General features: G+C 37.6%; 58 protein-coding genes, 5 tRNA genes and 1 pseudogene (1 of these 64 running past the window's edge). 33 read left to right on the top strand and 31 right to left on the bottom strand.

Annotation, left to right across the window (positions count from 1 at the left end):
- Nucleotides 1-1116 carry the 5' portion of a type III PLP-dependent enzyme gene (locus tag ACYQ0O_RS09740; RefSeq protein ID WP_459892553.1) on the bottom strand. Its footprint begins 93 nt before the window's first position, so the window shows 1116 of its 1209 coding nt (coding positions 1-1116); the start codon lies at nt 1114-1116; its stop codon lies beyond the left edge, outside the window.
- 144 nt (nt 1117-1260) lie between these two features.
- On the opposite strand from ACYQ0O_RS09740, the gene ACYQ0O_RS09735 reads away from it, so the two are divergent.
- Nucleotides 1261-2529, top strand: a complete 1269-nt coding sequence (locus tag ACYQ0O_RS09735) for an acyl-CoA dehydrogenase family protein (RefSeq protein ID WP_459892551.1) — start codon at nt 1261-1263, stop codon at nt 2527-2529.
- A 67-nt stretch (nt 2530-2596) separates the two neighbouring features.
- Here the strand turns inward: ACYQ0O_RS09735 and ACYQ0O_RS09730 are convergent, their stop codons facing one another.
- Nucleotides 2597-3361: a thioredoxin fold domain-containing protein gene (locus tag ACYQ0O_RS09730; RefSeq protein ID WP_459892549.1), complete on the bottom strand. Its 765-nt coding sequence runs from the start codon at nt 3359-3361 to the stop codon at nt 2597-2599.
- A 171-nt stretch (nt 3362-3532) separates the two neighbouring features.
- On the opposite strand from ACYQ0O_RS09730, the gene ACYQ0O_RS09725 reads away from it, so the two are divergent.
- The 14 genes from ACYQ0O_RS09725 to ACYQ0O_RS09660 all read left to right on the top strand — a co-directional run bounded on the left by ACYQ0O_RS09725 (nt 3533) and on the right by ACYQ0O_RS09660 (nt 19016).
- Nucleotides 3533-5761, top strand: a complete 2229-nt coding sequence (locus tag ACYQ0O_RS09725) for a tetratricopeptide repeat protein (protein WP_459892547.1) — start codon at nt 3533-3535, stop codon at nt 5759-5761.
- Nucleotides 5754-6905, top strand: a complete 1152-nt coding sequence (locus tag ACYQ0O_RS09720; RefSeq protein WP_459892545.1) for a hypothetical protein — start codon at nt 5754-5756, stop codon at nt 6903-6905. The genes ACYQ0O_RS09725 and ACYQ0O_RS09720 overlap by 8 nt, the downstream gene beginning before the upstream one ends.
- A gap of 2 nt (nt 6906-6907) precedes the next feature.
- On the top strand, nt 6908-7867 hold the full coding sequence (locus ACYQ0O_RS09715) for a hypothetical protein (protein ID WP_459892543.1): 960 nt from the start codon (nt 6908-6910) through the stop codon (nt 7865-7867).
- Between the two features lie 15 nt (nt 7868-7882).
- Nucleotides 7883-9256: a hypothetical protein gene (locus tag ACYQ0O_RS09710; protein WP_459892541.1), complete on the top strand. Its 1374-nt coding sequence runs from the start codon at nt 7883-7885 to the stop codon at nt 9254-9256.
- 12 nt (nt 9257-9268) lie between these two features.
- A complete protein-coding gene (locus tag ACYQ0O_RS09705) occupies nt 9269-10468 on the top strand; it encodes an S-layer homology domain-containing protein (protein ID WP_459892539.1) in 1200 nt (399 codons plus the stop codon).
- 12 nt (nt 10469-10480) lie between these two features.
- Nucleotides 10481-11380, top strand: coding sequence for a hypothetical protein (locus tag ACYQ0O_RS09700; RefSeq protein WP_459892537.1), 900 nt, complete (start codon nt 10481-10483; stop codon nt 11378-11380).
- A gap of 79 nt (nt 11381-11459) precedes the next feature.
- Nucleotides 11460-14000, top strand: coding sequence for a hypothetical protein (locus ACYQ0O_RS09695; RefSeq protein WP_459892535.1), 2541 nt, complete (start codon nt 11460-11462; stop codon nt 13998-14000).
- Nucleotides 13997-15517 carry a SpoIID/LytB domain-containing protein gene (locus ACYQ0O_RS09690; RefSeq protein WP_459892533.1) on the top strand — a complete coding sequence of 507 codons (1521 nt, stop codon included), beginning with the start codon at nt 13997-13999 and terminating at the stop codon, nt 15515-15517. Before ACYQ0O_RS09695 ends, ACYQ0O_RS09690 begins: the two co-directional genes overlap by 4 nt.
- 102 nt (nt 15518-15619) lie before the next feature.
- The gene (locus tag ACYQ0O_RS09685; protein WP_459892531.1) at nt 15620-16123 is read left to right on the top strand and encodes an HNH endonuclease; all 504 of its coding nucleotides are present in this window, start codon (nt 15620-15622) and stop codon (nt 16121-16123) included.
- A gap of 6 nt (nt 16124-16129) precedes the next feature.
- The gene (locus ACYQ0O_RS09680) at nt 16130-16609 is read left to right on the top strand and encodes a helix-hairpin-helix domain-containing protein (RefSeq protein ID WP_459892529.1); all 480 of its coding nucleotides are present in this window, start codon (nt 16130-16132) and stop codon (nt 16607-16609) included.
- A gap of 67 nt (nt 16610-16676) precedes the next feature.
- Nucleotides 16677-17399, top strand: coding sequence for a J domain-containing protein (locus tag ACYQ0O_RS09675; RefSeq protein WP_459892527.1), 723 nt, complete (start codon nt 16677-16679; stop codon nt 17397-17399).
- On the top strand, nt 17396-18025 hold the full coding sequence (locus ACYQ0O_RS09670; RefSeq protein WP_459892525.1) for a S24 family peptidase: 630 nt from the start codon (nt 17396-17398) through the stop codon (nt 18023-18025). The genes ACYQ0O_RS09675 and ACYQ0O_RS09670 overlap by 4 nt, the downstream gene beginning before the upstream one ends.
- Before the next feature lie 21 nt (nt 18026-18046).
- Nucleotides 18047-18541 carry a hypothetical protein gene (locus tag ACYQ0O_RS09665; protein ID WP_459892523.1) on the top strand — a complete coding sequence of 165 codons (495 nt, stop codon included), beginning with the start codon at nt 18047-18049 and terminating at the stop codon, nt 18539-18541.
- 16 nt (nt 18542-18557) lie between these two features.
- Nucleotides 18558-19016 (top strand): serine O-acetyltransferase, encoded by a 459-nt coding sequence (locus ACYQ0O_RS09660; protein ID WP_459892521.1) that lies wholly within the window; start codon nt 18558-18560, stop codon nt 19014-19016.
- On the opposite strand, the gene ACYQ0O_RS09655 is transcribed toward ACYQ0O_RS09660, so the two are convergent.
- From ACYQ0O_RS09655 to ACYQ0O_RS09635, 5 genes are all read right to left on the bottom strand, one after another.
- Nucleotides 19017-19754, bottom strand: coding sequence for an energy-coupling factor ABC transporter ATP-binding protein (locus ACYQ0O_RS09655; RefSeq protein WP_459892519.1), 738 nt, complete (start codon nt 19752-19754; stop codon nt 19017-19019).
- A gap of 104 nt (nt 19755-19858) precedes the next feature.
- Complete coding sequence (cbiQ, locus tag ACYQ0O_RS09650; protein ID WP_459892517.1) at nt 19859-20632, bottom strand: cobalt ECF transporter T component CbiQ; 774 nt, start codon at nt 20630-20632, stop codon at nt 19859-19861.
- A gap of 8 nt (nt 20633-20640) precedes the next feature.
- On the bottom strand, nt 20641-21228 hold the full coding sequence (locus tag ACYQ0O_RS09645) for a hypothetical protein (protein WP_459892515.1): 588 nt from the start codon (nt 21226-21228) through the stop codon (nt 20641-20643).
- Nucleotides 21225-21851: a cobalt transporter CbiM gene (gene cbiM, locus ACYQ0O_RS09640; protein WP_459892513.1), complete on the bottom strand. Its 627-nt coding sequence runs from the start codon at nt 21849-21851 to the stop codon at nt 21225-21227. The genes ACYQ0O_RS09645 and cbiM overlap by 4 nt, the downstream gene beginning before the upstream one ends.
- Nucleotides 21852-21863: 12 nt before the next feature.
- Nucleotides 21864-22652 (bottom strand): DUF4198 domain-containing protein, encoded by a 789-nt coding sequence (locus tag ACYQ0O_RS09635; protein WP_459892511.1) that lies wholly within the window; start codon nt 22650-22652, stop codon nt 21864-21866.
- A gap of 202 nt (nt 22653-22854) precedes the next feature.
- On the opposite strand from ACYQ0O_RS09635, the gene ACYQ0O_RS09630 reads away from it, so the two are divergent.
- The 3 genes from ACYQ0O_RS09630 to ACYQ0O_RS09620 are packed head-to-tail and all read left to right on the top strand — an operon-like array spanning nt 22855 to nt 25259.
- On the top strand, nt 22855-23406 hold the full coding sequence (locus ACYQ0O_RS09630; RefSeq protein ID WP_075069137.1) for a glycine cleavage system transcriptional repressor: 552 nt from the start codon (nt 22855-22857) through the stop codon (nt 23404-23406).
- A 12-nt stretch (nt 23407-23418) separates the two neighbouring features.
- Entirely contained in the window at nt 23419-24792 is a 1374-nt protein-coding gene (locus ACYQ0O_RS09625) for a PFL family protein (RefSeq protein WP_459892509.1), read from the top strand.
- A 26-nt stretch (nt 24793-24818) separates the two neighbouring features.
- Complete coding sequence (locus tag ACYQ0O_RS09620; protein WP_459892507.1) at nt 24819-25259, top strand: hypothetical protein; 441 nt, start codon at nt 24819-24821, stop codon at nt 25257-25259.
- 50 nt (nt 25260-25309) lie between these two features.
- On the opposite strand, the gene ACYQ0O_RS09615 is transcribed toward ACYQ0O_RS09620, so the two are convergent.
- Together ACYQ0O_RS09615 and ACYQ0O_RS09610 are read right to left on the bottom strand one after the other, a co-directional pair.
- Nucleotides 25310-25756, bottom strand: a complete 447-nt coding sequence (locus ACYQ0O_RS09615; protein ID WP_459892505.1) for a phosphatidylglycerophosphatase A family protein — start codon at nt 25754-25756, stop codon at nt 25310-25312.
- A 4-nt stretch (nt 25757-25760) separates the two neighbouring features.
- The gene (locus ACYQ0O_RS09610) at nt 25761-26369 is read right to left on the bottom strand and encodes a Maf family protein (RefSeq protein WP_459892503.1); all 609 of its coding nucleotides are present in this window, start codon (nt 26367-26369) and stop codon (nt 25761-25763) included.
- 150 nt (nt 26370-26519) lie between these two features.
- Here ACYQ0O_RS09610 and ACYQ0O_RS09605 point away from each other — a divergent pair, with 150 nt between their 5' ends.
- The gene (locus ACYQ0O_RS09605) at nt 26520-27674 is read left to right on the top strand and encodes a hypothetical protein (RefSeq protein WP_459892501.1); all 1155 of its coding nucleotides are present in this window, start codon (nt 26520-26522) and stop codon (nt 27672-27674) included.
- On the opposite strand, the gene ACYQ0O_RS09600 is transcribed toward ACYQ0O_RS09605, so the two are convergent.
- From ACYQ0O_RS09600 to ACYQ0O_RS09495, 22 genes and pseudogenes are all read right to left on the bottom strand, one after another.
- Complete coding sequence (locus ACYQ0O_RS09600) at nt 27666-28022, bottom strand: hypothetical protein (protein ID WP_459892499.1); 357 nt, start codon at nt 28020-28022, stop codon at nt 27666-27668. The two genes, ACYQ0O_RS09605 and ACYQ0O_RS09600, sit on opposite strands and share 9 nt — an antisense overlap.
- A 124-nt stretch (nt 28023-28146) precedes the next feature.
- A tRNA-Ser gene (locus ACYQ0O_RS09595) sits at nt 28147-28241 on the bottom strand.
- Nucleotides 28216-28719, bottom strand: coding sequence for a tRNA adenosine(34) deaminase TadA (gene tadA / locus ACYQ0O_RS09590; RefSeq protein ID WP_459892497.1), 504 nt, complete (start codon nt 28717-28719; stop codon nt 28216-28218). The genes ACYQ0O_RS09595 and tadA overlap by 26 nt, the downstream gene beginning before the upstream one ends.
- 4 nt (nt 28720-28723) lie before the next feature.
- Entirely contained in the window at nt 28724-29542 is an 819-nt protein-coding gene (locus ACYQ0O_RS09585; RefSeq protein ID WP_459892495.1) for a phosphoribosylformylglycinamidine synthase subunit PurQ, read from the bottom strand.
- Nucleotides 29523-31985: an endopeptidase La gene (gene lon, locus ACYQ0O_RS09580; RefSeq protein ID WP_459892493.1), complete on the bottom strand. Its 2463-nt coding sequence runs from the start codon at nt 31983-31985 to the stop codon at nt 29523-29525. Before lon ends, ACYQ0O_RS09585 begins: the two co-directional genes overlap by 20 nt.
- 101 nt (nt 31986-32086) lie before the next feature.
- Nucleotides 32087-32776 carry a RadC family protein gene (gene radC, locus ACYQ0O_RS09575; RefSeq protein WP_459892490.1) on the bottom strand — a complete coding sequence of 230 codons (690 nt, stop codon included), beginning with the start codon at nt 32774-32776 and terminating at the stop codon, nt 32087-32089.
- Between the two features lie 12 nt (nt 32777-32788).
- The gene (gene holA, locus ACYQ0O_RS09570) at nt 32789-33751 is read right to left on the bottom strand and encodes a DNA polymerase III subunit delta (RefSeq protein ID WP_459892488.1); all 963 of its coding nucleotides are present in this window, start codon (nt 33749-33751) and stop codon (nt 32789-32791) included.
- A gap of 91 nt (nt 33752-33842) precedes the next feature.
- On the bottom strand, nt 33843-34322 hold the full coding sequence (gene lptE, locus ACYQ0O_RS09565; protein WP_459892486.1) for an LPS assembly lipoprotein LptE: 480 nt from the start codon (nt 34320-34322) through the stop codon (nt 33843-33845).
- A 22-nt stretch (nt 34323-34344) separates the two neighbouring features.
- Nucleotides 34345-36831 carry a leucine--tRNA ligase gene (gene leuS, locus ACYQ0O_RS09560; protein WP_459892484.1) on the bottom strand — a complete coding sequence of 829 codons (2487 nt, stop codon included), beginning with the start codon at nt 36829-36831 and terminating at the stop codon, nt 34345-34347.
- Nucleotides 36812-37306, bottom strand: a complete 495-nt coding sequence (nusB, locus tag ACYQ0O_RS09555) for a transcription antitermination factor NusB (RefSeq protein ID WP_459892481.1) — start codon at nt 37304-37306, stop codon at nt 36812-36814. Before nusB ends, leuS begins: the two co-directional genes overlap by 20 nt.
- A gap of 147 nt (nt 37307-37453) precedes the next feature.
- Complete coding sequence (ribH, locus tag ACYQ0O_RS09550; RefSeq protein ID WP_459892479.1) at nt 37454-37936, bottom strand: 6,7-dimethyl-8-ribityllumazine synthase; 483 nt, start codon at nt 37934-37936, stop codon at nt 37454-37456.
- Nucleotides 37937-37997: 61 nt separating this feature from the next.
- A complete protein-coding gene (locus ACYQ0O_RS09545; protein ID WP_459892477.1) occupies nt 37998-39227 on the bottom strand; it encodes a bifunctional 3,4-dihydroxy-2-butanone-4-phosphate synthase/GTP cyclohydrolase II in 1230 nt (409 codons plus the stop codon).
- An 80-nt stretch (nt 39228-39307) separates the two neighbouring features.
- On the bottom strand, nt 39308-39976 hold the full coding sequence (locus tag ACYQ0O_RS09540) for a riboflavin synthase (RefSeq protein ID WP_459892475.1): 669 nt from the start codon (nt 39974-39976) through the stop codon (nt 39308-39310).
- A complete protein-coding gene (gene ribD / locus ACYQ0O_RS09535) occupies nt 39977-41110 on the bottom strand; it encodes a bifunctional diaminohydroxyphosphoribosylaminopyrimidine deaminase/5-amino-6-(5-phosphoribosylamino)uracil reductase RibD (protein WP_459892473.1) in 1134 nt (377 codons plus the stop codon). It abuts the gene before it with no gap.
- A gap of 49 nt (nt 41111-41159) precedes the next feature.
- Nucleotides 41160-41615 carry a deoxycytidylate deaminase gene (locus ACYQ0O_RS09530; protein WP_459892471.1) on the bottom strand — a complete coding sequence of 152 codons (456 nt, stop codon included), beginning with the start codon at nt 41613-41615 and terminating at the stop codon, nt 41160-41162.
- Between the two features lie 5 nt (nt 41616-41620).
- Nucleotides 41621-42865 carry a beta-ketoacyl-ACP synthase II gene (gene fabF, locus ACYQ0O_RS09525; RefSeq protein ID WP_459892469.1) on the bottom strand — a complete coding sequence of 415 codons (1245 nt, stop codon included), beginning with the start codon at nt 42863-42865 and terminating at the stop codon, nt 41621-41623.
- Nucleotides 42866-42940: 75 nt separating this feature from the next.
- Nucleotides 42941-43180: an acyl carrier protein gene (gene acpP / locus ACYQ0O_RS09520; protein WP_459892467.1), complete on the bottom strand. Its 240-nt coding sequence runs from the start codon at nt 43178-43180 to the stop codon at nt 42941-42943.
- Between the two features lie 24 nt (nt 43181-43204).
- A complete protein-coding gene (fabG, locus tag ACYQ0O_RS09515) occupies nt 43205-43960 on the bottom strand; it encodes a 3-oxoacyl-[acyl-carrier-protein] reductase (RefSeq protein ID WP_459892465.1) in 756 nt (251 codons plus the stop codon).
- Between the two features lie 20 nt (nt 43961-43980).
- Nucleotides 43981-44988: a beta-ketoacyl-ACP synthase III gene (locus tag ACYQ0O_RS09510; RefSeq protein WP_459892463.1), complete on the bottom strand. Its 1008-nt coding sequence runs from the start codon at nt 44986-44988 to the stop codon at nt 43981-43983.
- A gap of 73 nt (nt 44989-45061) precedes the next feature.
- Nucleotides 45062-46090: pseudogene (gene plsX, locus ACYQ0O_RS09505) on the bottom strand (phosphate acyltransferase PlsX); the annotation flags it as partial.
- Nucleotides 46077-46259 (bottom strand): 50S ribosomal protein L32, encoded by a 183-nt coding sequence (rpmF, locus tag ACYQ0O_RS09500; RefSeq protein ID WP_459892461.1) that lies wholly within the window; start codon nt 46257-46259, stop codon nt 46077-46079. The pseudogene plsX and the gene rpmF, both read right to left, overlap by 14 nt.
- Nucleotides 46260-46275: 16 nt before the next feature.
- Nucleotides 46276-46794: a YceD family protein gene (locus ACYQ0O_RS09495; protein ID WP_459892459.1), complete on the bottom strand. Its 519-nt coding sequence runs from the start codon at nt 46792-46794 to the stop codon at nt 46276-46278.
- A 365-nt stretch (nt 46795-47159) separates the two neighbouring features.
- Here ACYQ0O_RS09495 and ACYQ0O_RS09490 point away from each other — a divergent pair, with 365 nt between their 5' ends.
- The 14 genes from ACYQ0O_RS09490 to tuf form a co-directional block, all read left to right on the top strand.
- Nucleotides 47160-48260: a hydrogenase small subunit gene (locus tag ACYQ0O_RS09490; protein WP_459892457.1), complete on the top strand. Its 1101-nt coding sequence runs from the start codon at nt 47160-47162 to the stop codon at nt 48258-48260.
- A gap of 13 nt (nt 48261-48273) precedes the next feature.
- Entirely contained in the window at nt 48274-49203 is a 930-nt protein-coding gene (gene hybA / locus ACYQ0O_RS09485; protein ID WP_459892455.1) for a hydrogenase 2 operon protein HybA, read from the top strand.
- A gap of 24 nt (nt 49204-49227) precedes the next feature.
- The gene (hybB, locus tag ACYQ0O_RS09480) at nt 49228-50382 is read left to right on the top strand and encodes a Ni/Fe-hydrogenase cytochrome b subunit (protein WP_459892453.1); all 1155 of its coding nucleotides are present in this window, start codon (nt 49228-49230) and stop codon (nt 50380-50382) included.
- A gap of 26 nt (nt 50383-50408) precedes the next feature.
- Nucleotides 50409-52109 (top strand): nickel-dependent hydrogenase large subunit, encoded by a 1701-nt coding sequence (locus ACYQ0O_RS09475; protein ID WP_459892451.1) that lies wholly within the window; start codon nt 50409-50411, stop codon nt 52107-52109.
- A gap of 3 nt (nt 52110-52112) precedes the next feature.
- A complete protein-coding gene (locus ACYQ0O_RS09470) occupies nt 52113-52622 on the top strand; it encodes a HyaD/HybD family hydrogenase maturation endopeptidase (RefSeq protein ID WP_459892448.1) in 510 nt (169 codons plus the stop codon).
- A gap of 166 nt (nt 52623-52788) precedes the next feature.
- Nucleotides 52789-52992 carry a 50S ribosomal protein L31 gene (gene rpmE / locus ACYQ0O_RS09465; protein ID WP_459892446.1) on the top strand — a complete coding sequence of 68 codons (204 nt, stop codon included), beginning with the start codon at nt 52789-52791 and terminating at the stop codon, nt 52990-52992.
- A 42-nt stretch (nt 52993-53034) separates the two neighbouring features.
- Nucleotides 53035-54102 carry a peptide chain release factor 1 gene (gene prfA, locus ACYQ0O_RS09460; RefSeq protein WP_459892557.1) on the top strand — a complete coding sequence of 356 codons (1068 nt, stop codon included), beginning with the start codon at nt 53035-53037 and terminating at the stop codon, nt 54100-54102.
- A gap of 14 nt (nt 54103-54116) precedes the next feature.
- Nucleotides 54117-54962, top strand: a complete 846-nt coding sequence (gene prmC, locus ACYQ0O_RS09455) for a peptide chain release factor N(5)-glutamine methyltransferase (RefSeq protein ID WP_459892444.1) — start codon at nt 54117-54119, stop codon at nt 54960-54962.
- A 126-nt stretch (nt 54963-55088) separates the two neighbouring features.
- Nucleotides 55089-56000: a UDP-3-O-acyl-N-acetylglucosamine deacetylase gene (gene lpxC / locus ACYQ0O_RS09450; RefSeq protein WP_459892442.1), complete on the top strand. Its 912-nt coding sequence runs from the start codon at nt 55089-55091 to the stop codon at nt 55998-56000.
- A 70-nt stretch (nt 56001-56070) separates the two neighbouring features.
- Nucleotides 56071-56143, top strand: a tRNA-Thr gene (locus ACYQ0O_RS09445).
- A gap of 5 nt (nt 56144-56148) precedes the next feature.
- A tRNA-Tyr gene (locus ACYQ0O_RS09440) sits at nt 56149-56231 on the top strand.
- A gap of 11 nt (nt 56232-56242) precedes the next feature.
- Nucleotides 56243-56316: transfer RNA gene (locus ACYQ0O_RS09435), tRNA-Gly, on the top strand.
- Nucleotides 56317-56335: 19 nt separating this feature from the next.
- Nucleotides 56336-56408 (top strand) — tRNA-Thr (locus ACYQ0O_RS09430).
- Between the two features lie 75 nt (nt 56409-56483).
- On the top strand, nt 56484-57671 hold a 1188-nt coding region (gene tuf, locus ACYQ0O_RS09425), incomplete at its 3' end, for an elongation factor Tu (RefSeq protein WP_459892440.1).

Genomic DNA, 57671 nt, shown 5'->3' with positions numbered 1-57671 from the left:
ATTTGAGTCTGGTTCTTCTTCAATATATATATTCTTTTCTATTACATCCATTGAATCACAACTGGGACCCGCTATTGTCCATTTCTTGTGTTTATTAAAGAATGATCTGTCTTCTGATTCCTTTATTGTGTCTATTGATGATGATCTTTCAAATATATACAAATATTTTATTCCTCCTATAGCCTCCATTAGACCATTAAATACACCGACATCTAAATATATCCAGTTTTCATACTCCCTCTTTGCTGTACCAATCACCTTTGCGATCATAATTCCACAATCTCCAACAATGGCCCTTCCAGGTTCTATAAATATCTCAATATCATCATTAAACTTTTCTGCCAGATAATAGGATATCTTTTCTTCAACCTCCTTTATATCTGGAGCCAGTCTGGTATAACTAATCGGGTATCCACCGCCAATATTAAGCATCTTTATCTTTATCCCCATATCCATACACATATCAAATAATTTTTTGGCCTTATCTATTGCAATGTACCAATTATATGGATTTAAACATTGAGAACCAACATGAAAAGTTATGCCAGTTGTTCTAATTATTTTATTTTTAGCTGCCCTTTTTATCAAATCAAATGCCATATCCAATTCTACACCAAATTTTTTGCTAAGGGGCCACTCACTGCCTTCATTTGGCACTGAGAGTCTAACATAACCATAACAGCCAGGTGCCCATTTCTCTAACTTTTCAATCTCTGATATAGAATCAAAAACAAAATATTTTACTCCATAATTAAATAGGCCCTGTATAAAATCAGGGGATTTTACTGGATTGCTTGTGATTATTTTATCTGGGGATACATTAAGTTTTTTCAGTAAGTCTAACTCCCCAATTGAGGCTATTTCAAACCCTAGCCCCATATTTTTTAGAAGATTTATTAGCTCAATGTCGCCATTGGCCTTTACAGCATAAAATACCCTTGAGTTGGGTATTTGACTGCCCATTATTTTAACATTTTGAATAAGTTTTTCCCTGTCAATTAATAATAGGGGTGTTCTTAAATTGGGGTTTTGATCTATATAGGTCAGTGTTTTAAAAAGGGTTTTCTTTGAAACTATCCTTTGATGGAGGTCTGAAATCCTGAATTTTCTTACCATAATACCACCAATTTTACTTTTTGTATTTCTAAAAAAAAGAAGTGACACTGTCTACTAAAAAAAGTGGACATTTTCAATTAAAAAAACTATAATTTACCAGGCAACCGTTAAGGAAAAAATTTACAGTAATCAGGAGGAGTTATTATGTTTTATACGGAACTCATAAGAGATACTGAAAAAAGTATTCAGAAGGAGATGAGAGAATTTGTAAAAAATGAAGTTAGCCATGAGCTAATCAGAAAGATGGACAGGGATGAGGTAGAATATCCACGTGAGGTTATAAAAAAGGCAGGTGAGAGGAATCTCCTTGGACTTAGATTTGATAAAAAGTGGGGAGGCAGGGGACTTTCATGGACAGATGAGGTGATAGCAGAGGAAGAGATAGGGCTTTTAGGGACATCTCTGGGATGTGCCATGGTTATGCCTTCCATAGTTGGTGAGGCCCTTGATAAATTTGGTACAGAGCACCAGAAAGAGAAGTATCTAAAGCCAATGTTAAAGGGAGATCTGATATCTGCTGAGGCATTAACAGAACCGCGTGGTGGTTCTGATTTTTTTGGAGCCACTACTTTGGCTGTTTTGGATGGGGATCATTTTATTGTTAATGGTCAGAAGAGGTTTATTGTTGGTGCCACAGAGGCAGATTTTTTCCTGGTGTACTGTAAGACAAATCAGGACCCAGCAGCGAACAAATATGAAAGAATTAGTGCCCTTATTATTGAGAGGTCAGCTGGTGTGGAAACAGAATATAAGTATGGTCTAATGGGTACCAGGGGTGGTGGTACAGGTAGGTTAATATTTAAAGACGTCAAGGTGCCTAAAGAAAATTTAGTTGGCCCAATGCATGGAGGTGCATTGGTGTTTCATCAGATGATGATTCCAGAAAGACTTACCTCTGCTGCTGCATGTTTGGGCATGGCAAGGGCTGCCCTGGATGTGGCAGTTAGGTATAGTGATAGAAGATTTGCCTTTGGAAAGCCAATTAGAAAGTATCAAGCAGTGAGTTTTATGGTTAGTGATGCAATAACAAAGTTAGATGCTGCCAGAGCCATTGTATATATGGCAGCAAAAGCTGTTGATAATAATGCGCCTAATTCAAGAAGGCTTGTTAGTGAAGCAAAAAAATTTGCAACTGAAACTGCATGGGATGTGGCAAATAAGGCAATGCAAATAATGGGTGGGATTGGGTATACAGATGTTTATCCAGTGGAAAAATTTATCAGGGATATTAGACTTACCCAGATCTGGACAGGTACAAATGAAATTATGAGTTTACTCATACAACACGAATATTATAAGGAAGTGTTAACATCACCTAAAGACGATAGAGACGTTGAAAAAGATGCACAACATTTTATGGACACTGATGAAAAATGCTTTACTGATGAAGATATGTGGAAAAATAAGAGCTAAGTTATAAAGTTATAATTAAAATAAACAGGGTTAGGTATGATGCTTTTTTTTGAGAGTAGGCCTAACCCTATTTTTTTTCACTGTCTATTCTTTCAATAGCATTTTTTATTCTGGCTATATTTGCGCCTGTTATCTTCGTACCATCGTCAAGGAAGAAAGTTGGTACAGCACTTACTTTTAACTCATGTGCTAATTTAGAAGTAGCTTTAATTATTTTTTGAGCCTTATTACATGGTTTAATTTGTTTTTTTAAAGGGAAATTAGTGGAAATATATGTATTAATGTCCATATTGCTGCAAATAACTTTGTTAATCTCTGTATCTCCCTGGGGTATATGTACTGCAAATAGCACTATTTTTATTTCTGAATTAGTGAGCTTAGCCAGATTTTTTATGTTTTGTATGGCCTTATGGCAATAGGGACATACAGGATCTGTAAACATGTATATGGTGTGTTTTATTTTAGTATGTGGAGGAGAGTAGGTGAAGATAGATAGTTTATCTAATTTTTTTCTATTTTTTAAAAATGAATTTTTTACCAATCCACTTAATGTATCTGCTGGTAAATTCTTTTTGTTTTTAAACATCTGTCCAACAATTACAAAATCCTTTGTAGAATAAAAGGGGATATCTCTCCCCCTAAATTCCACAATTGTCTCGCATAGGCCTGAGACTTTTTTCTGGGAAATTATTTTGGACCCTGGGGGGAGGGGTTGGGGAAGGTGTTTGTTTAATGTTTTCAATGTTGATTTGTCACATGTCCCAGCAAGGATTGTCTTTGATGAAAGAAAAATCACCACCATTCCTAATATATAAAGAATTATCTTTTTCATTGCGCCATGTCCTTTTTTTTGTTAGTTATTTTCTATAGTAAAATGTTTAATATTTGACTTAATCAACCCAACGATTACGTGTCAACCTAAAAATGTGATAAAAATCATTTACATTGAATTTTGTTTTGATAAATCTATAATTAAATAATCTGAAATAAAAGGGGAACTATTATGAGAGTTTTTTTATCTGTTTTGATTCTCTATTTTTCCCTGATTGGTTTCGCATTTTCAGCAAACCAGAACGTGGTTTTTATACCAGAAAAGGAACTGCCAAGAAAAATTGCCATAATTGGGCCAATACCTCTCTCAAAGAAGAATATAGAACTTGCTGCACTGGGTATGGTTAAAAATGTGATTAAGAATTATATGTCTGGAAAGGGATATGTGGTATCTAGATTAAAAGGTGCCAGTTCTTTTTCAAAAAAGCCCACTCATAAAGAACTGAAAAAAATATTTGAAGAAAATTCCAGTTTAGATGGGGCATTGACTATTTCTGTGTACAGGCTATCAAGTTTTAATGTGGCATTTGCACAATATTATAAAATGGACGGGCAATTGTGTCTATATACCAGGAAAAAAAAGTTGGGTTGTTGGCGGGAGACTGCTACAAGAAAGAAACTATCAATAGCTACTGATCCCCTTGGGGCCATTGCTACAGTTGTATCGTCAGTGGTTAGTAGCGAAGGAAATGTGAATATAAAAAATGTAATTTTTGACTGGGCATTTAAAATATCCAGTTTAATACCTACCTTTTCCAGTGCAGCAAAAAAGCCTAAAATCTTAAGAGTGGTAACAAATGTATCCAATGCTACTTTTAAGATTGGCGATAAGATTATGGTGGGATTGGAAGGAACAGCTGGTGGTAAGGCCTATTTTGATGTGGATCCTCTTATAAAAAAGGTCCCAATGTCAGAGGTACAAAATGGAATTTATAAAGGCGTATATATTGTGCGCCAAGGAGATTTTCTGAAAAGAGGAATAATTTATGTACACCTTGAAAATGAACAGGGAGAGAGGCGTGATTGGATGGAGTCATCTCCTCTGGTGAATATTGATGGCGTTCCACCCAAAGAAGTTAAAGATCTCTTGTCTGTTATAAAAAAGGATTCAATAGTCCTAAATTGGAATACCACAGACACCGATACGTCTAAGTTCGAGATATACAGGAGTATAAGACCCCTTACTGATTACAAGAAAGTAGCTGAAGTAACAGATTTTTCATGGACTGATATGTCTCTTAAACCTGGAGTAAATTATTTCTATAGAATTGTCAGTGTAGATAGAGTGGGAAATAAATCCAAACCTGTCCAGATAGGGCCTTTATCTCTTCCTGTTTTTATTGAACAAAAGTTGCCTGACATAATAGTATCAAATATCACTAGGGGAAGATATTTTATAAACGGAACATGTACAGTGCCCTTTGGAACAAAGGTTCAAATTGGTCCTGATGTTGACATTGCATTTAAAAATAATTCCCTTTTAAAGATTCAAGGAGAACTGATTGTAAAATCCAGTTTTATCCACTCAGATAATACCAATGGTACAAAAGATATACTGATAGATGAAACTGGGACCATGAACATATCTAATCTTCATATCCAGGGAATATCTAAAATCTACGTTAAAGGAAATATTACAGCTGAAAATATATCAGTTATTAGACAGAAAACAGGATTAATAATTGAAACAATAAATAGTGCCAGGATTTCAAATTCTACATTCAAGGAATTACAAAGGGCTGTCTGGGTAAAGGATGGGAAGGTAATTATTTCCAATTGTGATTTTGAGAGAAATAAATTATCCCTTAAAATAGATAGAGGGGATGTGGATATTAAATTTAATAATTTCATTGATAATGATGTGAATATAGATAGCCAGGTTCCAATAAAAATTAGTTCAAATTATCTGGGAACAACAGAACCAGCAAATTTCAGGGTAAATGGAAATGTTGAAGTTGTCTCTTTTTTATCAGATCCATACCCAGAAGGAAAAGAGATAAGCCTGAAACAAGTAGTAGAAAGATTTAAAAAATTGGCTAATGATGCAATATCCTTTTTGAATAAGGGAAATTATGGTAAGGCAGTCCAGATTTTTAAGAAGGTAGTTCCAGTCTATTCAGATGCCTCCCTCTATATTTACTACATATATGCCCTTTCAATGATACAGGATCCATCAATTGAAAGAGTAATAAACCAGGCTATTAAAAAATACCCCTATGAGTCACGAATTTATCAAATGGGAATTAGGTATTTTTTGCAGATAAATAAAGAGGAAAAGGCAAGACAGCTCCTTGAAAAAGGACTTAAGTTGAATCCAAACAATCCCACATTACAGTCAATGAAGGTATTTTTCAGGGATATAAACAATAAAAAAAAGGAAGGAGGTATGAGTCATGATTAGGAAGCTTAGTTTATTGGGAATCCTGGTATTTTTCTTGGTCAGTACACCCCTTTGGGCAAGGACAGTAACTGCAATAGGAGAAGGACAGACCAGACAGGCTGCTATTAACAATGGTATAAGGGCAGCAGTGGAAGAGGCACTTGGAACCATGGTCACATCAACATCCAATGTGTCCCAGGGAAAGTTGATTTATGATCGTATTACATCGGCGAGTGCTGGGTATGTTAGAAGTTATAAAGTTATTGCAGAAGGAAAAGATCCAGTAACTGATGTTTATAAGGTGAAACTAAATGTGGATTTAGATGATGTGAAATTAAAGAATGCAGTTTCCCAGTTTATGGAGGATCCAAGGTTTCAACGCACATTTCAGGAAACCAAATTTGATGAGAGGAAAGTAGTGGTCCTTTATAAGCCACGCACTGGGTTGGATTTACCCTATAATTCAAAGGCCGTTCAGTCTGTTATGGATTTAATCGAAGATAGACTCTCATCCAAGGGATTTAGAGTATTTTTGCCTTCCCAGCTAAAGAGAATCAGGGGACGTGCTGCTGAGATGGTTGTTGACGAAGAGACTGCAATTAATATTGCCAGGCAGGAAACTGGCGATGCTGTTGTAATAGTCAGCTTTGACGCTGGAAAAAGGCCCACAAATGACGGATATATCCTAATTTATGCCACACTAAGCTTAAAGGCATATGATTGTACCACTGGAGAGCTTTTTGCGAATGTTCAGGATCGGGGAAAGACTATAACCAGGGGAGGAGAATATGGTATCCAGGATGGTGTTGCAAGGGTAGCCATAAAGATTGGTCCAAGGGTAGTGGACAGGCTTATAGGAAAAATCGTGACCCGTTTTAGTGGATCCAGGGCCAAGTTTGTCATGTTGATACTTAGAAACATTAATATAAATCAGCAGGATAAGGTGGAGGATGTGTTAGAGGAATTGGGATGGCGGTATAGGGTTGCAAGGCAAACTGGAAGTTATATGGAGGTTGAGATCTTTAATGAAGCCGATCCAACTTCTGTTCGAAGGATTTTGAGAAAAACATTTAAGAAAAAAGGCATAGGGCTGATCCCTGCAGAAGTATCTGGTTCAAGGGTCATGTTTGAAGGAAGTTATTCTGGCGCAGGAGGAGGGTATTAACCATGAAAAAAGAGTGGCTTGTTTTTTTTATTGTACTTGTTTTTCTGGGTGGTTGTGCAACAACCCAGGTAAGCTCCAGGGGTGCCCTGGTCAATGTCTACCACCCAAATACTGTTAAAGAAGGGCTTGTGTGCTCTTCTGGCGGGGATAATGGTATCTCTTATATGTATGTGGGCGCAGATACAATTAGTGGAAATGTATCTAAAGGAGATAAATATTTAATTGCCCAATTCGCCAGGGCAGTTCTTGGTGAGACCAAATTTATCAATCCTGTTACTGTGTCTTCTATGGAAGGTGAGTATCCAGATTTGAGTGTACGGGTAATTAATTTTCGCGTTACCACTAAAAGAGAGGCAGGAGTTGTGAAACGCTACGGCGTTTTTCAGGCCAATTTCTCTGTAAGACAGGCAGGGATGTTAGAATGTTCCACTGCAGACCCTATTTTAATTGAAAAGACATATGTTCAGCCTGCTTATAGGAAAGATAAGTTGCCATCCATTATCAGGGTAAAGGAAAAGTTAATTAAAGAAGCAGTCAGACGGGTGGTGAGGCAATTTGTTCCAGTCAAATCAACTATTTTACGGCCAGTAAAAGGTATTAGTGGTATGGCTAAGGGTGCCTCGGATATGATAAATGCTGGAAATTGTATTGGGGCGTATGAGGTGTTAAAGCCAATGGCAGATAGTCCAACATGTAGAGATGCAAGTGTTCTTTACAATGCAGGTGTTGCACTTGAATGTATGGCGTGGAACAATGCCAATGATATGAATACACAACAACAATATCTAAGCAAGGCCCTTAAGTATTATCGAAGGGCTGCGATGTTAAAACCCGGGGACTTAGACATTCAAAAGGCCATGGGCGATGTATCCTATGAATTAAATACTGCGTTTTCAGCTTCAAAGAGACAAAAAAATACTAAAAAGCTCTTGGAGGAATTTAAAACTCCAACAGGATATTAAGAAAGGAGAAAACTTATGCGTTTTCCCAGGATGATATTGTTATTATTTGTTCTATTTGCTTATGGCTGTGCCACAGGTGGGATGATGACAATGGGTAATGTGGCCAATTATTTTGCTGGAGAGCAGGGGGCTAAAAACAAAAATCCTCTCATAGAAGCAGAAATAGATATAACCCTGGCAAATGAAATCGCTGCTATAGTCAAAATGAATCAGGTAATGCTTGAGCGCATGCCTGTGTCTTATGAAGATAATTGGCCCGAGATTTTAAATAGTTATTATCGGACCAGTTATCTAACAGAGAAGGAAAAGAGAAATAAAACAAAGTATAATGATTGTCTTAAGAGACTATTAAAAAAGGATTTTTCCTTTTACGATGTGTATAATGTGGATGCCTATGCAGTGAGCATCTTGTCTATGTCTCAAAATAACATTCTCTATAGTGCCCTGGGTGCCTTGGGATCTAGAATGTTCATAAAGGGATGTGAAAATTTAGGTGTTGAATTTGAACACGTTAAATCAGTGCTTTCCTATGTTCCTTTTGGCTGTGATTGCTATTATTTTAGACAAAGCTTCAATGATGCAACTCCAGGTAGTTCTGTGTGTAAAAAAATTAAGAGATCTGTGTTTTATAGAAAGTGTGATTTTTTTAATAGACCAACTGAATTCATGCTCACAAAATATTTTTACAGACGTGGAGGAATAAAAAATTGGGCAGATCTACCAGTTGAGATATGTTGTTTTAGACCAGTTAAAGGAGAGCAATTGGGGACATTCAAAGAAGTATTTTATTCCCTTCTATCTCCATCTCTCAGGATGCAGATTAAGAGGGTGGATGAAGAGGCCGCTTTAACAAAGGCTGATTTAGAGTCTATTAAGGCAAGATTGCAGGATAAGGGGTTAAATAGGGCTGAAAAGGCTGCTCTTAGAAAACAAAAATCAGTTCTAATTAAAAGGTTAAGGGTAAAAAAGGCATTGCAGGATAGGTTGTACAAACAGGCATTAACCACGTTGAATGTGACCAGAGAAAATATAAAAAAGGCCAGGAAGTTAAAAGAAATAGTGGACTATATTGATAGGAGTTTTGCAGAGAATATGTCTGTTATTTTGAATTTAACTGTTAAAATTATAAATGACGTGGCTACAATGCGGAAGATGAATTTGACCAGGGCATTTGTTACCTATCCTTTTCTTATGAAAAAAGGTGTATTTTCAAAAAGAGATCGGAGATTCTATGAAAGGAGGTATGCAAACATTGTAAAACAACTTATAGCACTACCTGTAACTTATTTCCAGGTGGTGGGTTATACTGTTGCCCAAAAATACCAGGTGTCAAAATATAAAGGGTATTTAGAGGCAATGATTAAGATGGAGAAAAAGTTAAAACAATAGGAGGAGGTAAGTATGAAGAAGTTATGGTGTGTAGTAACGATTCTGGCACTATTTTTAATAGGTGCCTGTGGTCCCAAAAAACAGGTTGGTATTTCAATGGAGGATAATCCCCAGCACCACTACCTTATGGGAATGCAGTTAATAGAAAAAGAGGATATTGAAGGAGCAAGACATCACTTTGATAGGGCGATTTATCTGGACAAAGAGTATAGTCCTGCTCTGGCTGGAAAGGCCCTTGTGTATGCAATAGATGCCCACAGGCAGAAATCAAAAGGTCACTGGGAAGTGGATGCAAAAAATGCCCTGGACTATTTGAACAAGGCGAGAAAGGCAGCAGAAAATGACAGTGAAAAATTTATCTATCATGTTACAGCAATTCGTGTTTATTTTACTGCACAACCAAAGGGATGGCTGGAAGATGCAGAAGATCACTACGAAGATGCACTTGGCTTAAAAGATGTAAAGGAAGAAGAGTTGCCATATTATCAGACCATTGCTGCTGCTCATTATTTTATGGGTTATGCTTATTATATGGGATATGAGTTTAGAAAGGCAGAAGATGCGTTTTCAAAGACATTATCCTCAAAGCCAGGTAAGTGGCATAACAAGGCAGATATGATGTTCAAGAGGGTCCAGAAGATAGTCAGGGCCATGGGGCAATATACTTTGACTAAAGTAGCTAAGAAAATAGCCGTAAAGCCAGAGGTAACCAGAGGCGATGTAGCAGCATTACTTGTGGATGAACTCCATCTTGACAAATTTATGGCAGGCAGGATCGTTATTAAATCAAAGTTGCCTAAGGCAGCTTTTGTACCTGCTGATGTATTAAACAGTCCATTTAAAGAAGAAATACTCACTGTGATAAAGTGGAATATCAGGGGACTTCAACCTGAATATGATAAAACTACACAGGCATATTTATTTAAACCTGCAGAGCCTGTCACCAGAAAACAACTTGCTTTTATTTTGGAGGATTTGCTTATTAAATTGACCGGTGACAATTCCATAGCTACAGCCTATTTTGGAACAGAGAAAAGTCCATTCCCCGATGTTCCCTCAAATGTAGCGTGGTTTAATGCTGTGATGAATGTGACCACCAGAGGGTTAATGGAACCTGATATATCTGGTGAATTTAGGCCAAATGACAATGTGGAAGGGGCTGAACTAATATTGGCCCTTATGAAATTGAGAAATATAATGAATATTTATTAAAGGAGGGAGGTTATGAAGAAGATAGGATTAATTTTGGGAATTTTTATTTTTATGTGTTTTAATGCTATGGCTGATGAGTGGCAGCCTGTTACTGACCCTGTAAAGGTCTTTTCAGAAGGTTATATTCAGGTTATTGGAGCATCAGAAGAGGGCCAAAGTAGATATAGGGCTGTTAGGGCTGCAACAGTGGTGGCCCAAAGGGATCTTTTAGAAGTATTACAGGGAATTACATTGTACGGTACTACTACTGTTAGGGATGGAATGTTGCAGAGTGATAATATTAGAACCACAGTTCAAGGTGTCCTAAGAGGGGCTATTAAATGCGGAGAAAAATATTATCCAAATAGGGGATATGCAGAGGTTTGTCTAAGACTCTACCTAAGGGGACATGGAGGGCTCTATGATGTGATTTTGCCCCTTTTAAAAGATGAGGGTATGTTGCCACCTCCAAAGCCAACCTTTCAACCAAAGATGATTCCCCAGGTAATGGAAAAACCAAAGACAAATGTACAAATGCAGCCCCAAACTCCCCAGCCAAAGCCTGAGGTCATGACTCCATCCAAGATGGTGAATCCTTACGACGGGGTTATTGTGGATGTTAGAGAATATCCGTTTAGACCGGCTCTTGTTAACAGGATATTAAGTGAAAGTGGTGAAATTATATTTGATCCCTCAAAGATAGTTAGCTCTGTTCTTGTAGAGAGGGGATGCGGTGGTTTCACCAATGATGAAACAAAAGCTAAGGCATTGCTTAAGACCTGGGGTGCAAAAAATCCCCTTGAGATTAAAGCTATAAAGGTTATCAAAAATACTGATGTTGCAGTAGATAAAGATGCTTCTGCATTGATTTTTGTAAACAACGAAAAAACTCAGTTTTTAAACCAGGCTAGGGTTGTATTTCTTCTTAAATAATCACGAAAAGAGGGCATCAGGGAACTTGGTTTTAAGTCCCTGATGCCCTCTTTAATAATTAGCTTAATAAGTAAAAATTATGAGACTCCGTTTTTCTATTTTGATTTTTATATGTTGTGTTTTTATAATTACATGCTTCAAAAATAGCTACGGAACTATTTCGCGTCCAAAAAAAGATAAACTCTATCAAAGTCTCGGTTTAGAGTTCTCAGGGAAATTAAATTTTGATTTACCAATAGATGCTGATGAACTACATTTTAGTGGTGATATAACCCTTTTAAATATAAAGTTTAAGGGCGATTTTAATATAAGGATTCAAAAAAAAGATCCTGCAACCGTCGTAGTTACATCAAAATTCATTTCAGCTGATGTTGTTGAAATATTTAATCTTCTGAAAAAAATAGGAGTGAAACTTAATCTGCCCAAAGAAGTCACAGGAAATATATGCCTCTCTGGCGTTTTTTTTAAAATGCATGGTAACCAATATGAATTAAAAGTAAATAAAATTAGTGGCCCAAATTATGTACAACAGAAAATAACCATCAAAAATTTAAATCTATCTGCAAACTCAAAAAAGAAATCCATAATTTTAAAGATAGATAGCACCAATCTAAAAGATAATTCTATTGGACAAATTGACTTAAGTATTGCTAATGACCTTTTAGTCTTTAAGGCAAATGGTGTACACTTAAATTTAGCTACTTTGTCAAATCTATTATTTAAGATCTATCCTGATATAAAACATAATATATTAAGCAAGTTAAAAAAAATTCAAAATCTTTACCCTGTAAAGGATATTACGGCTAAAGGTATTCTTGCCCTAAAGGACACTGAACTTGTTTTAACTGGACTTAACTCAAGGAATATCAATTTAACTAAATTTTCTGCAAAAATTGCTGCCAATCCCACATCCTTAGAATTATATGGTAACTACAAAAATCCAATAATACTGTCATTATTGACCAATTGCACGTATGTGAATTATTTAAATAATAATATAGAAGTAAAGTCCAGTGATTTTCAAGTAAATTTTCTAAATTTAATATTGAAAAAAAATATGCCAATAATAGATGCAAGTTCCATAATCATACCAGGATTATCTCTTAATATGGAAATCAATGCTCACTTTGAGCATCAAGATAATTCTACATGTATTTCCTTACAGAGTAAACTATCTTCAAATAAAAAAATTATTATAAAAACAGATAGGGAATCAATATTAAAGATTGTATTTGATCCAATAAATATAAAAATAAAAAACAATAAATTAGATTTATTAATACAAAAATTTTTAGTAAATATCCAAAAAGGCATCATAAAATCTCATGACATGGATTTATTTATAAATAGAGGAGATATAAAAATTACTCAAACAGCACTAAAGTATGGTATACAAGATAAGGAATTTACTGTTAAATCATTACTTAATATTGAAAATACAAGTTTTAATTATAAAAACTTAACTGGTATTGTATATGATATGGGAATGAATATTTTAGCCAATAATAGGGAGATTGATTTAAATAACGGAAATTTAAAGTGTCAGTTAAACAAAAAGGGAAGTATTGAATTGGCCTTTGACACTAAAATACCTCTGAAAAATATATCTTCCCACCTCCGGGAAATCTATAAAAATACAAGATTAACTCTAAATATTGCTGATCTTGAACAGGGGGATACAAAGGTAGAATTTTTTAAGGTCAAAAAGGATTTGGTCAATGACAGTGAGTTGGAATATTCCATTTCAATCCCAGCAGGTAAGATTTTGGGTGCTACCCAGGCGAAGCTTAGTCCCAGTAGGTTTGATTTAATCACGAGGAAGTTGAGGTTTTTATCAATTCAGAGAAAAGCAGAAGATAAAAAAATAAATACTGAGCGTAGGTTTGAAAACAAGGAAATAAAACCTAAAGTCCCAGAGACTATTTCCAGCTTTTCATCCCATTATCATTTGGAGTTTGATTCCCTTAAATATATAACACATGATAATGTATATGAAATTTCTCCTTTAAAAGGGGATATCTTGTTCAAAAATCATCCATCAATAAGTTTTAATGGATATTTTTGTAATATCTCATTTTCTGGTGGAATAGAATTTTTGGATACAGGTGTTTCTGGAATTGTTGATATCAGAACCATTAGCATCCCAATGGATCACTTATTGGGTTGTTTTATAAGGCAGGCCCCGGTTTATATTACAGGGGATACCAATCTACAGACCACTATTAATTTTCAGGGTAAGACTATTAAGGATTTAAAGGAGAATTTGTGGTTTGATGCCTTTGTAGATGTGGAAGATGGTAAGATACTAAAGCTTTCAAATTTAGGTAAAAAGGTTGGTGTGATTTTAGATGTCTTGAGTTTTGTCAGGCTAAACCCAGCCAAATTGGAAGACAGCCTGGAATTTAGCAAGTTTGGTTTATCGTTAAGTGGAGGGCTAAAAGAAATCAAAATTAAACAACTAAAATTGGATTCATCTCTTTTGAACCTCTATTCCTATGGAGACATCGATCTTAAGAAAAATAATATGGAGATCAAAGGCGAAATCAAAAAGGGATTTATTTCTAAAAGTTTTCATTTAACTGAAAAATTAAAAAAAGAAAAAAAGGAGAGTGCTCCATGAAGAGGAAAAATATAGCCAGTTTAGTGTTGTTTTCTTTTCTTTTATGTTTTGGGAGCAGTTATGCACATTCTGAATTAAATAAGGAGACCCTTGCACAAGAGAGGCTGGCTCAATGGAATATTAATTATGCTAGTTATTTAATAGATGTTGGAAAATATTTGGATGCACTTGAAGCGTACAATACAGCATTTGAGGTAACGCCATTTAAAAAAACAAAGGTAAAGGTGCTTTTGCATAAGGCAAATCTCCTTGCCACATTTTTAGATGCCGAAGACCAGGCCCTTGAGATCTATAATAAAATTATTGCCAACTACCCTGAGGGAAGGGAGATTGCGCTATATAGAAAAGGACTTTTGCTCTTTGACATGATGCGATATAAAGGAGCTGCCAGGGTTTTGTCAAAATACCTTTCTGTATATCCAAATGGTCGGTTTCGGTTTCAAGCAGAAGTCCTTTTGGAACAGGCCAAAAAGGCTGTTACTCCCCCCACTGTGAAACCTATAAAAAAAGTTCCGCCTCCATTGGTTAGGGTACTTTTGCTCAGAAAGGCCAGGCTTGTTAAGGTTGAAGGGGATGGCCTGGTAATAAATGGAACCCCAAAGGGCGTCCAGAGTCTGGTTTTTGATACTGCCAGTATAAAGAGCGAAACCCAAATTGAGTCAAATGGTCCTATTAAGATTAGGTCTGGGGAGTATTCAAAAAGGGTGCGGGGCAAAATAATTATAAAACCCAAAAAGAATAGGTTAATGGTCTTAAATGTACTTGATATAGAGAGGTATTTATGGGGAGTAGTTCCATCGGAATCATATCCTTCCTGGCCCCTTGAGACCTTGAAAGCACAGGCTGTGGCTTCAAGGACATATGCATATTATCAAGTATTACACAGAAAAAATTGGGATTATGACCTGGTAGACAATGAGGGGGACCAGGCATATAAGGGTGTGGATCGTGAGACTAAAAAGACCACACAGGCTGTAAATGAGACAAGGGGCCTAATTCTTATGGAAAAAAATAGACCTATTTTAGCAATGTATACTGCCAACAGTGGGGGATATACTGCTGATGCAAATTATATATTTAAATTGAATAAACCATATCTTGTGGCACATCCCGATCCACTATCCCTTGAAGGAAAAATGTCTTCCTGGAAAAAGACTTTTACTGTGGACGAGGTAGAAAAAAAGCTCAGAAGAATAGGCGTTCCTGTGCGAAATTTGAAAAGGATAGTGCCTACAAAAGTTAGTCCCTCTGGGAGAATTATTAGTATAAAGATAGTATCAGATACAGTAAATAAAGAGTACAGGACATGGACTATACTTCGTAGGGCATTAAAACTCCCTGAGATTTTGTTTTCCATTGAGAAAAAGAACGGTAAGATGATATTTTCTGGAAAGGGTTGGGGTCATGGTGTTGGATATTCCCAATGGGGAAGTGCTGAGATGGGCAAAAGGGGATATAATTTTAGACAAATCCTTGAATTTTATTACCCAACCACAAAAATTGTTAAATTGTGGTGAGATTAACTTTGTCTTGTTCTTTACAAAAATAGTAATATTTTGCTATCTATCTCCCATCCTAACTTGTCTAACATAAAATAATTGATAAGTGAGGGGTTTGAGATGGGGGTGGTCGTTGTCTTAAATGCAGACTATAGTTATCTAAATATAATCAATTGGAAAAGGGCTGTAAAACTCCTGGTGCAAAGGAAAGTTGAAGTGATAAAATATACCAATCGAGTAATCCATGGCTTTAATCACAGAATAAGAGTCCCTCTTGTTGTTAGGTTAATTAAGTTTGTGAGGAGTTTGTACAAAAGGAGTGTGCCCTTATCAAAAAGAAATATTTTTATTAGGGACTGTTACATTTGTCAGTATTGTGGGAAGAGAATCAAATCAAAGCCCACTATTGATCATATTGTTCCAAAGTCCAGGGGTGGGGATTTTTCATGGACCAATGTGGTAACTGCCTGTATCAGTTGCAATCAAAAGAAAGGCTGTAAACTTCCCTCAGAGGCCTCCATGACCTTAATCAAACGTCCTGTGAAACCCACTATTTCTGAATTTTTGAACAAAAAAATAGAGCTTCTTGGTCTAACAGGGGTTTTAGATGATCTCTGGGGATAGTGTGTAATGGTTTGTAAAAAAATTACCAATGATGAAATTGCAGATAAATTAGATGAACTTGCCATTTATCTTGAATTAGAGGGAGAAAATTTCCATAAAATAAGGGCTTACAGAAATGCTGCCAACATTATTCGTGGGATTGGTGATGATATTGCTGAGATGGTGAGGCATGGGGATGATCTTAAAGTCTTTTCAGGGATTGGAAAAAACATAGAAAATAAGATAATTGAAATAGTACGGACAAACGACCTTGAAAAATTAAAGAAACTTAGGGAGAGATATCCACAGGGTATTCTCAATATATTAAATATTTCTGGGCTTGGAATAAAAAAGATAAAAACCCTACTCAAAGAGTTAGACATAAGAACACTCAAACAACTCTTGGACTATGCAAGAGAAGGGAAAATAAGACATCTACCTGGTTTTGGCGAGAAAATGGAAAAAAAGATTTTAAATTTCTTAAAGGAAAATATAAAAGAAAGTTAGAAAACTATTATCCACCTACCTGGACACTAAACTTGCCATGGAAAAGAGTAGCTGTTATTAGATCTTCATGAATTTGAAAAAAACAACCATTCTACCAGATACAGTGAAAAGATTTAGAGTATGTGATTGTTGTGGTATTCCTTTAGCTAAAGGGAGGAAAAAGTACTGTTCTTCCCGGTGTAAGGAAGATTTTATATTTAGATTGAAATGGTTTAATAATCTCCTTAGGGCAGTAAATGCAAGATATGCAACCTTTTTTTTCACTGGGCACATACTTGGTTTAAATATCCTCCCATATGATTCAGATAATGTTTATTCTTTTTTTTATAATCGAACACCTGGTATGCGTCCAATATATGACATGGAAAGAATGGTATTTCTCCTTGGAGAGATATGGTGGAATACACTTAAGGACCATGGCAATAGAGACGCTGCCAGTAGGGGAGTTTTAAGACAAGGGAAAATTAAGGTATTTAATAAGAGCTTTCTTATTCCCAGAGAAAAGATATCCCTGGTAGGGGTATCTAAGGAACTGAGTTATCTTAAAATAAAACGACACGATTTAATCACAAATAAAGATCCATATGTTGTTGTAAAACATGCATTTAGAAAATGTGTGTTAAAATATCATCCAGATATGGGTGGAGATGAGAGGACATTTATCAGGATATATAACTCATATCAAAACGTCATTGAGTGGTTAAGACATCCAAAGTATGGAACCAGGCGAGGTGTTCCTGGTCAATGGTGTTTTGAAGCAGGAAAGACTAACTGGTATGCTCCCTTATGATGGATGTGAAATTTGACGATTTTTTTGAGAGGCTTAGTAAGCTCACTCCAATAAAAAAACAGATTCAACTTGCAAAGGAACTGGGGGTGGGAAGGGCGGCAATTTCAATTGCAAAACAAAAAAATAGCGTACCCTATAAATGGATACACCTTATAGCAGAAAAATACAATCTAAATCCAACCTATTTAATAACTGGCAGGGGTTATCCATTCAACGATATTCCCACAGGTTTAAAGAAAATAAGGTTGTCTCCAATAGTTAGCAGTGCTGACGTTAAGACCTTAAACAGTGAGGAAATCTCTATTGATATTCCTCAAAATTTACAGTTACCCCTGGATATTGGTGAAGAATATTTTTATTTTAAATTGGCTGATAATAGCATGATCCCTACTTTTTATCCAGGGGATATTTTGATAGTTGATAAGACAAAAAAAATAGAAGTTGGAGATGTGTTTGTATTTAAATGGTCAGGAGATATAGATTCTGTATTTCTGGTTCGCAGGATAGGGGTGGGGGAAATTGGTTTGATTTTGATTTCAGATAATGGTACGTATCCCACTCTTTGTCTTGAGTACAATAGGTTTGAGTTAGTTGGTAAAGTTGTGGGATTTTTTAGAACAGTTTAATAACAAAATTATGGAGACTACATGAAGGACAATAAGTATAAATATGCATTAAAAGAAATTACTGATGTGATAAAGTTTGAAATGTGGCTTCGTTTTTATTTTGCATCTCAAGGGAGTGATCCCAATACAGTGATTTTAAAGGTCCCTGAAGAAGTCATGGAACACATAGAACAAGAGTATGACATCCTCTTTGAGCTCGCAAAAGAGCTTAATAATAAAAAAATTACTCCAGAGACTTCTCAAAAGGCAGTAACAAATTTTATCTTGAGAAAACTTGAAGGAAAAAAATTTCCTCCTGCCATGGTTCCCAGTGTTTTGAATAGCAAGTCCTTTGAAATAGAGGTATCTGTTTTTCACCTATGGGTTTCAGCCCATGAAGACCAGCTAGACGAGAAGGTCTTTGATTTTAAAGAATGGATGCAGCTTTTTGAAGCATGGAAAAGGACAGAAAAGGGACAAAATGTGCTGAGCACCTTGCACTCTCCTGGTGCAAGGACAAGTGACACAACCCAATAAAAAATAGGTATAACCCATGGGTCCGATTATTTGGCTCCATAGGCTCAGTCACATCCTGTGGAAAAAAAAGATATTGTTCATACCAGATCTAATAGGATTCATTATTAGAATAATCTATTCAGCGGATATACATTATCAGGCTCAAATAGGTAAATCAGTGGTTTTTTCTCATAATGGACTTGGTGCTATAATCCATCCCAGGGCAGTTATTGGAGACAATGTGGTAATTGGCGCACACGTTGTTATTGGATGTAATCTGGATGCATTTGACGTACCTAGGATAGGAAATTGTGTATTTATTGGACCTGGAGCAAAAATACTTGGTGATTTGTCCATTGGTAGTTATGTACTTATTGGAGCAAATTCTGTGGTTCTTGATTCTGTACCTGAGATGAGTGTTGTTGCTGGAGCTCCAGCAAAGGTAGTTAGATACCTCTCTTTCCAGGAGAAAATGGCCTATTGGCCAGGTAAATAATTAAGCCATTTTTTTATCTGGATGTTTATGGGGGGCGTGGCCATAGGGGTGTGCGTGGAAGTGTTGGTGGAGGACCGATCTCTCTGTTTGTATTAGTCTTCCATTATCCATGAGGTAGAGGGTGCTTGTGGTCTTGTATAAGAAGTCCCAATCATGGGAAACTATAATGAAATCCATGGGTAGCTCATTTATAAGACTTATTATGGTTTCTCTTGTTTCAGGAGCCAGTCCAGTTGTTGGTTCATCCAGTAAGATTAACTTAGGTTCCATTGCAATAATAGTAGCCAGGGAGAGCAATTTTTTTTCACCACCAGAAAGCTTGGTAGTGATCCTGTTTTCCTTTCCTGCAAGTCCTACTATGTCAAGTGCCCATAGTGCCTTTTTTTTGGCATCTTTGGGAGATAGTCCCAGGTTAAGAGGTCCAAAGGCCACGTCTTCAAGCACAGTTGGAGAAAAAAGTTGATCGTCTGGATTTTGAAAAACCAGACCAATTTCTTTTCTTACCCTTGAGAACTCTTTTATATTTTTTATTTGTTCTCCCCTAAAGATGATAGTTCCTTTTTGGGGCATAATCAGTCCAACACATAGGTGTAAAAAAGTGGTTTTTCCTTCTCCATTGGCTCCAATTATTCCAATTCTTTGATTTTTTTCTACTTTAAAATTTAACCCATTTAATACGTATTTTGTAGAACAAGGATATTTAAAATAGATGTCTTGTAATTCTAATATGGGCGTCACGTTATAATACCTTTTCTTCTTTTTTGCCTAAAAAAGAAGTCTAACTAAAATGTGTTAGATGTAATTTTGTTTGATTTTTTTAATTTGCTAAATTTTTTTCCAACTCAACTAAGTGAAGCAATCAAGTCCGTAATATAATAACTAAAAACAGACATTACAACAAGAAAAAAGGAGAGATATGCAACCATCAGATCGTATTTAGATAGTTTTAATTCTTGTAAGGAATAGAATTTCCCATTAAATCCCCTTAGCATCATTGCATTGTATACCCTCTTTCCCCTTTCATAACTCTTTATGAGTACCATTGCCAACATGTAGGAAAAAGTCTTATAGGTGTGTAGATTTGTCCTGGGATTAAAATTTCTAACCCTTGCAGCATTCATCATTCTTGTGAATTCCTCAAATATAACACCAATATACCTATAGCTTAAAAGGAACAACAATACAAATTTTGCTGGAAGTTTTAGCTTGGATAGTCCATGTCCTAAGATGGGTATTGGAGTAGTGTTTATAAAACTCATGACAACTAATACTGCACTATTGGCTTTTAGGGTGATCAAAATTGTCTGAATCAGCCCTTCATATGTAACCTCTAACCCATATATGTTTACTAATTCCCTGCCTGGGGTCGAGAATGGTAAGAAAAACCACAGAAAGAGCACAAAAGAATTAACTATTACTAGCCTTTTAATTACTTTAAAAATAGAGAGGTTTGCAATAATTACAAATACACACGATGAGATAAAAAATCCACTACATATAGTTATATTATTAGTAAGGACTATTCCAAGAATTATTAAAAATCCCAGTATACTTTTTATCCTTGGATCTGCCCTATGAAAGATTGAACTTCCAAGACTAAATTCTTCTTCAAACATAGCTCCAGCTAATCCCTTGACTTAAAATATAAAATTATCCCCATAATACCAAATATATATCCAATGCCACCTAAGATATCTCTAAAATCTATTTTGGGTTCTTTGAGCTCAGCAATGTCCCTTTTGATAGGGACAAGTTCCTTTGAGAGAATGATTTTAAACATTTTTTCCATTTTTTTATAATCACAAGAAGAAGTTTCATATTTTGAGGATATGACCTCGTCCCCTGTATCTGTTTCATCAAATGTATTATCATCTTCTTCTATATTTGATGAATATTCATCTTTTTTTACTATCCAGAAATTTTTATGTCCCATTGAAGCTTCACATACAACTTTTATATCCTCTGGTTTTTTTATTAGATTTTCCGGGATATGAAAAACAAAATTTCCTTTTTTGTCTCCTTTTCCTTGAATGATTAGCTTATCTTTTACATATACTTTATACCTTCCAGAAACTACAGGATCACCTGTTGAAAATTTTGAAAGACATTTTACATTATTATTTTCAACATAGCAGAATACATCTATTCTATGGGCTATGGCAATTTTTGCTGTAAAAATAAAAATGGTTGATAAATAAATTAATTTTTTCATGCATTATCTCCATTTATATCATTAAATATATCAAGCATCTCAGGCTTTACCCTATAAATAAAATCAACAGTAACTGCAGTAATAATTCCCTCTATTGCCATAATGGGTATGTGGGCAAGTAAAATAGTCTTAGCAGCATTAATAAAATTATTTCCTGTTAAATAAAGGCAAATGGCCACCATTATACCTGAAAGCAGGATGCTCAAGGATCCACTTAAAAATCCTCCAATTATTCTCAATTTCTTTTCTTTAGAAGTACAAAATTTTTTGAATAACAAAAAGACAATCACTGCAGGTAAAGCCATATTTGCTGTATTGGCACCCAATACAATAATTCCTCCAAACTGGAAGAATAGGGCTTGAAGGAGCAGGGCAACTAAAATTGACGGAAATGCCCCAAAGCCAAGCAAAATCCCAACAAGCCCGTTTAGTACAAGGTGTACACTGGTTGGACCAATGGGAACGTGTATTAATGATGCAACAAAAAAGGCCGATGTCAAAACAGCCATCAGGGGCACCTGATGGGGCTTTAGTTTTTTTAGCCCAATCAAGGTGCCTGTCAAAGTAATGGCTGCTCCTGCAATCAAAATAGGGGGGGAAAGGACTCCTTCAGATATGTGCATTTTTTGTGTCCTCTACTTGTTCTTTTTTAGAGAAGAAAATTTCACCCATATAACGCCGCCAACTTCAACATTTTTGTCCTGTCCTTTATGCTTTAATTTATAATCAGCAGTACTCAGGGCTGAAAATCCCCACCAACCGGGAATAGGGGCAGCATAGGTAAAAATACCATTGTCATCTGTTAGGACAACCTGGGTTACCATGTATTCACTTGGTGCCTTATATTTGGAATGTGTGTTGTAATATTCCACTTCAACTTCACAATTTGGAACTGGTTTTCCTTTTTTTAGCACCCTACCTTGAAAAACATTTCCAGCATAAAGACCAAAAGGTCTGGTGATGGGAACCACCTCAACTTCTAACCCCAATGGTTTTGACCATCCTTCTTCCTCTCCAAATGCACCAATGTATGTCTTGGTGATGTGTTTTATAAACTTGTCTTCAGCTGGTTCCCAATATGGTTTAGGTACCATGTAAATACAATAGACCCCAGGAGCTTTGGGACGAAATACACTTAAATAGGCCCTGTGACCCAATATTTTGGTGGGCTTTATTTTTGTTAAAAGATTTTCTTTTTTCATTGTGGTTAAATTTACAGCCCATACCTCAGATGGTTTGGCCAGGTCCATTCCATTTTGTTCAAAGGGATGGAGAAACGCAAAAATGAGTTTGGTTTTTCTATGCGACTGGTCAAGCATGGTTTTTTGAGACATGATGGTACCAAAATGTGCCAGGCATATTGAAGGAGAAAATAAAATCAATAACAATATAATAATTTTTTTAAAACTACTTTTAAATAACATGATAATAACCTCCTTGAGATTTTAAGTGTGATAAAAAATAAATTTTGTGTTACTAAACGTGTCAAATATACGAGATCGATATCTTTGTCAATAGGAAAAAATCTTTTTTTAAATATGTAATGCTTGATTTTTTTTATTAGGTAAAATAGATTTTAATAGATTCAGAGGTTGCCAGACCATATTTAGGTAATGGAGAAAGTTTATGGAAAAGGTGATGGTTGCGGTTTTAGGAAGGGATAGGCCAGGCATTGTATGCAAAGTATCATCTATTCTTGCAGAGAATGGATGTAATATTGAAGACATATCCCAAACAGTGTTGCAGGGTGAATTTTGTGGTATGTTTGTGGTTTCCCTGGCCAAAGGGTTATCTTTAACTGATATTCAGCATGTATTAATAGATGGACTAGGTTCAGAGAATATAATAGCTTATGCAAAGTCATTGGACACAGAAGAAGTCCATGAGACAATATCTAGTGAACCTTTTGTGGTTGTAAGTATTGGTGAAGATAGGGTGGGTTTAATTGCAGCAGTTAGCTGTATTATGTATGAATTTGGGGTAAATATTACCAATTTAAGGTTCATTAATAGGACCCCAGCTTTTCCCAATAAAACTTTGACCATTTATGAAGTGGATGTGCCTAAAGGTGTCAACCTCGGCCAATTTACAGATAAGTTAAGGCATAAAGCTACAGAGCTTGGACTGGACATAACAGTGCAGCATAAAAAGATTTTTGAAGAAATATGCAGGATATAGTGGAGAAAATATATGTTAAGTGAATCAGAGGTCCTTCAACTCCTTGAGATGGTAAAAAATGAACACCTGGATGTTCGCACAGTAACCCTTGGCGTTAGTCTTTTTGATTGTGTTAGCCACGCTGTTGATGCCTTTAGAAGGCGTGTTTATGACAAGATCATGCATCATGCTGAGAATTTTGTGGCCACTTGTGACATGATTGGGAAAAAATATGGAATAGCCATTGTAAACAAAAGGATATCTGTTAGCCCAATAGCTGTCTGTGGGGGATGTTTTGATCAGAAGGAAATGATTTTGGTGGCAAAGACCTTGGATGCAGTGGCAGAGAAGGTAGGGGTGGACTTTATTGGGGGATTTTCAGCACTTGTGGAAAAAGGTATGACTCCTGGAGATAGAAACTTGATAAAGGCTATTCCTCATGCATTATCTGAGACTGGTAGAGTTTGTTCTTCAGTTAATGTGGCGTCTTCTAAAGCCGGTATAAATATAGATGCTGTATACGACATGGGCAGGGCAATCAAAAGGGCTGCTGATTTATCAGCAGATAGGGATGGGATAAGTTGTGCCAAGTTGTGTGTATTTGCCAATATCCCAGAAGACATACCCTTTATGGCTGGTGCGTATCTGGGTACTGGCGAGCCTGATTGTGTGATAAATGTTGGTGTAAGTGGACCTGGGGTTGTAAAAAAGGCCATTGATAGGGCTACTGAGAACAACCCCAAATTGACTTTGGGAAGGCTTTCTGAGATAATAAAGAGGACTGCTTACAAGGTTACCAGGGTAGGGGAGATAATTGGTAGGGAAGTTGCTGAAAACCTGGGAGTTTCCTTTGGTATAGTGGATTTATCCCTTGCCCCTACACCAAATGTTGGTGACAGCGTTGGGGAGATCTTTCAGAGTCTGGGGCTTAAGAGTATTGGAGTGCCTGGATCTACTGCTGCATTGGCCCTTATAAATGATGCAGTAAAAAAGGGTGGTTCATTTGCAAGCTCCCATGTGGGAGGCCTATCAGGTGCATTTATCCCTGTTAGCGAAGATTTGAATATAGCAAACGCCGTGGCCAATGGATATTTGTCCTTAGAAAAATTAGAGGCACTGACCTGTGTTTGTTCTGTTGGTTTGGATATGATTGCCATTCCAGGAGATGTGCCTGCAGAGACCATTTCCGCTATTATTGCAGATGAAATGGCCATTGGTGTTATAAACAAAAAGACCACAGCAGTGAGGATTATTCCTGTTCCAGGAAAAAAGGCAGGGGATAAGGCATATTTTGGAGGACTCCTGGGAGAAGCTATAATTTGTGAAGTGAACCACATGGGGTGTTCTGATCTGTTTATAAAAAGGGGAGGAAGAATTCCCGCCCCAGTCCAGAGTTTAACAAATTAAAAAAGGTAAAAAAGGAGGTTTATTTTATGACAAAAGACAATGTAATTATTCTGCAAAAAGAAACTAAGGCCAATACAAAGGAAAAAGCACCAGAGGAAATTTTAAAAGAAGTGAAAAAGGACATGGGAAAGGTTGCCCTAATCATCTCTATAATGGCAGTGATGTTAATGGTAGTTTTTTATTTTAGCATGAAGCTCACTGTTGGAACCATGGAAAAGAAAATAACTGAATTATATCCAGTAAAAAAACAGGTGGTGGTCCTAGACAAAACAGTTGGTGACTTACAGTCCAGGATGGAGAAGATTGAGAAATTACCAGAAGAGACCAGAAAGATGATCTATGGTGACATGTTAAATGAAATTTCTCAAAAAGCAGAATATCTCTCAAAACACCTAAATGGCGCCAACAGGGACAAACTTATAAGGGTACAGAGGATGTTGAAGGACCTTGAGTCAAGCTTAAAATAAAAAAAGGGCCGTTTGGCCCTTTTTTTTGCCCAAGTTTTGACAAGCTTGGGTTAGAAGATTAACCACAATATAATTCCGCCAATAATTCCAGCACTAATATCATCAATCATTATTCCAAACCCACCAGAAAATCTATCCTCTATTTGTTTTATTGGGGGTGGTTTAAAAATATCCAGTATTCTGAATAAAATAAATCCACATAGAATAGCAAAAAAAGATGGTTTGGCAATAAATGCCAGGGTAATTAGCTGCCCCACTACCTCATCTATTACCACTGATCCTGGATCCTGTATGCCCAATTCTTTTTCAGCATGATCTGCAGCAAATATCCCCAACCATGCAATTAGGATTATTAGAATTATTTTTATAAAAACACTAGCTTTTAGTAATGGGTATGATAAAATACAAGTCAAAAGAGATGCCCAGGTCCCAGGTGCAAATTCAATTCTTCCTATACCAAATAGCTGTGCAACCTGTGTTAGATTGAATTTAACCATAATACTATACCCCTATGGCTGAAATTTTTAATAAAGACTTTACAAGTTCATTTATGGGAAGGCCAATGACGTTAGAATAAGAGCCCCTTATTTCCTTTATGAGAAAAGCACCTACTCCTTGGATTGCATAACTGCCAGCCTTGTCCATTGGTTCCATGGTGTCCACATATTTCCTCAAAATATCTTCATTAAATGTATCCATAAAAACTTCAGATTTTACCACAAATTGTTCAGTCTTTCTATTTTTAGAACTACTATCAATTATAACACACCCTGTATATACCCTATGCCACTTACCCATAAGTTTTTTCAAAGTAGAGATAGCATCTTCTATATCTTTTGGCTTCCCAAGAATTTGATCGTCCAGTACCACTGAGGTGTCAGCACCAATGATAACTCCTGTAACTTTTTTTCTTAAAATGCTCTCTGCCTTAGCCATTGCATTTTCTATAACCAAAATATCAGGCTGGCTCCCTTCTGATTTTTCCCTTGCATTACTTAGCATTACCTGAAAATATATCCCAAGTTGTGCAAGTAGCATTTGTCTGCGTGGGGATGCAGAGGCCAATATTATATTTTTTTGGTTCTTAAATGGTCCTTTTAATGTATTCATGGAACTTGTTCTAAATATTACTCTTTTAATTATCAAGAAAAAATGTCAATAAACTTTACATTGGTTACTATTTTTTATAAAGATTTTCATGGTGATGCTTTGAATAGTATTAATTTTTTTGGGTCCTGTTATCAGCCCTGGAGAAAATAAATGGCCAAAAAGAATATCCAAATTGTCTCAGTACTCCTTATAGGAATTGTAGCTGGATTTTTAGGTGGTTATTTATTTAAGCAGAGCTCCAAATTAAAAGAGGTAAATAGAGTTGCCATTACTTCCCAAAATAGCTCTAGTAATACTAAACAAGGCAATTCTGTGGAGGAAAAGGGTAAGATCTTTAAAAAGGACCTGCTTGCAGAGATAACCAAAAAAAGCGGGGAAATCTCCTCCAACAAAGAGGAAGAAGCAACAAAAAAGGTGGAGCCCCAAGGGGGGACCAGTTTAAAGAGGTGGATAAATAAATATGTAATAACTCCATATTTTATTGAGGATCTAGTTGAGTTTATTTTAAATGTCTATGAGCCCCCACTATCCAAGGATAACCCCAGTAGTGAGCCCAAATTAAATATTTCTTTAAAATCCTTAAATGCGAGATATGGACTGGAATTAATAGGCTTTAAAGTAGAGGCATCATCCCTTGAAAAAGCCAGGAAAAAAATTTTGCAAAATATAATGGATCCAGATCTTCTAAAGGCACAATACGAACACTTTATTGATGAATTTATTGGAGAGTTAATGGAGAGTGCCCAGGAAACCACCAAAGTCTTTGTAAAAAATGGCAAGCCCATTGAACGGGAATTAAATAAAGAAGAAATTAAGGCCCTTTTATTATTGTTGTCCCAATATGTGGAAGATTTATCCAAGGTGTTAACCTCCATATCAGCAGACAGGAATTTATTTTTAAAGTTGGATAAATATCTCAAAGAAGAAGTTATGAGCATGCACTATAATTACCAGTTGAATCAGATTATAAATAATTACAACTTAGAAAGACAAAAACTGACTCAAGAAAAAAGTGATATGAGAAGAGAGGAAATTTTGGAAGGATTGAAAAAAAAGAGGGAAGAAGCCTTAAAGAATTATGAGATATCAATAAAAAGGCGAGAGCAACTAAGATCTGAAATTATATCTTCCATTGAAAAAAAGAATCCCAATTTGCGGTTTAGTTCTTCTGAGATATTGTACATATGTGAATGGGTACATCGTAGAATAAAGGAAGGTCAGTCCTTGGAAAAAATAAAGCAGATTGGGATTATTTTAGACTTAGCATCTGAAAAAATGAGACAAAAGGCTTCTACATTATTGTAGAAGATAGTTGTACTCTTTTAGGATATTCCTTGTTAGAGCTAAAACATTATCTGCTTCAAGGTCAATGGCATTTGGATCTAAGATTATGACGTCCTGGTCTAAAAAACTACTGAGTACATCCTCTCCGTAAAAAAATGTCCATACAACAGAGACAATAGAACGAAAAAGGGGCGTGTTGTTAAACTCTTTTTTCGATTTAATGGATATTTTAAAACATTTTCCTTTATCCTTAATCAAGGTAAATAGATTGGAAGTAGTAATTTTTTCTTCTAATCTTAGACCAAATACTCTACCCAATTTGTCAGTATCTGTGTAGTCAATGCAAATAGGTGTTTTTGTATCTTCCATTAACACAGTTTTTTTATTTTGGTTATTTGAAGTTGTTGAATTGTCACTCGCTATTGCTGGTTGGTAGGAGAAGATAAATAGGAATATAAGTAATAATACGATTTTTTTCATTTTTCTTTTTGGTTGGCGGAGAGGGTGGGATTCGAACCCACGAGGCAGCATCTACCGCCCACCCGATTTCGAGTCGGGCCCGTTATGACCTGACTTCGGTACCTCTCCAATTGTTTTTTCTCTTTTTTTGAAAAAAGGTCTTAAGTAAATTTCCACAGGTATTGGACAAAATACCTCCTTTTATCCAAAACCTATGGTTTGTCCAATTGATTTCATTGAAAAAGTCAATTTTAGAGTAGCACGCTCCAGCTTTCGGGTCCCTTGCACCAAAAACAAGTCCTTGAATCCTGGCATTTACCATGGCCCCCATGCACATTACACATGGCTCTAGTGTGCATATAACTACACAATTTGTCAATCGGTAGTTGGAGAGTAGTTCCCCAGCCTTTCTTATGGCTAAGATTTCAGCATGGGCTGTTGGGTCATTTGTTTTAATACAATTGTTATGGGCACAGGCAATTACATCTCCTTCTAGGTCTATAACCAGGGCCCCAACTGGCACCTCATCTTCCATATACGCCCTCTTTGCTTCTTCTATTGCCATCTCCATATATGGGGAATAATCAAAATTGGCACCAGCAGGCATAATTTTACATTCTTTTTAAATATTCTACACCATTTCTAAAGATAGAAATTCCAGTTATTTCATGCGACGTGGTTGTTCTCGTCCATTTAGGGTGATTTGTTGGGTGATTATATGCCTCTGGATGAGGCATAAGGCCCAAGATCCTTCCTGTGGGATCTGTGAGCCCAGCAATACCCAATGGAGATCCATTTGGGTTATATGGATACTTAGAAGTTACCCCTCCTTTTTCATCAGTATATTGGAGCGCAATGAGGTTTTGTCTCTCCAGTTTTTTTAATATTTCATCATTTTTTGGAACAACCTTTCCCTCTCCATGTCTTATAGGCAAGTACATGGAGTCTATGTTCTTTAAAAATACACAATTGCACTGTGGGTTTACCTTTAAATAAACCCATCTATCTTCAAACCTCGCAGAATCATTATAACTCAAGCTCACTTGCCTTTGGAAATAGTTATTCTCTGATGCAGGAAGGAGTCCCAGCTTTGTCAACAGTTGAAAACCATTACATATTCCAAGGATGATACCACCATCCTCGTGGACTTTTTTTATTTGATTAAGGATAGATAGCCCTGATTTTGTTTTTGAGTATCTAATCCTTATTGCGGCAGCCTGTGCAGCTCCCAAATGATCCCCATCTAAAAAACCACCTGGAAATATAAGAAAATTGTAATCTTCTATTTTTACTCTTTCCTGAACAATTTCAGAGAAATGAGAAATTATTACTTCATCAGCTCCTGCTATTTGAGCTGCATATCCACTTTCTCTATCACAATTAGTTCCATAACCAGTTAGTACAAGTACCTTAACTTTTTTGTTGTCCATTTTCTTTTACCTGTCCGTTTTCTTTTTTTACCATATCCCAGACCTCATCAATATGCTCCACTGGAACAATCTCAATTTTTTTTGTGAGGTCTTTTGGGATTTCTTCAAGGTCTTTGATGTTTTGTTTTGGCAATATGACCTTTTTTATCCCTGCTGCCACTGCAGCTAGGATCTTTTCTTTAATTCCCCCAACAGGCAAGATCCTGCCCCTTAAAGTGATTTCCCCAGTCATGGCTATTTCATTACTTAAAGGGATGTTAGTTAGAGCGGATAAAAGTGCCATCACTAAAGTTATACCTGCTGATGGTCCGTCTTTTGGTATTGCTCCTGCTGGAACATGGATATGGATGTCCTTTTTTTCTGCGAAATCCTGGGATAGATTTAAAATTCCAGCCCTGGATCTTGCATAGCTCAAGGCGGCCTGGGCACTCTCTTTCATTACATCTCCCAACTGTCCCGTGAGGATTAACTTACCCTTGCCTGGCATTGTCAATACTTCTATATGAAGAATTTCACCGCCCGATGGGGTCCATGCAAGTCCAAGGGCAACTCCAGCTGGAAGTTCCTTTTCCCTCTCTTCCTCTAGATATTTTGGAGCTCCAAGGTACTTATGAACATTTGTAGGAAGTATTAAGAATTTTTTCTGCTTTGTTCCTTCTGCTATCTTCCTTGCCACTTTTCTACAAATCGTAGCAATTTGTCTCTCTAAATTTCTCAGTCCAGCTTCCCTGGTGTAGTTTTTGATTATTACTTTAAGGGCATCTTCGTTAAAGGCAATTATATTATCTTTTAGGCCATGTTCTTTTAATTGCTTTGGGATCAAATATTGTTTGGCTATCCTTATTTTTTCTTGTTCCGTGTATCCTGGTATCCTTATAACCTCCATTCTATCTAAAAGTGCAGGAGGTATTGTATCAAGCATATTAGCGGTGCAAATAAACATTACCTTTGATAGATCAAAGGGAACATTGAGATAGTGGTCAGTAAAAGAGTGGTTTTGTTCTGGATCTAACACTTCAAGTAGGGCAGAAGAGGGGTCTCCCCTAAAGTCTGTACCAACCTTGTCAATTTCATCTAACATAAATACAGGATTTTTTGTACCAGCCTCTTTTATCCCCTGGATTATTCTGCCTGGCATTGCCCCAATATAAGTCCTCCTATGTCCCCTTATTTCTGCTTCATCCCTCATACCTCCAAGGGACATCCGTACAAACTTTCTCTTTAAACTCCTGGCAATGGATTTACCCAGTGAAGTCTTGCCAACTCCAGGTGGTCCAACAAAACACAAAATAGGACCCTTCATTTTGGGATTTAATTTTCTAACAGATAGGTATTCTAAAATCCTTTCTTTTACCTGTTTTAAGTCGTAGTGGTCTTCGTCTAATATCTTTTTGGCCTTTTTTATATCTAATTCGTCTTTAGACACCTTTTTCCACGGGAGCTCTATGAGCCAGTCCAGATAGGTGCGAATTACTGTGGCCTCTGACGAGTCTGGATGCATATTTTCCAATCTATTTAACTGTTTTAAGGCCTCTTTTTTTACATCTTTGGGCATTCCAGATTTTTCTATGGCCTGCCTAAGCTCCTCAAACTCTTCCTCTTCTGAATCGTCTTCTCCAAGCTCAGATTTTATGGCCTTGAGTTGTTCCCTCAAGAAAAATTCCCTCTGGGCCTTGTCCATTCCCTCCTTGGCCATTGCCTGGATTTTATTTTGTAAGATGGCAACTTCCACTTCTTTCATAAGTTGCTTATTAACCAGCTCTAGCCTTTTTACAGGGTCTAAACATTCAAGAATAGATTGGGCAATCTCTGTGGGCATCCTTAAATTTGAGGCAATTAAATCAGCTAATCTTCCTGGATCTTCTATGCTGTTTAATATGGCCATCATTTCTGTGGGATCCATTCCCCGTAGGGATATGATCTTTTCGCTCTGCTCCCTTGCAGTTCTCATTTGAGCCTCTACCTGGGCACTGTAATCTGTTACAGGTTGTTCCTGTATCACCTCAACTTCTACCATGTGAAAGGGACTTTCCTGGACAGATTGTTTTATTTTTGCCCTGGATAGACCTTGTACCAAAATTTTTAATTTGCCGTCGGGCATTTTTAACATTCTCATTATTATGGCAATGGTCCCAATTTCATATACGTCTTCTATCTTTGGATCTTCTACTTTTTCGTCCTTTTGGGTGGCGATAAAGATATATCTCTGATTTTCGTTTATTGCAGACTCAATTGCCTTAATTGATTTCTCCCTTCCCACAAAGAGGGGAATTATCATATAATTAAATACAACAATATCCCTTACTGCAAGAAGAGGTAATCTTGTTGGGATCTCCATGGATGGTTGACCTTCTGGTGGATTTTTGGGATTTTCTCCTTGAGAGCCACTTCCCTGGTCATTTAAATGAATGGGATTTTGAGTAACTCCGTTTTTCTCACTCATCTATTTTCTCCTCTATTATTTTCAAAAAAATTAATGTAAGTTCTTTTGGTTAATTTACCATTAATATAATGTCAATTTTTAAAAGGGCAACTAAAATTCTCTTAAATTATATTGTTTTCCTTAAAACTAAAATAACTGTCTTTTGACATGATCAAATGATCCAGTAAATTTACCTCTATCTCTTTTAGTAATCTTCCAAGCTTTTTTGTGATTTCTATGTCTTCTGGGGAAGGACTACAATCACCACCTGGGTGGTTGTGTACAAAGATTACTCCCACGGCCCTTTTCTTCAGTACTACTTCAATTAGTTCTCTTGGGTATAGGTTTAAGTAATTAACTGTTCCCTGTGCTATTTCTTCTATTGATATTATTTTATTTTTACTGTTGAGTAGCAATGCAAAAAAGTGTTCTTTTTCCAATATTCCGAATTTATGCTTAAAATGTAAAAATACCTCTTGCGGATTCTTTATGGCTTCAGTATCTTTTAAACCCTGTTCATCAATTCTAGCTATAAGTTCTCTGACAACCTTTATAAAGGTCAAAATTCCACTGGATATGCCATCAATGTCTATAAGTTCATGATCTGGAGCAAAGATTACCCCTTTTAAGTTATTAAATTTTTGTAAAAGTTTTTTGGCTAATGGTTTTGTGTCCTTACGTGGGAGCCCATAACTTAAAAATAGCTCAAGTAGTTCGTAATCCAGAAAAGTATTGGGTTGTTTTATGAATTTTTGTTTTAGCCTCCTTCTGTGACCTATGTAATGTGGTGGCGACTTTACATTTCCCTTCATAAATGAATTATCTTAGAAAAAATTTTGAAGTGTTGCTACTAAGTTTTCCAAAACTATTTTGGGATTTGTATTTGAGGTCTTTAAATTCAACTCAGCATTTAGGACCACGTTATACATATCAATAATTTTTTTCTCACCCAGCTTATTTGCAAGACTCATCTTTTTCCCTTTGACTGAATATGGCAAAAAAACAGGCTCCCCTTTAAGTAGTTGCCACAGCATTTTTGCTTCCCTGAGTAACAATTTGATTATTGGGATGATATCACCCTGAGAATTAATACTGTTCTTTAAAATAATAGACCACACCTTCTTTCTATTTGAAATCCCCTCTATGGAATTTATCAAATCAAATACATTGAATTCAAAGGACGGAGATATTACACTTAGGTCTTTTAATTCAATTTGTTTTTTATTTAAAGCCACGAGTTTCTGTAACTCGTTTTTTATAGCAGACAAACCAAGCTCGTTTTTATTCTGATTTCCTGGCAGGATTTCCATTAGCGCAAATATCACATCCTTAGACAGGGTGATTCCATGTGCTGTTGACCATTTTTTTAAATAACTAAGTATAAAATCATTACTTACCCCCTGGTGCATAAATATCCATTTTTTCTTCTGGGCAAATTTGTAGTATTTTTTATTTTTTAAAAATTTTAAATTAGGTGGACTTCCCCTATTCCACTGAGATTCAATACATATAAATGGACATACTTGGGGATTGAATCTATTTAAAAAATTTGACAACTTATCCCAAAAATTCTGGGGAAGTTTTTCTGCATGTCTTAAGATTACAGCCAAATTTACATTTGTTAGGGGGGATGTCATTAGATATTCAAAAAAAGGGGTGGTTACGTTCTCATCTCCCCATATTATCTTCTGTTCCCATTTACCAGGGAACCTATTCAGGGTAGAGTCAATAAACTCATAAGTAACTTCAAAGTCTGGGCATATACAAAAAAAATATCCAGGTCTCATGGTAGTTTTTATATTCAAAATTTAGAATTGACGTATTAAAGTTTAATATTTTAATACCAGGTAGTTATAGTTATTACAGTTTTTGGAAATTTTAAAAATTATTTGAAAGCAACATGGAGAGTTTTATTATTATATCTTTTATAACCTTTGCCTTTGTATTTTTTATTTCAGTATCAGAAGCATTGTTTGAGACAGATTCACACTGTGAAATATTTCTGGAGTCCCAGATAAGTTTGTCCTGTTTATAAAGATAACTTCTAATGGTCATACATAGATTGGATTTTAATGTTTGTTCTTCCACATTTTCTACATCTGTTTGCAATGAATAATCAACTATGTCTATTGCTAATTTACCTTCTGCATCTTCACTATTTACATATTTTATATTGGGTGACCTTTTTGAAAATTCTTCTATTAACTTTGTCCTGATTTCTGTTGGCAACCTAGGGTCAGTTGTTGGATTGTTAATTTTTAAGATGTGTATAGATTTAATGTGTTCTGGAAAAATTATAGGGGATGTGGACATGAAGTGATATCCACATCCCATGTTTAGTAAGATCAACAATGCCACAAAAAAAATTTTTATATTAATTTTAAATAACCACATTTACTAATTTTCCGGGGATTATGATTATTTTTTTTATCTCTTTGTCTCCAATATGTTTTTTTACATTTTCATTTTCAATGGCCAATTTTTGGATTTTCTCTTTTGATGCATTTGATGGTACCTTAATCCTGGCCCTCAGCTTACCGTTGACTTGAACTACTACCAATAATTCGTCCCTTTTAAGGGCATTTTCATCCACTGTTGGCCATGAACATTTTGCCAGATGGGTGGTATATCCCATTTGTTCCCATAATTCTTCACATATGTGTGGAGCCATGGGATATAGGGTGATTAAAACTGTTGAGAATGCAGAAGATAGAGCCTTTTTATCTCCCTCTTCTGCGCCAAGTTTATTCATTTTGTCTTGAATTTCATTTACCAGTTCCATTATTGAGGCAATGGCTGTATTAAATTGATACTTCTCTTCTAAGTCGCTGGTTATCTTTTTTAAGGTAATGTGCTCTTTGTATCTGAGGTCCCTGGCTTCCCTTGAAAGTTCGTCTGTTATCCTGGCAGCTGGTCCAATTGGCATCAGTCTGTCTTTTAGTTTGTTTGATAATGTCCATAATCTATGTAAGAACCTATGTGCCCCTTCAATACCAGAATCGCTCCACTCAAGTTCTTTTTCTGGTGGAGCAGCAAAAAGAATAAACAGCCTTGTGGTATCTGCACCATATTTTTCTAACATGTGGTTTGGATCAACCACATTGCCCTTTGATTTGCTCATTTTTGCGCCATCTTTTAGTACCATTCCCTGGGCAAGTAGCCTTTCAAAGGGTTCATCATAGTCAAAATATCCAAGGTCCCTCAATGCTTTTACAAAGAACCTTGAATACAAAAGGTGTAAAATGGCATGTTCTATTCCACCAATGTATTGATCCACAGGCATCCAATATTTGAGCGCCTCCTTATTAAAAGGGGCTGAATCTATCTTGGCATCTGTATATCTGGCAAAATACCAGCTTGACTCCACAAAGGTGTCCATTGTGTCGGTTTCTCTCCTTGCCAATGAGCCACATTTAGGACAGGTGGTTTTTACAAATTCTTCTGAGTCAGGAAGAGGAGACCTTCCATCTGGATGTGTCTTTATGTTAAGTGGCAATACCACCGGGAGGTCTTGTTCTGGGACCAGTTGTATCCCGCACTTGTCACAATAGATTATTGGAATAGGAGTCCCCCAATACCTCTGTCTGGAGATATTCCAGTCCCTGATCCTGTAATTTACACTCTTTTTTGCTATTCCCTTAGTTTGAAGATATTCCACTATTTTTTGTTTGGCCTCCTCATTGAACAACCCTGTAAAATTACCTGAATTTACTAGATATCCCTCACCTGTGTACGCAGCCTCTAAGTCTTCTGATTTTAGTTCCCTATCTTTTGGAGAAATTACTACCTTTATTTTTTGATTGTATTTTTTTGCAAACTCAAAGTCTCTCTGATCATGGGCTGGCACTGCCATAACTGCCCCAGTACCATAATTCATGAGCACAAAGTTTGCCACAAATATGGGCATCTTCTCCTGAGTCACAGGATTTATGCAATATCTGCCAGTAAATACCCCCTCTTTCTCAAAGTCCTCTGCACTCCTCTTCTTTTTGTCTATGCTTTTTATTTTTTCAATAAATGCTAAGATTTCTCCTTTTTTATCAGATCCTTCCATAAGCTCTGTAATAATGGGATGTTCAGGGGCAAGGCTCATAAATGTTGCACCAAATAATGTGTCTGGTCTTGTGGTAAACACTTTTATCTTTTTATCTAATCCCTCCACTTCAAAATCAATTTCTGCTCCAACGCTTTTCCCTATCCAGTTTCTCTGCATGGTCAATACCCTATCAGGCCATCCTCCTTCTAATTTTTTCAAGTCGTTTAGGAGTTCCTCTGCGTAGTCAGTTATTTTTAGAAACCATTGGGACAGTTCTTTTTGTTCCACAACAGATGAACACCTCCAGCAGAGACCCTCCTCAACCTGTTCATTTGCAAGTACTGTGTGGCATGACGGACACCAGTTTACTGGAGCTTTTTTCCTATATACCAGTCCTTTTTTGTAGAGTTGGATAAAGAAAAGCTGTTCCCATTTATAGTATTCTGGCGTGCAAGTGGTAAGTTCCCTATCCCAATCAAAGGAATAACCAAGTCTTTTTAACTGGGACTTCATCTCTTCAATGTTTGAAAAAGTCCATTTAGCTGGATGGATCCCGTGTCTAACAGCCGCATTTTCAGCTGGCAGACCAAATGCATCCCATCCCATGGGATGGAGGACATTGTAGCCCCTCATCCACTTATATCTGGCTATGCAGTCTCCAATGGTATAAACCCTCACGTGTCCCATGTGTATTTTACCTGAAGGATAAGGAAACATCTCAAGGACATAATATTTTGGCTTATGAGATCTGTGTGTTACATTAAAATACCTATTGTTGTTCCAGATTCCCTGCCACTTTTTTTCAATTTGTTCAGGCACGTATTTGTCCATTATTAGTCTCCTCGAGATTTTGAAGATTTTTTTCAAGGGTCTTTGCAACTGCGTCTAATATCCCATTTATAAATTTTTTTGAGTTTTCATCTCCAAAGGCCTTGGCTAGCTCAACGGCCTCATTAATCGCAACCTTAGGTGGCACGTCGTCTCTATGAAACATCTCATAGATGGAGAGTCTTAGGATTGTAAGTTCCACCTTGGCAATCCTGTTTAATCTCCAATTTTTTGAATGTGACTGTATTGTATTGTCTAACTCTTCTATGTGGGCAAGGGTACCCTTAATAAGATCCTTGGCAAATTCCAGTGCCTTTTCCCCTAACTTTTGGTCTTGGTCTGACCCAAAATGATCCACCATGTTTAAATATTTATCAACATTATCTTCCTGCAAAAAATTTGCACTGTATAACACCTGAAAGGCCATTTGTCTTCCGAGTCTCCGTGGCCCCATTTTGCTTTTTTTGTGGTTTTTCATGTAATGTTTTCTTTTTATGTTCAACGTTTAATGTTGAATGTTCAACCTCTTGTTTATATCCTCAACACATTTATGTTCCGCGAGTTGGGTTTCACCTATTCTTTTAAATCTTGCTCTCTATTTTTTCCAATACCTACTCTAGGCCATTTATAGGTTTTCGTTTAAGTTTTTTAAAATTTGAACACTTTCCAGTGCAGCCTGGGCAGCCTCTGCCCCTTTGTTCCCAGCCTTGCTACCTGCACGCTCAATTGCCTGCTCCAAGGTGTCAGTTGTAAGAACTCCAAAAGTAACAGGGAGTTCAGCTTCTAGGGCTACATGTGCAATGCCCTTGGCAGCTTCAGCCGCAACAAAGTCAAAATGTGGAGTTGCGCCCCTTATTACTGCTCCAAGACAGATAATCCCATCTACCTTTTTTGACATAGCTATCTTTTTTGCCACCATTGGCATTTCAAATGCACCTGGCACTTTCACAAGAGTAATGTCTTCTTTGTCTACTCCATGTCTCACCAAAAAATCTATTGCACCACTAACCAGCCTTGACACAATAAAATCATTAAATCTGCTTGCAACAAGTGCAAACTTTAATCCCTTACCTATTAACTTCCCTTCAATAACCTTTATTTTATCCATTTTACCCCCACAAAAAACATTCAATGTTTTATTTTCTATGTAATATTCTAAGGTGTTTTATTTAACATATATCATCCAACATATGACCCATTTTTTCCTTTTTAGTCTTGAGATAATTAATGTTCTCATCACACACAGGTCCCACAATTGGCACCCTTTCCACAACTTCTAGACCGTGTCCTTCCAGTCCAACTATTTTTTTGGGATTGTTGGTGAGCAGTCTCATTTTTGTCACACCAAGGTCAACAAGGATTTGAGCGCCTATACCATAGTCCCTTAAATCTGGCTTAAATCCAAGGATTAAATTGGCTTCAACTGTGTCTTTTCCATGGTCTTGTAACTGGTAAGCCTTAATTTTATTCCCAAGTCCAATGCCCCTTCCTTCCTGCCTCATGTAAAGGAGCACCCCTTTACCTTCCTGGGCTATCATCTGCATTGCCTTATGTAGTTGGGGGCCACAATCACAGCGAAGGGAACCAAATACATCTCCTGTTAAACATTGACTGTGGACCCTTACCAACACTGGCTCGTCTTCCTCTATTTCCCCTTTTACAAGGGCCAGGTGTACATAGTCGTCAATATCGCTTTCATAGGCAATGGCCTTAAATTCACCAAATTTTGTAGGAAGTTTTGCCTCGCCAATCCTTCTTACAAGTGAGTCAAACTTTGAGCGGTATCTAATTAGGTCTTCAATTGTTGCTATCTTTAAATTGTGTTTTTTGGCAAACTCTATTAGATCGGGCATCCTGGCCATATTACCGTCATCCCTCATAATCTCACAGATAACTGCAGCAGGCTTTAGGCCTGCTAAGCGGCAGAGGTCCACGCTTCCTTCTGTTTGTCCCGCCCTTACCAACACTCCTCCTTTTCTCGCCCTTAATGGAAATACATGACCTGGTGTGGATATGTCCTCTGGGGTCACATCGTCCTTAACGGCTGTTAGAATAGTGGTGGCCCTATCATAGGCTGAGATTCCAGTGGTAACGCCTCTTGCTGCTTCAATTGATACTGTAAAGGCTGTGCCAAAGCGCGATTCGTTTCTCCTTGGTTGGAGGTCTAACTTTAATTTATCCACCAATTCAGGGGCCATGGCCAGGCAAATAAGTCCCCGTCCATATCTTGCCATAAAATTAATGGCCTGAGGGGTCACCTTTTCCGCAGCAATGGTTAGATCTCCCTCGTTTTCTCTGTCTTCGTCGTCTACCAAAATTATCATCTTGCCCTTTCTTATCTCATTTATGGCTTCTTCTGTACTACATATTACTGACTGTTCTTCGTGGTTTTTATTCATGGTTATATGTCCTTATAAAAGAATTTTGATGTTAAGAATTACTTTTCCAGACTTTTACAGACTTGATACGAAAATGCAAATCAAAATCCATGTTTCCTTAAAAAATCAATAGTCAATCCAGACTGAGCTTGGCCCTGGGTTTTATTTCCTCCTTTTCCTTCCCACGGTGAGACCATTTTCTCTATATATTTTCCTACAATGTCAAACTCAGTATTCACATGGGTTCCTATTTTCCACTGTGAAATAGTGGTCTTGAGCTTGGTTTCTGGAATTATATTTATTTCTACAAAATTTGGCCCACATCTATTTATGGTCAAACTGATGCCATCCAATGCAATGGATCCCTTTTCCACCACATATTTAGAGAATTCTTCTGGAAAGTTTAAAACATATTTTGTGGACTCTCCAACTTGTTTTATTGCTCTAATAATAGATAAGCAATCAACATGGCCTGATACTAGGTGGCCTCCAAGGCGGTCCCCCAATCTAAGGGCCCTTTCTAAATTGACCTTGGTACCACTTGAGATATTTCTTAGGTTGGTTCTATTTAGTGTTTCATTGGAAGCATATACAGAGAATATGTTATTTTCCAACTTCTCAACAGTAAGACACGCCCCATTTACTGCTATACTTTCTCCAATTTCCATATCTTTAAAAATGGGATCAGGTAAAATAGCCATTCTTAAATCTTTCCCTAGAGGCTCTGTTCTCACTATGCTTCCAATGGACTGAACCAGACCTGTAAACACCTAGTTTTCTCCTTTTGGAATTAAATGGACTAAGATATCCCTTTCCATTTTTTTTAGATTTACAACCTCAAATTTGTGACTGTCTCTTATCTTTGAGACCCTGTTTCCAGAAAAAGAAGATCTAGCACCATCATCCCCTAAAATAAGTGGTGCTACAAATAAAAAAATTTCATCAACAAGATGAGCCTTAATTAAACTCTCTGCAAGTTTTCCTCCACCTTCACACAAAACATAATAGCAATTGAGTTCAGAAAACAATTTTTCCGTTGTTTCTTTAAGATCTACTGAATCATTTTTCTTTTCAGTATTAATTATTTTGATTCCTTTCCCCATAAGCACATTTATCTTCTTTTGATCAAAACATGTAGTAATAAAAACAGTTTTTTCTGGTCTTGACTTGATCAAATAAAAGTCAGATTGGGGATCAGGTAGTCGGGATGTTAAAATAGCTGCTAGAGGGTCTTTTTTAATTGGTTCTTTAGTTCTGGGAGTTAGCCTGGGATTGTCATTGAAAAAGGTATTGCCCCCAACAAGGATACAATCTACTTTTGCCCTTAATTTATGCACAAATTCCCTGGATTTTTCACAACTAATCCATTTTGAGTCACCTTCTTTGGTTGCAATCTTTCCATCAAGGCTCTGCGCCAGTTTAAGGAAGATGTATGGCCTTTTTTTTGTGTTCCATGTTATAAAATCCTGAATTAATCTCTTACATTCAAAATGGTTAAATCCAACGTCCACTAAGACTCCCTTTGATCTTAAAAACTCTGCACCTCCACCTTTCACATTTGGGTTTGGATCCAAGGTGCCAATATTTACTCTTTTTATTTTGTGTTCCAAAATGGCTTTTGTACATGGTGGAGTTTTTCCATAATGGTTGCACGGCTCTAAGGTAACCCATAGGGTTGATCCCTCCAAATTATGACCCCTTGCAATTGCGTCTTTGATCGCTGCAACTTCAGCATGGTCCTCCCCGAATCTTTTGTGATACCCTTGTCCTAATATGTGTTCCCCTTTTGTTATCACCGCACCAACACATGGATTTGGAGCAGTATATCCAAGACCTTTTTTGGCCAGTGATATTGCAAGTTCCATGAATTTATTTTTTTTTGTGTCTTTAATTTGTTGATTCATCAATTCACACCTTAATTTATTTAGGGGAATAAAGGGAGGTAATTTTGTTTTAGACCAAGTCAACTTTATGTAATGTGATTCCAGCTTCCTTTAGCATATCCTTTGATAGCTCATCTGGATAACCTTCAAGATAATAGATATTTTTTACACCACAGTTTATTAACATTTTAGTGCAGATTAGGCAGGGTAGATGGGTACAAAAGATATCACACCCCAGAAGAGATACCCCATGAACTGCCGCTTGAATTATAACATTTTGCTCAGCATGGAGGCCTCTACAAAGCTCGTGTCTTTCACCAGAAGGCACTTTTAACTTTTTTCTGAGACATCCAATATCCAGACAGTGCTGTATCCCTGATGGGGCTCCATTATATCCTGTTGCCAGGATTCTTTTGTCTTTAACGGCTACTGCTCCCACCTTTCTCCGGATACATGTGGACCTTTCAGATACCAATCTGGCAATTTTTGCAAAATATATCTTCCATTCAATCCTTTTCTCTTTCATTTCAGTTAATCTTCATATCTTTTGAACAAAATGCAGGCGTTTGTACCTCCAAAACCAAAAGAATTACACAGGACATAATTAATTTTTTTATCCCTAGCTCCTTCAGGAACATAATCTAAATCACATTCAGGATCTGGGTGTTCCAGATTGATTGTAGGTGGTATTTTTTCATTGCAAATGGTTAGCACACTAAACACAGACTCTGCACCACCCGCTGCCCCAAGCATATGGCCAATCATTGATTTATTTGCTGTTATGGCTATGTTATATGCGTGTTTACCAAAGACTTTTTTTATGGCCCTTGTTTCGCATATGTCATTTAATGGGGTAGAAGTACCATGGGCATTTATGTGATCTATTTCTGTGGGCGCTACCCTTGCTTCTTTTAGGGCTGCTCTCATGGCAAGGGCCATTCCCTCTCCACTCTCATCTGGTGCAGTTATATGATATGCATCTGCAGAAGCCCCAAAACCAACTACTTCTGCATATATTTTTGCACCCCTTGCCTTTGCGTGTTCTAACTCTTCAAGTAACAACAGTCCGCACCCTTCAGACATTACAAATCCATCCCTGTCCCTATCAAAAGGTCTTGAGGCCTTTTGGGGTTCATCATTTCTTGTAGACAGCGCCCTCATGGCATTAAACCCTGACAGGGCCATGGGTGTTATAGTAGATTCAACTCCTCCACATATCATGGCCTTTGCCCTGCCAAGTTTGATGTCAGAAAATGCATATCCTATGCTGTGACATCCAGAGGCACATGCAGATGTGGTGACCATATTTGGGCCCTTGGCCTTGGTAAATATAGCAATCTGTCCTGCAGCAATATTGGCAATGAGCTTTGGAATGTAAAATGGGGATACCCTTGAAGGGCCTTTTCTTAAAAGTTTTTCGTGAAATTCTTCGATTGTTTCGATTCCTCCTAGTCCACAACCCAATACTATCCCAATATCACTGGAGTTATGATCATCAACCAGAAAGTTGGCGTCTTTGAGGAGCATTTTGGCAGCAGCAACGGCATATTGATTAAATCTATCCATTCTCTTTATTTGTTTTTTGGGAATGAATTGTTCAGGGTTGAAATCTTTTATTTCACCAGCGATTTTTGTCTCATATTTGGAACAATCAAACCTGGATATGTAAGAGATTCCAGATTCACCGTTTATTAGTCTCTGCCACGATATATCCACATTGCGTCCTAAAGGGGTAATTGCAGATACTCCAGTTACTACAACTCTTATATTGTTCATAACCTAACCTCTTTCTGAATCTTGGGTTGAGGACTAACACTTTAACACAAAGGGGAGAGAGCTCCCCTTTGTGTTTTATTTTTTTACTTTAGATTCTATGTAGTTTATAACATCCTGTACAGTCCTCAACTTTTGGGCCTCTTCATCATCGATTTCCATATCAAATTCATCTTCCATAGCCATAATAAGTTCTGTTAAGTCAAGGGAATCAGCCCCTAGATCATCCACAAATGATGCTTCTGGTACTACTTGTTCTGGGTCCACATCCAATTGTTCAGATACGATTTTTTTGATTTTTTCTAGTAGTTCAGACATTTATTCCTCCTGTTTTTTTCTTTTTTAAAGGTACAGTCCCCCATTAACCGAGAATACTTGGCCAGTTATATAACTGGCCTCGTCTGAGGATAACCACGCAACCAAAGATGCCACATCCTCTGGAGTTCCAAATCTTTTTAATGGGATTTTTGATAGGTAGGCTTCCTTGGTCTTTTCGTCAAGTCCCTTTGTCATTTCTGTGGTGATAAATCCTGGAGCAATAGCATTCACCAAAATACCCCTTGGAGCTAGTTCCAGTGCAACAGCTTTGGTAAGTCCAATTATACCTGCTTTAGATGCACAGTAATTGGCCTGGCCTGGATTCCCAGAAAGGGCCACAACAGAGGTAATATTGATTATCCGACCATATCTCTGCCGGACCATGATCTTGGCGGCCTCTTGGATGCAGTGAAATGTTCCATTTAAATTAACGCCTATTACTTTATTCCACTGATCTTCCTTCATCCGAAGTATAAGGCCGTCATTTGTTATTCCTGCGTTATTTACTAGTACCTCTAAAGAAACCTTATTTTTTATATTTGCCTTAAAAAAATCCTCAACTTCAGTTTTCACGCTCACATCTACCTTGAATGCCCTGGCATCTCCGCCACGACCTTTAACTTGAGAAACAACCCCCTCAGCCAAATCCTCTCGCGATACATAGGTAAAATAGACCAAGAATCCTTTTTCTGCCAATTTGAGTGTAATGGCCTTACCTATCCCTCTGGAACCACCAGTAACAATGGCTACTTTGGGCAAGTCGTGTTTGTTTTTTTCCATAGACTGACCTTTAAAATTTGTTAAAATTTTAATATTACACTGGCAATTGTAAATCCTGCCCCAAAGGTAGACAATAGAACCAAATCGTTTTTTTTAATTTTACCCTGCATGTACGCTTCACTCAAAGCAATGATAACTGATGCAGCAGATGTATTTCCATATTCATGGACATTTATGAAAACCCTCTCTAGAGGGATGTTAATTTTCTTTGCAACTGCTTCAATTATCCTGTAATTGGCCTGGTGAGGTATAAATAGGGAGACATCTGTAACTTTTAAGTTGTTTTTTTCGAGTATATGAGATGTTAAATCACTCATACCCCGAACAGCATGCTTGAAGACCTCTCTCCCATTCATGTGTATGAAATATTTTTCACTAACCTTTTGGCCTACTACAAAGGGCTCGGCAGAACCCCCTTCTAATCCTACCTGGAGCAGGTGACCAAGTTCTCCATGTGTTTTGAGCTCAATATCCAATATAGCAGGATATCCCTCCTTATGGGCAGTGAGAATGGCTGCGCCGGCTCCATCTCCAAACAAAACACATGTATTTCTGTCATTGAAGTTTAACCTGGATGAGCACACTTCGCTGCCTACTACAAGTATTTTTGCCTTTTGCCTTTTGGCAATAATTCCCTGTGCTAACTCCAATCCGTAGGTAAACCCTGAGCAACCAGCTGCTATATCTATTGCCATTTCACAATTTTTTGCTCCTAGTTTTGCCTGGAGAAGGCAGGCAGATGCTGGTGCACAATAATCAGGAGTAAAGGTACCAACTATTATGTGAGTGATTTCAAGGGGGTCCATGTTTGCCTGCTCTAGGGCATTTTTTGAGGCATGATATGCTAGATCAGAGCACGCTACTCCCTTTTTCGCAATTCTCCTGGACTTTATTCCAGTTCTGGTAGTTATCCACTCATCAGTGGTGTCAACCATTTGCTCTAACTGGTTATTTGTCAATTTATCTTCTGGTACAAAATGCCCCAGTCCACGGATAATAATATTATTTTTCGTCTTTTTTGTCTTCATAGGTTGTTTCTTCTTCTGAGGTTTCTTCCTTTGATGTAATAGAAGTAGAAGAGAGTATATTTTTTAACCTATAGAATCTAGTAATCTCAGGATGCTTTTCTAACTGTTCTTTGATTTTTTCAGTTATTTTCATCCTGGCAAATTCTGCACCCATTTTAGTTGCTTGAGCAATGGATTTTTTTGAGGAACTCCCATGACATACAATAACACATCCCTTTAAACCTAGCAGGGGTGCTCCACCGTATTCTTCATAGTCAAACCTGCGAATTAGCCTCTTGAATGCAGGTTTTGCTAAAAAGCCTCCTAGCCTGGTAAATATGCCCCTTTTGATCTCTTTTTTTAATGCTTTGCTAAAAGATTTTCCCAGGCCTTCGCATAATTTTAAGGCAATATTCCCCACAAACCCATCACAAACTGCTATGTTCACTTTGTTGGTAAATAGGTCTCTACCTTCAATATTCCCTATGAAATTTAGAGAAGTTTTTTTGAGGAGTTGATAGGCCTCATTTACCTGAACATTCCCCTTACCCTGTTCTTCTCCAATGTTTAACAATCCCACTGCGGGGTTTTCTACTTTGAGGATGTTTTTAGCAAATACATCAGCCATTATTGCAAATTGCACAAGGTGTCTAGGTTTAGAATCAATGTTCGCACCCACATCCAGCAATATTAAGGGCTGGTCTTCCCTTGGGATTATGGACGCTAACCCTGGCCTATCTATCCCCTTTATCCTTCCAATGGAGAATATTCCACATGCAAGTGTAACACCTGTATGTCCTGCAGATATCACGCCATCTGCCTTGCTTTCTTTCACTAAGTTACATGCAATCTGTATGGATGTATTTTTTTTACGTCTTAAAATATACGAAGGTTTATCCTTCATTTCTGCCACATCATCTGCATGTACGATCTCAAGATCAATGCCTTCTATTGGGTATTTTTCCAACTCTTCCCTGATTTCAACATCTCTGCCCACCAGTATGAGGGATATGTCTTTCTCTCTGGCTGCCCTTATTGCTCCAGGGATAACCACCGAGGGGCCGTGATCGCCCCCCATAACATCAATTGCAAGACGTATCTTTTGGCTACTACTTGTCTTCATCTTTTGTTAAATAAGCCCTTCCTGCATATTTACCGCAAGACGGACATACGCGGTGGGGAAGAGTGGGGCTACCACATTCACACTCAATTACATTTGGAACAGGTACTTTGTGATGTGACCTCCTCATCCCTTTTTTTGATTTTGATGTACGTTTTTTAGGTACTGCCATAGCTTTTACCTCTCCATCAGTATATTTTTATTTTTCTTAAAATCTCTAACCTCGAGTCCCTGGATATTTGTTCACAATTGCATGAATCAACATTGAGATTTGTCCCACATATTGGACAAAGCCCCTTGCAATCATCACCACATAAAATCTTTTGGGGTATATTTAAAAGGAGTCTTTCCCACAACAGTCCCTTTAAGTCTAAAAAAAGTTCTCCATTTTGTTCAACAATAAATGAAAAATCTAATGAGTCTTTTTCTCTTGGCTTTTCAATTATTCTGAAATGATCTTCAATCTCTACTTGGGCCTTTTCCAAACATCTATCACACAGGGTATCCAAAACCCCTGTTAGTACACCTTTTAGTATGCAACACTCTCCCTCAACTAAAATGAACACCTCTACATGAAAATCTTCATTGATTTCATAAGGGAGTTCAAATTCTTTTATATAGCTTAACCAAATTGCTTGATCGTCAATGGTTAAAAATAGACCTTTAGAAGGGATGTCCTTAAGCCTTAAAAAATAACTTTTGTCCATAAATTGTATCCTCAAATGCAAAGGTCCTAAATGTATCTTCCCTTCTACAATTTTGTCAAGGATAATAATTTGGGCAAAAAAAACCATTTAAATTATTAATGATGGAAATTTTTTGTCTTTAATCTTGTCATGTTTCTTTGTCCTTATCAACCATTTTTGAGTTTTTTAAAAGTTAATAAGGTTAATCTAATTATCTTTCTTTTTTCTTGAAAAATTAAGAAAAATTATCTAATAATTCCTACGTAGTTAGAAAGTGTTTTGTGTGCATTTTGTGCGAAATAGTCAAGAAATGGTATTTAGGTGTAAATTTTTAGGGAAGGGATTTTGTTTTTTGTCTAATGTTTAAATTATGTATGGGGGGGAAAATGAAAGAAAGATCCCAGAAAGATGTTTTTGGATTGTGTTCAAGGAGAGATTTTTTGAAGTATTGTACTGTGATGGCGGCTAGTATGGGATTGCCCCTATCTGCTGGTGAAAAAATAGCCAATGCAATGACCAGCAGTAAGAGACCGCCGGTTATCTGGATTTCTGGACAAGGATGTACTGGTTGTACAGAAAGTCTACTTCGTGCTTCTCATCCCACGTTGGACAATTTAATATTGGATCTGATTTCCCTTGACTACAATGAGACACTAAACGCTGGAGCAGGTAGGCAAGCAGAGGAGTTTATGGAGAGATCAGTTGAGGAGAATTCGGGTAAATTTGTACTGGTTATAGAGGGTGCCATTCCAACCAAGGACCATGGTGTTTACTGTCAAATAGCAGGAAAGCCTTTTGTGAAAATTGTCAAGGAGATGGCGGAAAAGGCAGGTGCCATTATAGCCATTGGTTCTTGTGCATCATGGGGTGGAATTGTTGCTGCTGATCCAAATCCAACTGGAGCCAAAGGTGCACCGGAAGTGTTAAAGGGTAAACCAGTTGTGACTATTCCAGGTTGTCCTCCCAATGCCTATAATTTTCTATCAACTGTTGCCTATTATATCACTTACAAAAAACTGCCTGAGTTAGATCACCTTGGAAGACCAAAATTTGCATATTCCAGGCTCATCCACGAAAATTGTGAAAGAAGGCCTCATTTTGATGCAGGAAGGTTTGCTGAAGAATTTGGAGATGAGGGACATCGTAAGGGGTATTGCTTGTATAAATTGGGATGTAAGGGTCCTGTTACCTATAATAATTGTTCCATCCTTCAGTTTAATGACGTGGGAACATGGCCAGTTCGCTGCGGCCATCCATGTTTTGGTTGCAGTGAAAAAGGCATTGGTTTTAATGTGCCTCTATTTGTAGAAGCTGATATTACCAAAGAAAGCGTAATTACCCCCGCAGCAACTCCAGCAGGTATAAAATATGAGAGAGGTGGTAAAGTTTCAGGTACAGCTGCTGGATTAGTCGGAGCTGCTATTGGTGCTGCTGCAGGTGCTGCTGCAGTTACAGTAACTAGGATGAAGTCAGACGAAGAAAAATAAAAGGGGGGTAGTTATGAGTGTCTCAAGGCGTGGCTTTTTAAAAACCGTAGTAGGTGGGACAGTTGCACTTGGTGCGAGTTCCTTGTCCAAGGACGCCAAGGCTTCGAGCAAAGAAGAATTACCACCTAACGCAGTTGGAATTTTATATGATTCCAATCTTTGTATAGGATGTCAATCCTGTATGGTGGCATGTAAAAAGGCCAATAATCTCCCATATGAACATACAGGTAATCAAGATAATTGGGATAATCCAATAGACCTGTCTTCAAAGACCTACAATATTATTAAGATGTATAAAGAGGGAGACAAATTTGCCTTTGTGAAAAGGCAGTGCATGCACTGTTTAGAGCCTGCTTGTGCAGCTGCATGTCCTGTAGGTGCGCTCCATAAAGATGAAAAGACCGGTATTGTTACTTATGATCCTTCTGCCTGTATTGGTTGTAGGTATTGTCAGGTGGCCTGTCCATATAACATACCCAAATTTGAGTGGGATTCTCCATTTCCACAGATCAGAAAATGTCAGTTATGTAACCATTTACTGGAAAAGGGTGAGTACGCTGCCTGTTGTGCAGTGTGTCCAACAGGGGCATCCCTATTTGGTCCTGTGGAAAAATTGAGGGAAGAGGCCCAAAGGCGCCTTTTGATGAAACCAGGGGAGTATTATGAATTCCCTGTAAACCATATTGAATCAGGAAAAACAAGGGTCCATAAAGCAAAGCCCTATATCAAGCATATATATGGTCTAGAAGAACTTGGGGGTTCCCAGTGCATGATTTTAGCTGGTATAGATTTTGTAAAGCTTGGTCTTCCAGAGCTCAGGAAGAAGTCCTATGTTGCAGATCTTGAAGGAGTAAGTATGGGCCTCTATAAATACCTGTTATATCCAATAGCTGCTTTTGGTGGACTTGCCTATTTAGTGAAAAAAAGAGGAGTTCACGATTAACAAAAAACAATCAAGGAGATTGATATGTCAAATGCAAAACCTTTAAATAGCAGGGTACTAACTGTTCCCTTTGTGATTGGGCTTGTGGTTATCCTGCTGGCAGGGTTCTTTTTATTAAAACGTTTTATATATGGTCTTGGACCTGTCTCTGGTATGAATGATGGCTTTCCTTGGGGCCTTTGGATCGCCTATGATGTTAATGTGGGAACAGCCTTTGCCTGTGGTGGATATGCAATGGCAATTTTGATATATATCTTCAATAAAGGCGAATATACACCCCTTTTAAAGCCTGCAATACTTACCAGTATGCTTGGATATACCCTGGCAGGTGTGTCCATATTTTTCGACATTGGTAGATATTGGAATATGCTTAATATTTTTATGCCATGGCATATGAATTTGCATTCCCCCATGTTAGAAGTGGCGGTTTGTATTGCCTCTTATATCTGTGTGTTGTGGATTGAGTTCTCACCAGTACTAATTAAGTATCCAGGGATTAGAAAGAGGATAAATGCAGAAGAAATAGAAGAAAAATTAAATAAGTTTTTATTTATATTTGTAGCACTTGGTATGTTGTTACCAACAATGCATCAGTCCTCTTTGGGAACCCTTATGATACTTGCGGGTTCTAAATTGTCACCACTTTATTGGTCTAAACTCCTTCCCTTTTTCTTTTTAATTTGCGCTATAATGATGGGGTATGCCATTGTTGTATTTGAAACCAGTGTTGCTGGTGTAGCTTTTAAAAATACACATGAATTTAAATTACTTACCAAAATATCAGGGGTAATACCCTGGTTAATTGGTATTTTTCTTATCATTAGAATTCAAGATATAAATGCAAGGGGAGCCTTATCTCACATCTTTAGATTTGACCTTCCAGGGAACATGTTTCTCATAGAAACCCTACTACTGCTTATAGCATTGAGATTGCTATGGAAGGCAGAAAATAGACAGAATGTGAAAAAGGTATTTATTGCTGCTTTTTGTGTGTTACTTGGTGCTGGACTATATAGATTTGACGCATATATAATTGGTTTAAATCCAGGTAATGGCTGGCACTATTTTCCAGCAACACCAGAGATAATAATCACATTTGGTGTAATTGCAGTGGAAATTCTAGGTTATTTATATTTTGTTAAAAAATTTCCAGTGTTGGCTCTTCCATCTACAAAATAAACAAAAACCATTAAGGAGTGATGAATATGGCAAAGAGGATAACAATAGATCCAATTACAAGGATAGAAGGACATTTAAGGATAGACGTTGAGGTAGATGATGGAAAGGTGAAAAATGCCTGGTCATCTGGACAGATGTGGAGGGGCATAGAGGTTATTTTAAAGGGTAGAGACCCAAGGGAAGCCTGGGTTTTCACCCAGAGGATTTGTGGTGTTTGTACCACAGTACATGCCATAACATCTGTCCGTGCAGTTGAAAATGCCCTGGGCCTAGAAGTACCTCTAAATGCCCAATACATTAGAAATTTGATTATTGCAGCCCATGGAATCTTTGACCACATTGTTCACTTTTATCACCTATCAGCCCTGGACTGGGTGGATTTGGTATCTGCTCTAAATGCTGATCCTAAAAAGACTGCAAAGCTGGCATCTCAAATTTCCGATTGGCCAGGGAATAGCTATAATGAAATAAAGAAGGTACAAGATAGATTGAGAAAATTTGTGGCCTCTGGCCAGCTTGGGGTATTTGGAAGCGGCTATTGGGGACATCCTGCCATGAAACTTTCACCAGAGGTAAACCTCCTTGCTGCTACTCACTATTTCCAGGCCCTTGATTATCAGCGTGAGGTCAATAAAATAGTGGCTATTTTAGGGAGTAAGACCCCACACATCCAAAACTTGGCAGTTGGTGGAGTTGCTAATCCTGTTGATCCCAATTCTCCAGCCCCAATAACCATGGAACAGCTCCTTTATGTAAAATCCTTAATTGACAACATTAAAGATTTTGTAAAGAAGGTATATTTAGTGGATGTTGCTGCAGTGGGAGCTTTTTATGCTGATTGGACAAAATATGGTGCTGGAGTTTTAAACTACCTAAGTGTGCCTGATTTACCAATGGATGAGAAGGGTACAAAATTCCTACTACCAGGTGGGTACATTGAAAATGGAGATATAAGCACATTTAAAGAAATCAAGTCCTTTAATGATGAATTTTTCAAGGACAATGTGAAAGAATGCATCAAACATTCTTGGTATGATGGTGACTGGAATCGTCACCCATGGGTAGAGGAAACCAAACCTGACTATACTGGATATGATGAAGATGAAAAATATTCATGGGTAAAGTCTCCAAACTTCAAGGACAAGCCAGCCCAGGTAGGACCACTGGCCCATGTTCTTTGTATGTATGCTGCAGGACATGAGCCAACAAAGAAGTATGTTAAAACTGCATTGGACATTGCGTCTCAAATAGCTGGTACAAAGATTGGAATTGAAGCCCTCCATTCAACAATTGGTCGTCATGCTGCAAGGGCTGTTAGGGCAGCTGTACTAACTGATACCCTGGAGGAAGTATGGAGTGCACTTGTGGAAAATATTGGTAAAGGTGACTATGACACCTTTAATCCTCCAAAATTCCCAAGGGGTGAAATCAAGGGATTTGGATTCCATGAGGCACCAAGGGGAATGCTCTCCCACTGGGTGGTTATTAGGGATGGAAAAATAGATAACTATCAGTGTGTTGTGCCATCAACATGGAATGCAGGTCCAAGGAATCACAAAGACGAGTTAGGGCCATATGAGGCATCATTAATTGGAAACCCAATTGCTGAGCCAGAAAAGCCATTGGAAGTAATCAGGACCATCCACTCCTTTGATCCATGCCTTGCATGCGCCATCCACCTACACGATGAAGACAACAGAGAAATCGTCAAGGTAAGGGTGCTGTAGTTTATGGTTAATCCAAGTAAAAATGACCCCCAGGTCCTCATCCTGGGGGTTGGAAATATCTTGATGAGTGATGAGGGAGCTGGAGTTAGGGCAGTGGAGATTCTACAGGAAAAATATACTATTCCTGAGTCTGTGGAAATAATAGATGGCGGTACCAGTGGCATGGAACTTTTGCGTTTTTTAGAAAATAAAGAGGTAGTCTTTATCATTGATGCCATAAAAAAAAGTGGGCTAAAACCAGGTGATGTGGCTGTGGTGGACTTAATTGAGACCCCTAACTTTTATAGAACAAGGATTTCCCCTCATCAGTTGGGAATATCCGATCTTTTGAATATAGCCACCTTATCAAATACCCTTCCTAAGAGGATCCAATTAATAGGAATTGTTCCAAAAAATATAGATACTGGACTTAAACTAAGTGGAGAAGTTTTTATTGGTATAGAGAAGGCAATATCCTATTTAATAGATTTCTTAAAGGATATGGGGATAATTTTATTACCTAAAATGATATAAATTCCAACAGGTTTATCTATTCCAAAAAAACGCAACAAAAAAACTTGTAAAATCTCCCATTAAGGTTTATACATCTTTTTCTCAAATTTGATTACTTAACTAAAGTTTTGAACAAACTTGGGTTAAATTTCTAGGAGTTAAAAAATAATTTTTGGGGGTTTTAGTTATGAAAAAAAAGATTCATCCAAAGCTATACAAAGCAATTTATAAGTGTGCATGTGGCTTTGAAATTGAGACCTTGTCAACTAGGGCAGAAGAAGTCCATGTGGAGATTTGTTCCAATTGTCATCCTTTTTACACTGGTAAACAACGTTTTGTAGATACAGCAGGTAGAATAGATAGATTTAAAAAGAAGTATAATCTAGACTAATTTTTTTATTTTTTTCTTAGATATTAGAGTGTGGGTATGAACATAATATCAAAACTAGATGAAATTGAGCAGAGCTATATTGAACTTGAAAAAAAATTGAGTTCCCCAGATGCCTTTTCTGATAAGGACAAATATAAAGAGCTGGCAAAGTCCCACGCTGAATTGGAAGAGATTGTAAGAACTTATAGAGACTATAAAGCTGCACTTGAAGAGTTAGCTGAAAACAAGGAACTTGTGAAGGATAGTGATCCTGAAATTAGGGAACTGGCTAAGTCCGAAATAGAATCTCTAGAAGAAAAAATTCAGACACTGGAAGATAGATTAAAGATATTACTTATCCCAGAGGACCCATTAGACAAGAGGTCTGTTATTTTAGAATTGAGAGCTGGTACTGGTGGAGAGGAAGCGGCTCTTTTTGCAGCAGATCTTCTGCGCATGTACTCACGCTATGCTGAAAAAAATAAGTGGAAGGTGGAGTTGGTGGATGCCCATAGAACTGGAGCCGGAGGGTTTAAGGAAGTAATTGTAAACATTACTGGGGATAAGGTTTATAGTAAATTGAAATTTGAATCAGGGGTACACCGAGTTCAGAGGGTTCCGGTAACAGAATCACAGGGGCGAATACACACGTCCGCTGTGACTGTGGCGGTATTGCCTGAAGCAGAAGAGGTGGACGTTGAAATCGATCCCAAAGATTTGAGAATAGACGTATTTAGGGCATCTGGCCCAGGTGGTCAGAGTGTAAATACCACAGACTCAGCAGTAAGAATTACCCATATTCCAACAGGCCTTGTTGTCACATGTCAGGATGAAAAATCCCAACATAAAAATAAGGCTAAGGCTTTAAAGGTGCTCAGGTCAAGGCTTCTACAAATAAAACAAGAAGAAGCAAAACTAAAGCAAGATCAAACTAGAAGGGCCCAAGTAGGTACAGGGGACAGATCAGAGAGGATTCGGACCTATAATTTCCCTCAAGGCAGAGTCACTGACCACAGAATAAATCTCACCACATACAATCTTGAAGGTATTTTGAATGGTGATCTGGAAGAAATAATTGAACCACTCATTCAATACGATCAAGCCCAGAAAGTTAAAGAGATAGTTGCTTAAAAAAGAAAAAGATAGTGGTCTTTATCCAAGAGTATTTAAAAAAGTGTAAAACTTTTTTAAGAAAAAAGAATGTAGACTCACCAGAGTTAAGTGCTGAACTCATATTTGCCCACTGTTTAAATACTTCTCGCCTGGAAGTTTTAATTAGTAGGCAAATCCTCGCAAAGAAAATAATCAAAAGCATAGCAAAATTGATAAAAAGAAGAGGCAAGGGAGAGCCCCTTGCCTATCTCTTAGGTAAAAAAGAATTCTATGGTAGGGATTTTTTAGTAAATTCTAATGTACTCATACCAAGACCTTGTACAGAAACTGTAATAGATCTGTGTAAAAAATTTTATAGAAAAAAAGATAAAATATTGTTTTTGGATGTGGGTACAGGGTCAGGGAATTTAGCAACAACCCTTACCCTGGAATTCAAAAGATTTTTTGGGATTGCACTGGATATCTCTCAAGGTGCCCTGACAACAGCCAGAGAAAATGTTGCTCTTTATGGAGTTCACCGTAGACTCCTTTTAGTTAGGGCAGATTTAATCTCATGTATAAAACCAAAAAGTATTGATCTTATAGTTGCAAATCCCCCTTATTTATCCCCTGCAATGGTTGATTTAGCTCACTTTGAAGTAAAGAATTTTGAGCCAATCCTGGCCCTACTGGGTGGAGAAGATGGATTGGAGATGGCAAGAAAGATTTTGCTCCAAGCAGAGAGTATACTTAAACCTGGAGGTAGAATACTAATGGAATTAGATTCTTCTCAAATAGAACATATGGTGAGTTTTTTAAAGAATAGGTCTTGGGTTGAGGTGTCCTCTCATAAAGACCTGGAAGGACACTTAAGAGTTATCTCGGCTTTGTTTAGGTAAGTTGTGTGTGCTATTCTCCCCAATGTGTGTGTAGCTAACCACACCTACTTTTGGAAAAGATCTTAATTTTTAGTCAGTTACAGTTGGAATGGAGATTGCATTCTATTTTTTGGAGGTGTTAATCTTATGGTAGAGAAGACAATAAAGAAATCAATGAGATGTTCTGGTGTTGGGCTACATACTGGCAGGAAAGTCAGTGTAATCTTTCATCCCGCCCCAGCTGGATGGGGAGTGGTATTTTTGAAAAAAATAAGTAACAGGCTAATATATATAAAAGCAGATGTAAAAAATGTGGTGTCCACTGAGTATGCCACAAATATCGGCTCAAATGGAGAGAGAATAGGTACAGTTGAACATGTTTTGGCAGCTATTAGAGGGTTAGGTATTGACAATGTAATTATAGAAGTAAAAGGTGATGAATTGCCAGTGTTAGACGGAAGTGCCATCCCATTTATTGAGTTGTTGGAGTCAGCTGGTATATGTGAGACAAATAGGCCCAAGATAAAATATTTACTAAAAAAATCCATTGTTTGGGGTGATTTTAAAAGATGGATAAGGGCCTACCCTGCTAGGGGGTTTAAGGTTGACTATATAGTTGATTTTACTGGCACTCCTATTGGAAGACAGGCCTATTTTTATACCCATTCAGTAAATGAATTTAAGAGAGAGATAGCTCCAGCCCGCACCTTTGGATTTTTGAATGTTGTTCATGAGATGAAAGAAAAAGGGCTGGCTTTAGGGGGATCACTAGATAATGCAGTGGTGTTTGATGATTCTGGTGTCTTAAATCCAGATGGTCTTAGATTTCAAGATGAGCCAGTGAGGCACAAGCTCCTTGATTTTGTGGGAGATTTAAGCTTGATAGGCGGAGAGGTAGAAGGTTATTTCCAGGTGTATTGCTCAGGACATGCTTTTAATGCTGGTTTTGTAAAATATTTGCTTAAACAACGCCATGAATTTCTGGATACAGTATCCCCTGTACCCTCCAAGAGTGGTGGTGGATACGTGTATGAACGTGTCCTTGCCACTTTTAATTGATAAAAAAATAAAGATTCCCATTTTTTTTACTTGCATTTTAAAAAAAATGCGTTTATATGATTCTTCTGTCGCTGGCGTAGCTCAATTGGTAGAGCAGCTGACTTGTAATCAGCAGGTTGCGGGTTCAAGTCCCACCGCCAGCTCTTTTGGAGGGGTTCCCGAGTGGACAAAGGGAGCAGACTGTAAATCTGCCGGCATACGCCTTCGGTGGTTCGAATCCACCCCCCTCCATTGGAAAATAAGCGGGAATAGCTCAATTGGCTAGAGCACCAGCCTTCCAAGCTGGGGGTTGCGGGTTCGATTCCCGTTTCCCGCTTTTTTTGTCTTTAGAGTAGGCCCACGTAGCTCAGGAGGTGGAGCACTTCCTTGGTAAGGAAGAGGTCACCGGTTCAAGTCCGGTCGTGGGCTTAAGCCATTTTAGGGGCATGTGTGAAAACAAAGGGATGCACGAATTTTAGATTATAATACCAGCAGGGGGTAGTTATGGGGAAGGAGAAGTTTGAGAGGCGGAAGCCACATGTAAACATAGGGACGATAGGTCACATAGATCATGGTAAGACGACGTTGACGGCGGCGATAACGAAGCAGTTGAGTTTGAAGTATGGGAGTGCTGAGTATGTACCATTTGATGAGATAGACAAGGCACCAGAGGAGAAGGAGAGGGGTATAACCATAGCCACAGCGCATGTTGAGTATGAGACACCCAATAGGCATTATGCTCATGTGGATTGTCCTGGTCATGCGGACTATATAAAGAACATGATAACAGGTGCAGCGCAGATGGATGGTGCCATATTGGTGGTAGCGGCTACAGATGGTCCAATGCCTCAGACCAGGGAGCACATATTGCTAGCCAGGCAGGTAGGAGTGCCCAGCATAGTGGTATTTTTGAACAAGGTAGATTTAGTTGATGATGAGGAGTTATTGGAGTTAGTGGAGTTAGAGGTGAGGGAGCTACTTAGTCAGTATGATTTTCCAGGGGATGACATACCAGTGATACATGGTAGTGCATTGAAGGCGTTGGAGAGTGACGATCCAGACAGTGAGGAAGCGAAGTGCATATTTGAGTTAATGGAGGCGGTAGATTCGTATATACCTGAGCCAGTTAGGGAGATAGACAAGCCATTTTTGATGCCCATAGAGGATGTATTTACCATATCAGGAAGGGGCACAGTGGTAACAGGAAGGGTAGAGCGTGGGATAGTGAAGGTAGGAGATGAGGTAGAGATAGTAGGATTAGGCGAGACGAAGAAGACAGTGGTGACAGGCGTAGAGATGTTCAGGAAGACATTGGATCAGGGTCAGGCAGGAGACAATGTAGGGATACTGTTGAGGGGGATAAAGAGGGACGAAGTAGAGCGTGGACAGGTAGTAGCGAAGCCAGGTAGTATAACGCCGCATACGAAGTTTAAGGCAGAGGTATATGTATTGAAGAAGGAAGAGGGAGGCCGTCACACGCCATTTTTTACAGGTTATAGGCCCCAGTTTTATTTTAGGACCACAGATGTAACAGGAGTGATCAAGTTAGAAGAGGGAGTGGAGATGGTTATGCCAGGAGACAATGCGCAGTTTGAGGTAGAGTTGATAGCACCTATAGCCATGGAGAAGGGACTTAGGTTTGCAATAAGAGAAGGTGGAAGAACTGTTGGGGCAGGTGTAGTCTCGGAGATA

Source organism: Desulfothermus okinawensis JCM 13304, assembly GCF_054654515.1.
Note: the sequence above shows the minus strand (reverse complement) of the source record. Positions and strands in the feature narration are given on the sequence as shown.

Excerpts from the sequence above, each read along its gene's own strand:
- lpxC (WP_459892442.1), top strand. The coding sequence starts at position 55,089 with ATGGTAGAGAAGACAATAAAGAAATCAATGAGATGTTCTGGTGTTGGG.
- ACYQ0O_RS09615 (WP_459892505.1), bottom strand. The coding sequence starts at position 25,756 with ATGGTTAAATTCAATCTAACACAGGTTGCACAGCTATTTGGTATAGGA.
- ACYQ0O_RS09695 (WP_459892535.1), top strand. The coding sequence starts at position 11,460 with ATGAGACTCCGTTTTTCTATTTTGATTTTTATATGTTGTGTTTTTATA.
- ACYQ0O_RS09490 (WP_459892457.1), top strand. The coding sequence starts at position 47,160 with ATGAAAGAAAGATCCCAGAAAGATGTTTTTGGATTGTGTTCAAGGAGA.
- rpmE (WP_459892446.1), top strand. The coding sequence starts at position 52,789 with ATGAAAAAAAAGATTCATCCAAAGCTATACAAAGCAATTTATAAGTGT.
- ACYQ0O_RS09600 (WP_459892499.1), bottom strand. The coding sequence starts at position 28,022 with ATGGAAGATACAAAAACACCTATTTGCATTGACTACACAGATACTGAC.
- ribH (WP_459892479.1), bottom strand. The coding sequence starts at position 37,936 with ATGGATAAAATAAAGGTTATTGAAGGGAAGTTAATAGGTAAGGGATTA.
- ACYQ0O_RS09720 (WP_459892545.1), top strand. The coding sequence starts at position 5,754 with ATGATTAGGAAGCTTAGTTTATTGGGAATCCTGGTATTTTTCTTGGTC.
- lon (WP_459892493.1), bottom strand. The coding sequence starts at position 31,985 with ATGAGTGAGAAAAACGGAGTTACTCAAAATCCCATTCATTTAAATGAC.
- holA (WP_459892488.1), bottom strand. The coding sequence starts at position 33,751 with ATGAGACCTGGATATTTTTTTTGTATATGCCCAGACTTTGAAGTTACT.
- ACYQ0O_RS09730 (WP_459892549.1), bottom strand. The coding sequence starts at position 3,361 with ATGAAAAAGATAATTCTTTATATATTAGGAATGGTGGTGATTTTTCTT.
- ACYQ0O_RS09645 (WP_459892515.1), bottom strand. The coding sequence starts at position 21,228 with ATGAAAAAATTAATTTATTTATCAACCATTTTTATTTTTACAGCAAAA.
- ACYQ0O_RS09495 (WP_459892459.1), bottom strand. The coding sequence starts at position 46,794 with ATGGACAAAAGTTATTTTTTAAGGCTTAAGGACATCCCTTCTAAAGGT.
- ACYQ0O_RS09685 (WP_459892531.1), top strand. The coding sequence starts at position 15,620 with ATGGGGGTGGTCGTTGTCTTAAATGCAGACTATAGTTATCTAAATATA.
- ACYQ0O_RS09735 (WP_459892551.1), top strand. The coding sequence starts at position 1,261 with ATGTTTTATACGGAACTCATAAGAGATACTGAAAAAAGTATTCAGAAG.
- cbiM (WP_459892513.1), bottom strand. The coding sequence starts at position 21,851 with ATGCACATATCTGAAGGAGTCCTTTCCCCCCCTATTTTGATTGCAGGA.
- ACYQ0O_RS09625 (WP_459892509.1), top strand. The coding sequence starts at position 23,419 with ATGTTAAGTGAATCAGAGGTCCTTCAACTCCTTGAGATGGTAAAAAAT.
- hybB (WP_459892453.1), top strand. The coding sequence starts at position 49,228 with ATGTCAAATGCAAAACCTTTAAATAGCAGGGTACTAACTGTTCCCTTT.
- ACYQ0O_RS09700 (WP_459892537.1), top strand. The coding sequence starts at position 10,481 with ATGAAGAAGATAGGATTAATTTTGGGAATTTTTATTTTTATGTGTTTT.
- nusB (WP_459892481.1), bottom strand. The coding sequence starts at position 37,306 with ATGAAAAACCACAAAAAAAGCAAAATGGGGCCACGGAGACTCGGAAGA.
- ACYQ0O_RS09530 (WP_459892471.1), bottom strand. The coding sequence starts at position 41,615 with ATGAAAGAGAAAAGGATTGAATGGAAGATATATTTTGCAAAAATTGCC.
- ACYQ0O_RS09705 (WP_459892539.1), top strand. The coding sequence starts at position 9,269 with ATGAAGAAGTTATGGTGTGTAGTAACGATTCTGGCACTATTTTTAATA.
- ACYQ0O_RS09585 (WP_459892495.1), bottom strand. The coding sequence starts at position 29,542 with ATGGACAACAAAAAAGTTAAGGTACTTGTACTAACTGGTTATGGAACT.
- ACYQ0O_RS09545 (WP_459892477.1), bottom strand. The coding sequence starts at position 39,227 with ATGAATAAAAACCACGAAGAACAGTCAGTAATATGTAGTACAGAAGAA.
- fabG (WP_459892465.1), bottom strand. The coding sequence starts at position 43,960 with ATGGAAAAAAACAAACACGACTTGCCCAAAGTAGCCATTGTTACTGGT.
- rpmF (WP_459892461.1), bottom strand. The coding sequence starts at position 46,259 with ATGGCAGTACCTAAAAAACGTACATCAAAATCAAAAAAAGGGATGAGG.
- hybA (WP_459892455.1), top strand. The coding sequence starts at position 48,274 with ATGAGTGTCTCAAGGCGTGGCTTTTTAAAAACCGTAGTAGGTGGGACA.
- radC (WP_459892490.1), bottom strand. The coding sequence starts at position 32,776 with ATGAAGGGAAATGTAAAGTCGCCACCACATTACATAGGTCACAGAAGG.
- ACYQ0O_RS09610 (WP_459892503.1), bottom strand. The coding sequence starts at position 26,369 with ATGAATACATTAAAAGGACCATTTAAGAACCAAAAAAATATAATATTG.
- cbiQ (WP_459892517.1), bottom strand. The coding sequence starts at position 20,632 with ATGTTTGAAGAAGAATTTAGTCTTGGAAGTTCAATCTTTCATAGGGCA.
- ACYQ0O_RS09620 (WP_459892507.1), top strand. The coding sequence starts at position 24,819 with ATGACAAAAGACAATGTAATTATTCTGCAAAAAGAAACTAAGGCCAAT.
- tadA (WP_459892497.1), bottom strand. The coding sequence starts at position 28,719 with ATGCCTGCTGGTGCCAATTTTGATTATTCCCCATATATGGAGATGGCA.
- leuS (WP_459892484.1), bottom strand. The coding sequence starts at position 36,831 with ATGGACAAATACGTGCCTGAACAAATTGAAAAAAAGTGGCAGGGAATC.
- ACYQ0O_RS09665 (WP_459892523.1), top strand. The coding sequence starts at position 18,047 with ATGAAGGACAATAAGTATAAATATGCATTAAAAGAAATTACTGATGTG.
- ACYQ0O_RS09690 (WP_459892533.1), top strand. The coding sequence starts at position 13,997 with ATGAAGAGGAAAAATATAGCCAGTTTAGTGTTGTTTTCTTTTCTTTTA.
- ACYQ0O_RS09635 (WP_459892511.1), bottom strand. The coding sequence starts at position 22,652 with ATGTTATTTAAAAGTAGTTTTAAAAAAATTATTATATTGTTATTGATT.
- fabF (WP_459892469.1), bottom strand. The coding sequence starts at position 42,865 with ATGAACAATATAAGAGTTGTAGTAACTGGAGTATCTGCAATTACCCCT.
- ACYQ0O_RS09710 (WP_459892541.1), top strand. The coding sequence starts at position 7,883 with ATGCGTTTTCCCAGGATGATATTGTTATTATTTGTTCTATTTGCTTAT.
- ACYQ0O_RS09510 (WP_459892463.1), bottom strand. The coding sequence starts at position 44,988 with ATGAAGACAAAAAAGACGAAAAATAATATTATTATCCGTGGACTGGGG.
- ACYQ0O_RS09630 (WP_075069137.1), top strand. The coding sequence starts at position 22,855 with ATGGAAAAGGTGATGGTTGCGGTTTTAGGAAGGGATAGGCCAGGCATT.
- ACYQ0O_RS09475 (WP_459892451.1), top strand. The coding sequence starts at position 50,409 with ATGGCAAAGAGGATAACAATAGATCCAATTACAAGGATAGAAGGACAT.
- ribD (WP_459892473.1), bottom strand. The coding sequence starts at position 41,110 with ATGAATCAACAAATTAAAGACACAAAAAAAAATAAATTCATGGAACTT.
- acpP (WP_459892467.1), bottom strand. The coding sequence starts at position 43,180 with ATGTCTGAACTACTAGAAAAAATCAAAAAAATCGTATCTGAACAATTG.
- ACYQ0O_RS09670 (WP_459892525.1), top strand. The coding sequence starts at position 17,396 with ATGATGGATGTGAAATTTGACGATTTTTTTGAGAGGCTTAGTAAGCTC.
- ACYQ0O_RS09725 (WP_459892547.1), top strand. The coding sequence starts at position 3,533 with ATGAGAGTTTTTTTATCTGTTTTGATTCTCTATTTTTCCCTGATTGGT.
- ACYQ0O_RS09675 (WP_459892527.1), top strand. The coding sequence starts at position 16,677 with ATGAATTTGAAAAAAACAACCATTCTACCAGATACAGTGAAAAGATTT.
- ACYQ0O_RS09470 (WP_459892448.1), top strand. The coding sequence starts at position 52,113 with ATGGTTAATCCAAGTAAAAATGACCCCCAGGTCCTCATCCTGGGGGTT.
- ACYQ0O_RS09660 (WP_459892521.1), top strand. The coding sequence starts at position 18,558 with ATGGGTCCGATTATTTGGCTCCATAGGCTCAGTCACATCCTGTGGAAA.
- ACYQ0O_RS09605 (WP_459892501.1), top strand. The coding sequence starts at position 26,520 with ATGGCCAAAAAGAATATCCAAATTGTCTCAGTACTCCTTATAGGAATT.
- ACYQ0O_RS09680 (WP_459892529.1), top strand. The coding sequence starts at position 16,130 with ATGGTTTGTAAAAAAATTACCAATGATGAAATTGCAGATAAATTAGAT.
- ACYQ0O_RS09715 (WP_459892543.1), top strand. The coding sequence starts at position 6,908 with ATGAAAAAAGAGTGGCTTGTTTTTTTTATTGTACTTGTTTTTCTGGGT.